This is a genomic window from Pseudorhodoplanes sp., assembly GCF_035565795.1.
GTDB lineage: Bacteria > Pseudomonadota > Alphaproteobacteria > Rhizobiales > Xanthobacteraceae > Pseudorhodoplanes.
The window spans coordinates 1-52,872 of sequence record NZ_DATMRV010000173.1; the positions used below are offsets into that span (position 1 = coordinate 1).

The following is a 52,872-nucleotide window of genomic DNA, read 5'->3' on the forward strand; positions in this document are numbered from 1 at the left end:
TCGGGTTCCGCGGCGTGCCCGGGCAGCATCGAAGACTCGACGGCCAGCGCGACCCCGTCGAAATCGTCGCACTCCAGATCGGGCACCCCGTCGAGAATTCCAATGAGAACCGCCGCGTCGCCATCTCCTGGCTGACCGAGCGCGTTCTGGATCCGGGCGACACTGCTGCTCATGGAACCCACAGGTTGCGTATATGCAACCTATGAGAGCATATTCGATAAGTCAAACTAAAAAATTGTAGATACTCAGGCCACACTTTTTGCGCGACTGCGCCACTCCACCTGGCTTGCGAGCGCCCAAATTCTGTGGCCATCTGGATTTGGGTGGTCGCATCCGCTTCACACACATATGCGGAAGCTCGGGGGACATGCAGCTGCGTCTTTTGAAAATCGCACTTGCCTTGGTGTTGAGCGGAGCCGCCGGGTCGCTGGCGCTTGCCAACCCGGCTATTACCGATCCGGACAACCGGCTGCTGGGCGGCGCCGCCCAGGGCACCAGAATGAAGGGACTTTTTGAAATCCTTTCGCTCAAGCGTCAGGAGGTCGGGTTCGAGACCAAGGAAAAGCCCGGCACCGTCATCGTCTTCACCAAGGAGCGAAAGCTCTATTACGTCCTCGGCAACAATCGCGCGATCCGCTACGGCGTCGGCGTCGGACGCGACGGCTTCACGTGGAACGGCATCCACACCGTCAGTAACAAGCGCGAGTGGCCGGACTGGCGGCCACCTCCTGAAATGCTGAAGCGTCAGCCCGGACTGCCGCGCCACATGAAGGGTGGCCCCGGCAACCCGCTCGGTGCGCGCGCGATGTATATCGGATCGACAATCTATCGCATCCACGGCACGCATGACCCGGATTCGGTCGGCGAGGCCGATTCATCGGGCTGCATCCGGCTGACCAATGAGGACGTCATCGACCTTTATGAGCGCGTGAAGATCGGCGCCAAGGTCATCGTGGTGAAGTGAGATCCCGGCCGGGCGGGGACGTTGCGCAGCAGCGTTCCCGCCTGAGTTATGCCTTCCGGCCCGCCGGCTCGCGCGACAATCCCTTTGACGCGAGCTCGTCGAGGTAATCCTGCCAGTAGCGTGCGTGATTGCGGCCGAGTTCGCCGAAATAGTCCCACGCGTAAATGCCGGTGGAATGCATGTCGTCGAAGGTCAGCCGCACGGCGTAATTTCCGATCGGCTGGATCTCCAGGATCATCACGTCGCGCTTGCCGGGCACGGTCTTGCGCTCGTCCGGCGAATGCCCCTGCACTTCCGCGCTCGGGCTTTTCACCCGCAGGTATTCGGCCGGCAGGTCGAACCGCTCCCCGTTGTCGAAGGCAATGGAAAGCGTACGCCTATCCTTGCTCAGGCGAAGCTCGGTCGGCCAGGGACCGGACCCGGTCGCATCCGTGGAACTCATTGCGCCCTTACCCTCTCTCGCTGGACAGCCCCGGTGATCCTGATAGCGTTCCCTGCCCGGTTTCGCCACGCAGGCGGGACCGGTTTCGCGGGCGGCCTGGAAGCCCTATATGTGGGGTGAGCGATAGATCATGAATGCTGCACCGCAAACAATCCAGATTGACCGCGACAACCAGCGTCCGCCGCTGATTGATCCATTCGCGCGGCAGATTTCGTATCTGCGCGTTTCAGTGACGGACCGCTGCGACTTCCGCTGCGTCTATTGCATGTCCGAGGACATGGCGTTTCTTCCGAAGGCCGACCTGCTGTCGCTGGAAGAGCTCGATCGGGTCTGCTCGGCTTTCATTTCACGCGGCGTCAGGAAGCTGCGTCTGACGGGCGGCGAACCTCTGGTCCGTCGCGGGATCATGACGCTGTTTGCATCCCTGTCGCGTCATCTGCGCTCGGATGCGCTGGACGAATTGACGCTCACGACGAACGGCTCGCAGCTTGCGAAATACGCGGCCGAATTGAAGGACCATGGCGTCGAGCGCATCAATGTCTCGCTCGACACGCTCGATGCCGACAAATTCCGCGCCATTACACGCTGGGGCGACCTGTCGCGCGTGCTCGCCGGAATCGATGCGGCGCAGGCTGCCGGATTGAAGGTGAAGATCAACGCGGTCGCGCTGAAAGGCGTGAATGAGGACGAGATCGCGGACCTCGTTGCGTGGTCGCATGGCCGCGGGATGGACCTGACATTGATCGAGGTGATGCCGCTGGGCGATGTCGGCGAAGCGCGGCTCGACCAGTATCTGCCGCTCTCGATGGTGCGCGGCCGGCTCGCCGAGCGCTACACGCTCGACGAGATCGACTATCGCACCGGCGGTCCCGCACGCTATGTGCGCGTTGCCGAGACTGGCGGGCGGCTCGGCTTCATCACGCCGATGACCCACAATTTTTGCGAGTCGTGCAACCGCGTCCGCCTGACCTGCACTGGTACGCTGTTCATGTGCCTCGGGCAGGAGGATGCCGCCGACTTGCGTGCCCCGCTGCGCGCGTCTGAGTCCGACGACGCCCTGCATGCCGCGATCGACGCGGCCGTCGCACGAAAGCCCAAGGGCCACGACTTCGTCATCGACCGCCGTCATTCGCGTCCCGCCCTGCCCCGCCACATGAGCGTCACGGGCGGCTGACGCGCCCGTCTGTTTCGGAAAAGAATGCCGTGAGCCAGTCCGCAGCCAACCGCCGCGGCATGATCGCATTGACCTTCGGCATGGCCGCTTACACGGTCAACGATTCCTTCGTGAAGCTGGTCGCCCGCGAATTGCCGTTTGGGGAAGTCCTGTTCCTGCGCGGCTCGCTGGTGCTGCTCATCCTCGGGGCGGTGCTGGGCGCGACCGGCGCTCTTCATCACATCGTGCCGGCGGCAAAACCTGCTGTCTTGTGGCGCGCGCTTTTTGACGCGCTCGGCACGTTGTTTTTCATCGCTGCGCTCGTGAACATGTATATCGCCGACCTCTCGGCGGTCGTGATGACAGCCCCCCTGATGTTGACCGCGCTCGCCGCGATCATGCTTGGCGAGGCCATCGGCTGGCGGCGCTGGGCGGCAATCGCCGTCGGACTGGCCGGGACTTTGTTTATCGTGAAGCCAGGCGCGGGCGCGTTCGATGCCTGGGCCCTGGCCGGCATCGCATCCGCCTTGTTCTCTGCAGGGCGCGACCTGACGACAAGGCGCATCGACCCGTCCATCCCCTCTCTGGCGATCGGATTGTACGGCACATTTCTGGTGACCTTGCTTGGCGCCGGAATCGGAATGACCGAGAGCTGGTCCATGCCCAATCTGCTGCAATGGACACAGCTTGGGATCGCTTCAGCGTTCCTTGGCCTTGGCACCTATCTCGTGGTCCACGCCTTTCGGGGCGTTGAAATCGCCGCCGTGGCGCCGTTCCGCTACACGCTTCTGATCTGGATGGGGATCGCGGGCTACGTCGCCTTTGGCGAAATCCCGGATCGTTGGGCATTGGTTGGGGCCACCCTGATCGCCCTGAGTGGGCTCTATGCTCTGCACCGTGAAGCTGTAAGACGGCGAGAACTCGCCGCCACCGCGATTCCCCCGGCATAGACCATCGAACTTCCGATTGACGCTCGCCTATAGGTTCGGATTAATCGCTTTGCCGGAAGCGTCCTGGGCCAAGGGGGGACGGGCACGGCGGCCGGCTCGCTCAGGGGACGACATGCTGGATCCGTTGCTGCGGCTCAGCCGCGCCATCGACTGGGTCAACGACCAGTTTGGCCGCATTGCGACCTGGACCGTCCTGATCGCGACGCTCATCAGCGCCGGAAACGCCGTCAGCCGCTACATGTTCAGCGCCAGCTCGAATGCCTGGCTGGAAATCCAGTGGTACCTGTTCGCGGCGATGGTGCTGCTCGGTGCGCCTTATGTGCTCAAGATCAACGAGCATGTGCGCGTCGACCTGTTCTACTCGATGATGTCGGAACGCGTCCGGCTCTGGATCGACCTGCTCGGAGGCATCTTCTTCCTCCTGCCGATCTGCATCATCATGATCTACTTCACCTGGCCGTGGTTCGTTGAATCCTGGCGGATCAACGAGAGCTCCATGAATGCCGGCGGCCTTGTTCGCTGGCCGGTCAAGCTGATCCTGCCGATAGGCTTCGCTCTGGTGGCATTGCAAGGCGTCTCGGAAATCATCAAGCGCATCCAGGCGCTGATCGAACATCGCAATCTCGAGTTCGAATACGAAAAGCCCCTGCAATGATCCACTTTATCACACACAATATGGCGCCGCTGATGTTCGGCGGCCTCGTCGTCTTTTTGATTATTGGTTATCCCGCCGCATTCTCACTCGCCGCCGTCGGCCTGTTCTTCGGATTGATCGGCGTCGAACTCGGACTGATCCGGCCGGACTTCCTCGGCAACCTGACCTATCAGCTCTACGGCATCGTCTCAAACGACCTGCTGCTTTCGATCCCCTTCTTCACTCTGATGGGAGCGATCCTCGAACGCTGCGGCCTGGCCGAAGACCTTCTGGATTCCATCGGACAGTTGTTCGGGCCCGTTCGCGGCGGCCTGTCCTACGCGGTGATTTTCGTCGGAGCCATCCTCGGCGCGATCACCGGCACGGTGGCCGCATCGGTGATCGCCATGGCGGTAATTGCACTGCCGGCGATGACGCGCGCCGGCTATTCGGTCCGCCATACCACCGGCGTCATCGCGGCATCGGGCACCATCACGCAGTTGATTCCGCCCTCGCTCGTCCTCATCGTGCTGGCCGACCAGCTCGGCCGTTCCGTCGGCGACATGTACATGGGGGCAATCGGGCCGAGCATGATCCAGCTCGTCCTGTTTTGCATCTGGGTGCTCATCCTCAGCATCGTGCGGCCGCAGGACGTTCCGGCGCTGCCGCCGGAGCAGCGCACGCTTCATGGCTGGGCGCTGTGGAAGAAGTGCCTGCGCGGCATCATCCCCTCGCTCGCGCTCATCTTCGTCGTGCTCGGCACCATCTTCATGGGCCTTGCGACCCCGACCGAAGCCGGCGCGCTCGGCGTTGTCGGCGCCTTCATCCTCGCAGCGTTCAACCGCACGCTGACCTGGCCGCTGGTCTGGCAGGGCATGTCGAGCACCATGCGCATCACCGCCTTCGTGGTGTTTATCCTCATCGGCGCGCGCGTGTTCAGCCTCGTGTTCCAGGGCGTCGGCGGCAAGGAATGGATCGAGGGCTATCTGATCTCGCTGCCCGGCGGACAGGTCGGCTTCCTGTTCTTCGCCAACGTCTTCATCTTCGTGATCGCGTTCTTCCTCGATTTCTTCGAGATCGTGTTCATCGTCATCCCGCTTCTGGCGCCCGTTGCCGAGAAGCTCGGGATCGACCTGATCTGGTTCGGCGTCCTCATCTGCGCCAACGTCCAGACGAGCTTCATGCACCCGCCCTTCGGGTTCGCGTTGTTCTACCTGCGCGGCATCGCCCCGTCCTCCGTGAAGACGAAGGACATCTATCTCGGCGCAATCCCGTGGCTGTTCCTGCAGATCATTCTGGTTATCATCCTGATCTTCTGGCCGGGCTCGGTGACTTACTGGCTCGACAAGGGACCGAAGGTCGATCCCGCAACGATCAAGATCGACCTGCCGCAGATCGACATGCCGCAGCTCGATTTCAGCGATCCCAACAAGATGAAATAGGGCGCAAAAAACAAAGCCCCGGATTGCGGGGCTTTGCCGTCGTCCTTGCTACGAGATGATCAGGTGCGCGCGCGGGCGCGGATCATGAAGCTGTCGTAACCATATTCCGCGACCTGCCACCACAGATATTGCTCGTTGCGGAATGCCATCACGCTGTCGTGGATCTTCTTGAAGTCCGGATTCTTCGCAGCGGTCTCGTTGTAAAGCTCATTAGCCGCAGTGTAACACGCATCCATCGTCGCCTGCGGGAATGAACGCAACTGCGCACCGCCCGCAACGAGACGCCGGAGCGCCCCCGGATTTCCGGCATCGTATCGCGCCATCATGATCGTGTTGGCGACATGCGATGCCGACTGGACGATCGCCTGATAGTTCTTCGGCAACTCGTTCCATTTCCCGATATTGATGAAATTGTGCAGCATGGGGCCGCCTTCCCACCAACCCGGGTAATAGTAGAACGGCGCGACCTTGTGGAAGCCGAGTTTCTCGTCGTCATAGGGGCCGACCCATTCGGCCGCATCGATCGTGCCCTTCTCGAGCGCCGCATAAATATCGCCGCCGGCAAGCTGTTGCGCGACGACACCGAGCTTGGCGAGCACGCGTCCGGCAAATCCGCCGATCCGCATCTTCATGCCCTTCAGGTCGTCCAGGCTCTTGATCTCCTTCCGGAACCAGCCTCCCATCTGGGCGCCGGTGTTTCCGGCCGGAAACGCGACGATGTTATATTTCTTGTAGAACTCGTTCATCAGCTCAATGCCGCCGCCGGTGAACATCCACGCGTCGATCATGCGTTGATTGAAACCGAAGGGAACGGCCGTGCCAAAGGCGAAGGTCGGATCCTTGCCAACATAATAGTACGACGCGGTGTGACACATCTCGACGGTGCCGCTCGTCACCGCATCGGCGGCCTGCAGACCGGGAACGATCTCACCCGATGCGAAGACCTGAACGTGAAACCGGTTGTCCGTCATATCGGCCACCGCCTTCGCGAACACCTCACCCGCACCAAAGATCGTGTCGAGCGATTTCGGAAAGCTTGACGTCAGGCGCCAGCGGATTTCGGGATTCGATTGCGCGATAGCCGGGGCGGCAACCGCGCTGGCTGCAAGTCCGGCAGTCGCAGCCTTCAGAAAGTGTCTGCGTTTCATGACCACCATTCCTCTCCAGTGAAGCGCGACCTCTTCCGGGTCAGCACCGCTCAAGCGGCGGTTCTTTCGCAACACAATCATGTCGAAGGCGACTGGCGATATCCAGACGGAAAAGCAAAAGGCCGGCCCAAAGGGCCGGCCCGCAAAATTTGCTGATCAAGACGGTCAGGAGCGCGTGCGCGCCCGGATCATGTAGCTGTCATAGGCGTACTCGGCGACCTGCCACCACAGATACTCGTCGTTCCGGAACGCGACCATGTTGTCATAAATCTTCTTGAAGGCCGGGTTGTTGGCCGAGATGTCGGCATACACTTCGTTCGAAGCCTTGAAGCAGGCATCGAGCACGGGCTGCGGATAGGCGCGCAATTGCGCGCCGGACGCGACGAGACGCTTGATGGCGCCCGGATTTTCCGCGTCGTATTTCGCAGTCATTGTCATGTTGGCCGTGTCCGATGCCGATCGGATCACCTGTTGATAGCTCTTCGGCAGCGAGTTCCACTTGTCGATATTCACGAAGTGATGGATCGACGTGCTGCCTTCCCACCAGCCCGGGTAGTAATAGAACGGCGCGACTTTCTGGAAGCCGAGCTTCTCGTCATCGTAGGGGCCAACCCACTCGGCGGCATCAACGGTACCCTTTTCGAGCGCTGCGTAGATTTCGCCGCCAGCGATCTGCTGCGGGACGACACCGAGCTTCGACAGCACCTGCCCGGCAAGCCCGGCGATGCGCATCTTCATGCCCTTCAGATCGGCGAGGTCCTTGATTTCCTTGCGGTACCAGCCGCCCATCTGACAGGTCGTGTTGCCGGCGGGGAACGCAACGAATTTGAACTTCGAATAGAACTCATCCATCAGCTTGGAACCGCCATGCTGATAGAGCCACGAATTCTGCATCCGGGTGTTCAGTCCGAACGGGACGGCGCTTGCGAGCGCGAATGTCGGGTCCTTGCCGACATAGTAATACGACGCGGTCTGGGCCATCTCGACGCTGCCATTGGTGACCGCGTCAGCTGCCTGCAGACCGGGTACGATCTCGCCGGCCGCGAAAGGCTGAATCTGAAACTTGCCGTCAGTGGCTTCGGAGACCGCCTTGCAGAAGGTCTCGGCGCCCCCCCACAGCGTGTCCAGTGATTTCGGAAAACTCGAGGTCAGTCGCCATTTGATCTCGGGGCTCGATTGCGCGATAGCGGGCTTTGCAATCGCAGCCGCAGCCGCGCCCGCTCCGATCGTCGCGAGGAATTGACGGCGTCTCATTTCATGCTCCCGTAGAGTTTTTGAATTGCGGTTCTCCGCCCCGGCGACCGGCCGGCCAGCCCGAGGTGGGCCTGCCGAGTCCGAGCGTGCGACGGCTTTCACAAATCAATCGGGAAGCGTCAATGCGAAAATCGGTTACCCGGGAGCCGGCCCGAAGCTAGGGCAAATTGGAAACCGCAAGTTTGGCCGCAGATGCTGCAGACTGCAGATCCGCCAGGCTCACTTTGGCCTCTTCCGAGCGCCTGATACCGGGATAGGCTTGCCCGGCCAGTGCGAGAGCCTTCCGCAGGGCGGCCTCTTTCTGCGGAGAAATCTTCTTCAGATAGGGCAGCGCAGCCTTGGCCTGGTCTTTGGCAGCCATCGCGAAGCCGAGGCCATCGAGATACGCCTCCAGATTGTTGTCTTTCTGAACGACGGCATATTGCGCCGCAGCGCGATCGATCAGTTCCGCCGCGATCTTCGCCTTCACGGCCAGCGCCGGATCTTTCGACCTGGGCGCCTTCCTGTCGGCCGCCACGAGCGCAGCGAACACCGCGTCGGCCTTTCGCTTGACCTCGGGGACAGGCTTCTTCTCGGCCGCGGCGGCGACGGCAGCTTCCAGCTTTGCGCCCAGACCGATGACGCCGAGCTGCTTGAACACGTCTTCCATCGCGACATAAATCTCGGACAGGCCATGCGCGAACATCTGCGCGCCGGCCTCCTGTTCCTTGCCTTCATAGGCAGCAAGACCCGCATGATAATGCGCGGCGATCACCTGAAGCGCGACGCCATATTCGACCGGGTCCTTCGCGGCGGCGTCGACGTTGATGCCGCCCTCACCGCCTTCGCCCCCTTCTCCGCCCTCGCCGCCCTGACCGACGGTCAGTGCATGAGCGATAATTCGTGAGCGCACATCCGCGCTCAGGCCATCGTGCGGCATGGTTTCGGGAGAGCGTGCCTGCAGATCATTTGTCGCTGCGACCGGCAATGCCTGCGATCCCGTGCCGCCGGCGAATACGAATGCGCCGATTCCGATCCAGATCTTGCGATTGATGCTCATGGCAGGGTCTCTCAGCCGAAGTCTTTCAGCAATGACGCGCGCGACGTGCTTCCTTAGTCGCGTCATGTGGCAAGGCCAAGCACCATGTATTTGAATCGTTCCAAGCTGATGCGAGAGAATTTGCGGAGCTACGCCAATTCATGGCAATGCGTCGAGCCATGCAGATTGTGATTGCTGATATTCTCAAGGCCGATGATCTCACCGCGGTTCATGAGGCGCTGTCGGCAGTGCGATTCATCGACGGCCGCGAGACCACGGGCTTTGCTGCGCGCAAGGTCAAGGACAACCGGCAGGCCGACGCCAGGGACAAGAGCCTCGATGCCGTACGCAGCCTTGTTGCGACGCGGATCATGGAGAGCGAACTGTTCCGCATGGCCGTGCGGCCGAAGACGTTGAGCCCGCTTCTGTTCTCGCGCACCGAAGTCGGGATGCAATACGGCGTTCATGTCGATGACGCGCTGATGGGCGGCATGCGCACCGACGTCTCATTCACGCTGTTTCTCGACGCACCCGAAAGCTATGACGGCGGCGAGCTTGTGATCGAGAGCTCCGCGGGAGACGACGCGATCAAGCTGCCGGCGGGGTCGATGATCGTCTATCCGTCAACGACGCTGCATCGCGTCGCGCAGGTCACGCGCGGGCAGCGGAATGTGGTGGCCGGCTGGGCTCGCAGCTTCGTGCGCGACGCCGCACAGCGCGAAATGCTGTTTGATCTCGACACGGCGCGACGCACGATCTTCGCGCGCGATGGCAAGAGCGCCGAATTCGACCTGATCTCGAAATCGGTCGCGAACCTCTTGCGAATGTGGGCCGAAGACTAGGCCGGCGTCATCGGACGCTCGGGCCGCGTCAGTTCGCGTCCGGCGGACGGACGTTGACGTTGATCTTGATCGGCTTCCACTCGCCGTCGGACATCACGTAACCGAGGTCGTAAAATACGTGGCTCGGCTTCGTGTCGAAATGACCGGAGATCGAGAGGACGCCGCGATCGTCGACCGACGCCGGCTTTGCCGGAATCGGTGTCTTGGCAGCGATCAGGTCGATGTCGATCTTCTTGTCGACGAACGGCTTGAAGACTTCCTTCAGGCGCTCCGGCGAAAACTGGTCGCGAAACTGTTTCGACAATTTGGAATGAAGCACGGTGTAATTCTGCGTGACATTGGCGTCGTTGAACGTCAGCAGCGTGGTCTTGATCAGGACTTCCTGCATGGCCGGCTCCGGTGGCTTCTGAGCCTGCGCCGGCACTGTCCAAAGTCCGCCGACCATTGCCGTCGTAGCAAAAAGTCCCGCAATCCGAAGCACCGCCCTTCGCCCTGTCCGCATCCTGTCCTCCCAAGCCGCAACACCAATAATTGTGGCCTGCCTTCACAACGTCCTCAAGCCTCTATCACGATCTTCGGTGCCGCACGTCCGGCGCCCGGACCAGCAAGCGCATCGCGCAGCTTCTGCGCAATGTCGCGATACACCCTGGCATGCGGTCCGTCCGGCTGCGTCGCAACCACCGGCAGCCCCGCATCCGATGTCTCGCGGATCGTCATGTCCAGCGGTACCGCACCGAGGAACGGCACCTTGAGCCGCTCGGCTTCGTGCTTTGCGCCGCCATGCCCGAAGATATCGGAACGCGTGCCGCATTCCGGGCACACGAAGTAACTCATGTTCTCGATGACGCCGAGGATCGGCACATTGACGCGCTTGAACATCGCAACGCCGCGCCGCGCATCGATCAGCGCAAGATCCTGCGGTGTCGACACGATGACCGCGCCTGCGAGCGGCACCTGTTGCGCCATCGTGAGTTGCGCGTCGCCGGTGCCGGGCGGCATGTCGACAACCATCACGTCGAGATTGCCCCACTCCACTTCGCGCAGCATCTGCGTCAACGCCGACATGACCATCGGACCGCGCCAGATCATCGGCGTCTCTTCCTCGATCAGGAAACCGATCGACATCACCGCGAGATCGTAGCGGCTGATCGGCTTGAGACGCGTGCCGCCGATGGTCTGCGGCTTTTCGCGAATGGCCAGCAGCTTCGGCATCGAGGGGCCATAGATATCGGCGTCGAGAACGCCGACCTTCAGTCCGAGGTCGCGCAAAGCGAGCGCAAGGTTGATCGACGTGGTGGATTTGCCGACGCCACCTTTGCCGGACGCAACCGCGATGATCGACTTCACGCCCGGCACGCCGGCGGGCCCCGCGGGCGCGCCATGGCCATGTGGCTCATGCTGGGGTCGCGCAGGCTGGGGCGGCGGCGCACCGCGCGCGCCTCCGGCCCGCTCCGCGGTCAGCGCAACCATCGCGGAGGTGACGCCGGGCATAGCCTTCACCGCGTCCTCGACCTCTTTGCGCACGCCCTCCCAGGCCTTGACCTGCGCCGCATCGACACTGAGCGAAAAGAACACCTTTCCGTCCGTGACCATGATGTCGGACAGCACACCGGCCTCGGTCAGCTTCGCTCCGCCGGGCGCCGCGATGGACGCGAGCCGCTCGCGGATCTGGTCTTTGGTGGGCGCCACGATGCGCGGTCTCCTGTCGGTGTCTCGCCCCTAGATAGGGCGGGTTGACGGCTGCGCACAAGCCGTCACATTGGCCGCCGATTGAACGGGCTGGCGGCGATCCTGGCCGCCGCGACAGGAGGACCGTATGGCGAAGGTGGCGTTTCTGGGGCTCGGCGTGATGGGCTACCCTATGGCGGGGCATCTGAAGACCAAGGGCGGCCATGAGGTCACCGTCTACAACCGCACCGGCGCCAAAGCCGAGAAATGGGTGGCCCAGTTTGGCGGAAAGAGCGCCCCCACGCCGAAGCAGGCCGCCGAGGGCCAGGATTTCGTCATGTGCTGCGTGGGCAATGACGACGATCTGCGTCAGGTGACGCTCGGGCCAGACGGCGCCTTCGCCGCGATGAAGAAGGGAACCATTTTCGTCGATCACACGACCGCGTCGGCCGAGATTGCGCGCGATCTGTACAAGGCGGGACAGGAGCGCGGCTTTGACGTCATCGATGCGCCGGTGTCCGGCGGCCAGGCGGGAGCCGAGAATGGCGTGCTGACCGTGATGTGCGGCGGCGATGCCGAAGCGTTTGCGCGCGCAGAGAAAGTCATCGCGGCCTATGCGCGCGCCTGCAATCTGATGGGTGCGCCGGGGGCCGGCCAGCTCGCCAAGATGGTCAACCAGATCTGCATCGCCGGCCTCGTGCAAGGACTCTCGGAGGGTCTGCATTTCGCAAAAAAGGCGGGCCTCGACATCGAGAAGCTGATCGCGACGATCTCGAAGGGCGCCGCGCAATCCTGGCAGATGGAGAACCGCTACAAGACCATGGCCGAAGGCCAGTTCGACTTCGGCTTCGCAGTCGACTGGATGCGCAAGGACCTCGGGATCTGCATGGCAGAAGCCAGACGCAACGGCGCGCATCTACCGGTCACGGCACTCGTCGATCAGTTCTACTCCGACGTTCAGGCCATGGGCGGAAAACGCTGGGACACTTCGAGCCTGATCGCCCGGCTCGACCGCTTCTAAACGCGAACGAGATTACAGAATGCAAGAAGGCCGGCGAATGCCGGCCTTCTTTTGTTTTTCGGATCGCTCTCTCCTAGCGGCGTCCGCCACCGCCGCGACCGCCGCCACCACCGCCGCCACCACCGAAGCTGGCACGACCACCGCCGCCGCCGGCATTGAAGGACTGACGGGGCGCCTGGGAAAACTGGCGCTGGACCTGCACCGGGGGACGCTGGGTCTGCACCGGAGGACGCTGGATCTGCACCGGCGGACGGACCTGCTGCGGGATGGCGGGACGATTGACGGTGCTCTGGTTGATCACGGGACGTCCGGCATTGGGGTTGATGCCAGCATTCTGTGGGAAGCTCGCCGGACGGCCAGCGTTGTTGTTCTGGCCATTCGGGTTGATCACAGGCCGACCCGCATTCGGGTTGATGCCGGCATTCTGCGGAAGGCTGACAGGACGCCCACCATTGTTGTTGTTCTGACCGGCGTTGTTCGCGCCATTCGGGTTGATCACCGGACGACCGGCATTCGGGTTGATACCGCTGTTCTGCGGGATACTGACCGGACGGCCACCGTTGTTGTTCTGACCATTCTGGTTGTTGTTGCCGTTCTGATTGATGACCGGACGGCCGCCATTCGGATTGATGCCGCCGTTCTGCGGAAGGCTCGCAACCGGACGGCCACCGTTATTGTTCTGGCCATTCTGGTTGTTATTGCCGTTCTGGTTCAGCACCGGACGGCCACCGTTGCCGCCATTCTGCGGGAAGCCGATCACCGGACGACCGCCGATGTTGCCATTGACGTTGCCATTGCCGCGGCCAGGCAGATTGATCACCGGACGGCCGTTATTGGCGATCGCAACACGGATACCGAAACGGCCATCGCCGAACCGGCCTTCGCCACGACGGGGAAACGCGATGTTGATCTGACGGGGACGCTCCTCGAGACGACGGGCTGCACGAACGAGGCCGCTGTCGCGGAAGCGACGTGCGAAGTCAGCATAGTCTTCCGGACGATTGCGGTGCGTGACGATCTGCCAGGCAACCATCTGCTTGCGGCGATTGAGCAACCGGCGCACGTGATCGGCCAGGGGATCGTTCGCATACACGCGGACGAACTCCTCGTAGTACTCTTCGGAGTCTTCCGCGATCGCGACTTCATAAGCCTGACGCACCGGGCGCGAGCCGAGATCGGTAACCGCGACCTTTGCGGGCACAGCATTCGCCACCGGCGCATCGGCACTCGCGAAGAACACGAATTCGGTCTTCAGGCGCGCGCTATCCCACGGGGTCTGCTTCTTGTCGGTGGAATCGTTGACCAGGAGGCGCACCTTCTTGAAGACCTGCTCGACCGGGAGGTTCGGGGTGCGCGCGGTGCGCATGAACGCGGCAGCATACGGGCTGTGCTTGCCAAGACCGTCGAAGGCGACAGTGCCCGGCGCAGTCGAATAGGCGATCAGCGCGCCTTCGGGAGCATCGACAAGCGCAAGACCACCATTCTCGTCATTGGCGGAACCGCCGAACGGATTGTTGCGGCAGGCATCGACGACAACAATGCGCGCCTTGGTCTGCGTCGCTTCGAGCGCCGCCACGATGTCGGCGAGCTTCACACCCTGTTCCGGCAGATCGTTTTCGTCGGAGAACTTCGCGTCAATCGGGATCAGGTAATTTTCACCATCGGCCTGGACGCCATGGCCGGCGTAGTAGACCATCGCGACGGTATTGTTGCCCTTTTCAAGAACGCGCGCCGCAAACTCCTCGACCGTCTGCTTCATGATATCGCGGGTGAGGTCGAAGGCCATCACGACTTCAAACCCGGCCTGGTTCAGCATTTGCGAAACGGCCTGGGCGTCGTTGACCGGATTGTTCAGCGGCTTGTTCACCTGATAGGCGGAATTGCCGATGACCAGCGCGACCCGGTTCTCGGACTGGGCTGCCTGGGCAAGCTCGAAGCCGGTCGATGCCGGCGCCTCGGTCCGCTCCTGGGCGGTCACGGAGGTGGCAAAAGCCGCGGCAGCGGCGGCGGCAATCAGGAACGACGCGAACCCCTTCCGAAACATGACGTCCTCCATGAGCAGAAATGAATGGGCTTGGAGGTTCGTCGTGCAGTCTGCCTGAGCGGTTCACTGCAGCCTATGAGCTTGGTCACACTGGAGGGCAAATCCCGTTCAAACATCCGTGTATACCGGGGCGTGCGCCGCACCACCACCGCGCGAAATATAGCAATCCGTTTTGTTATCAGTGGCTTGGGCCAAATATTCGCGCAATCAGGCCTTGGCGCTGGGCCGTGCGGATAACTCCGCATACCAGCGGCCGACATGGGTGAACTCGGCCGGCACGGACATCTTCGCGGCCCGCATGAAATCCAGCGCGATCAGGCCGGTAATGTCCGCCACCGAGTAGCTGTCACCAGCGGCGAAACGCCGCCCGGCCAGTTCGCGATCCAGCAACGCCAGAAATTCCAGCACCCGCGGCTTGTTTGCCTCGCCCCAGGCTGCCACCTGCGGGACCTCGTGGTCTTTCATGCCCGGATGCAGGTGGCGGAAAACCTGCTGGATCCCCGCGAGCAGGTGCAGTTCGATCCGCCGCTGCCACATCTCAACTAGCGCAATCTCGAGCGCCCCTGTCCCGAACAGGGGCGGTTCGGGCTTCAGCGCCTCGAAATAGCGGCAGATCGCGATCGATTCGGTGATGACCGTGCCGTCGTCGAGCACCAGCGCAGGGACCCGCCGCATCGGATTGATCGCGGCAAAGGCGTCCGAGCGATGCTCCATCGCGCCGAGGTCAACCGGCGCGATCGGGATCTCGATCCCCTTCTCCTTCAGGAAGATCCGAACGCGCCGCGGATTGGGCGCTCGACCGCCGTCATAGAGCCGCACGGGGTAACCCTCCGTTAGTCCGGAATGCGCATCTGGATAAGGTTGCCCTTAAGGTTTTTGGGTGAGTTTGGCCAGCGCGATTGGTCGGACTTGTCCCCTGCTGGCTCCGCGATCGCTTTCGACGGGATTTCAACCAAACCACGCTGAAATCAACGAGTTACCGCTGTCCTTGAATCCAGAACTCGCTCCGGGGAGGTCCCGGATTAAGGCGAATTTCGGATTTGAAGCGCTAGTGTTTTCCGGGAAGCCAGTGAAGTTCGCGTATGACCACGAGTAACGCCAGCGACGCACGCGAGGAGGCCGCATCCAGGCGGCGCCGGGTAGCGGCGCAGCGCGTGCGGGATGCGCGCGACCGGCTGACCTCAGCCAGCGGGACCCGGCCGGTCTTCGATTACGAACTGATGCGCATGTTCGCGCAGAACCGGCTGTCGGCGTCGCTGGTTGTTCTGCTGCTGGTCGCAACCGTCGGCTTCATGTCCAGCCTGTGGACCGGTGCGGCAACCGCGGGCGTGTGGACCGCCGGCGTTCTCATCATCCATGCCGTCATGATCACCAAATGCCGGCAATTCCTTGCGACGCCGCCGGCCGAGGTGAACATCAAGGCCTGGCGCATCCGCTTCATATTGCTCGACCTGTTCTTCGGTCTCGCCTGGATGTTCAATCTGGTGCACCCCGTCGGCGTCTCGGACAATACCGGCACCTTCATGCTGTTCGTGATGCTGCTGGTTGTCGCCGTGTCCAGCATGCTGGCCTTCTCGCTGCCGATCGCCGTGTTCGCCTCAACCGTGCCGGTCACGGGAGCGGTCGCGATCAACTTCATGCTGAAGGGCAACCTGCACGACTACATCCTCGCGATCATGGCGATCACGGCGCAGGGTTATTTCCTCCTGCTCGCCCACCGGCTCTACTCGTCCGCATTGCAGACGCTGCAGGCCCGCGCCGAGAAAGACATGCTCATCGGCGAACTGGAACAGGCCAAGACCATTTCCGACGAAGCGCGCCATCGCGCCGAGGCCGCCAATATCTCCAAGTCGCGCTTCCTCGCGCAGATGAGTCATGAGCTGCGCACGCCGCTCAATGCGATCCTCGGCTTCTCCGAAGTGATGAAGAACGAGATTTTCGGTCCGCACGCTGTCGCAGCCTACAAGGACTATTCGAACGACATCCACGATTCCGGCCAGCACCTGCTCGGCCTGATCAACGAGATCCTCGACCTGTCGCGTATCGAAGCCGGCCGCTACGAACTCAACGAGGAAGCGATCTCGCTCGCTCACGTCGTTCACGACTGCCATCATCTCGTGAAGCTGCGCGCAAAGAACCGCGGCATCGTCATTCACGAAGTATTCGAGGCGGATTTGCCGCGGGTCTGGGCGGACGAACGCGCGATCCGGCAGATCGCACTGAACCTGTTGTCGAACGCGGTGAAGTTCACGCCGCAGGGCGGCGAAATCTGGGTGAAGGTCGGCTGGACGGCATCCGGCGGACAATATTTCAGCGTCAAGGATACCGGCCCTGGAATTCCCGAGGAGGAGATCCCGGTCGTGCTCGCATCGTTCGGGCAAGGGTCGAACGCCATCAAGTCCGCCGAACAGGGCGCGGGCCTCGGCCTGCCGATCGCCAAGAGTCTCGTGGACCTGCATGGCGGCTCGTTCACGCTGAAATCCAAACTGCGCGTTGGCACCGAAGTCATCGTGTCGATCCCGCCCGAGCGGGTCATGGCAGCCCTCGCCCCGCTGTCGGAGCCCTCTCCCGCCCTTCAGCCGCAGATCCCGTTCGAGAGGCGAGACGCGTCGCAGTCTGCGGCCGGCAAAGCCGCGGATTAGCCGCTGGATTGCCTTTCGCTCAACCGCGCCTATCTTGCGGACCGACGGTCCCCGCATGTCCGCAATCGAAACACCCTGTCTGAAGATCTGCGTTCTGGAGCCCGGCTCGCAACTGTGCCGCGGCTGCGGCCGCACCATCGCGGAAATCGCGGGCTGGGGCACGCTCCCGGCAAGCGAACGACGGCGGATCATGGCATTGTTGCCGGATCGAATCGCGGCAATGACAGCGCCCGCGAACAACCGCGCCGGGGCGAAGGAATAGCCGTTGCGTAGCCGGATACTTTGGCTCCTGTTGATCGGCCTTGCGCTGGCCGCCATCGTGCTCGTGGCGCGGCACGATGCCGGAACCGTCGGACCGCTGAGCACGGACGACTTCGCTTCGCTCGCGGTGAAAATCGCGCTGCTCGTGTTTCTGGGCAGCAGCGCGCTCGTCGTATTTAGGGAAAGCATCGGCAAGGCGCTGCAGATCGTGCTGATCTGGGTCGTGATCGGCTTTGCCCTCGCGCTTGGCTACACCTACCGCTTCGAACTGCGCGATACCTACGACCGGGTCATGGCCGAGATGGTGCCCGGCCGCGCGGCGACCCGCGGACGCATCGTCGAGATTGCGCGCGGCCGAGGCGGATCGTTCGATGTGGCAACGCGGGTCAATGGCGGCAGCGTGCCAATGGTTCTCGATACCGGCGCGAGCGCCGTGGTGCTGACGCAGGAAGCCGCAAAGGCTGCGGGCCTTCCGCTTGAAGTCCTGAGTTACAGCGTCACCGTCGACACCGCCAATGGCAAGACACGCGCTGCCGCCGTAACGCTCGACAGCATCAGCGTTGGCGGACTTGTCGAGCGGTCGGTCCCGGCGCTGATCGCACAGCCCGGACAATTGCGCACGAGCTTGCTCGGCATGAGCTTCCTCAACCGGCTCGAAAGCTGGGAAGTGCGCGGCGATCGGCTGGTGCTGCGCGGCTATCCGTAGCCGGGGCAATCACCGCTTCGGCGATTTCGGCACGGCGTGCCGCCATGCCATCTCAAGCGCCTGGCGCAAATCCGCAACGCTCAATTCGGACAGGGTCGCAGTGGTCCAGCCCTGCCGTCCCCATCCGCCAGCGACGGGTTGAAAGGCGCGCGGCGCAAGCAGGCATTTGAACTCCTGCTCGTCCGGTGTGAACTTGAAATTCGCGGTCCGTCCGTCTGCGGCGAGCGTCACGAAGATGCGCTTCACCTTGAACGCGGCGCGATCAAAATGCGGCGCCTCTGTCGTGCCCTCCAGCGACAGCGCGATGCGGCGCAGATCGGCAGGCTTGGCCATCAGGACGCCTGCGCCCGCGGATCGTAACGTCCCGCATTCCAGAGATGGCCTTCAGGATCGCGGCACGAGAAGGCGGCGCGACCGCGAGCGTGGCTCATGTCGGTTTCCTCCGGATATATTCGGACTGAGATCCATCCGGGAGAACGATGGATTGTCGATGATCGAGACCCTTAAGGCAGCAGGCTCACGATAAACCGAAATGCGACGATCCAAAGGAAAATCCCGAAGGCGAGTTCCAGCTTGCGCCGCGACAGGGCATGCGCGATCCGCGCGCCATAGGGCGCAACAAACGCGCTGACCGGCGCCATCAATGCAACACCGATCAGCGACACATATCCGATCGACAGGGGCGGCATCAGCGCCTGGTGCGACAATCCGGCGATGATAAAGCCGATGGTCCCGACCACGGATATGATCACGCCGACGCCGGCGGAAATGCCGACGGCCGCATGGATCGGCTGACCATAAAGGCTGAGGATCAGCGTCGAGACCGCCCCGCCGCCAACGCCCATCATGGCCGAATAGAACCCGATGAAGAGGCCATATACCGTCATCAGCGCGCGGCCGGGCAGCGTCCCGGCGATTCGCCAGCGCTCATTGGCGAACAGGAATTTTGCGCCGAGCAGAAGCGCCATCACGGCGAAGAAGCTCTTGAATATGGGTGCCGGCGCCAGCGCCGCGATCACCCCGCCCACAATCACTCCGACCGTGATGGGGACGATCCAGGCCTTCAGAACGCCGGTCGGCAATGTTCCGCGCGCGCGATGCGCGAGATAGGAGCGGATCGAAGTCGGGATGATGATCGCAAGCGATGTCCCGACGCAGAGCTGGATGCGGATGTCTTCCGACACACCGAGGATGCGGAAGATTTCGTACAGCACCGGCACGATGATCGCGCCGCCGCCGACGCCGAACAGACCGGCCAGCAACCCGGTCAGAACGCCGCCGATTACGATCGCAACCGCAAGCAACGCCAGCTCGCTGGCCGGAATGCCGAACATTGGAGCCCCAGGGGAAAAGCCGGCCAAGCGGCCGGCGTCAGGCCGCAGCGGTGTGCGGCATTGCAGCGCCGGTGTCTACCACCAGCGCGAGCGCGTCGCGCAGGACAGCTATGCCGGCATCCGGCTTCACAGCATGCACCGCGATATGCCGCCGGAAAGCGCGCGCACCGGGCACGCTGCGAAACAGGCCGAGCACATGCCGCGTCATCGCATGCAGTCGGGTGCCGGCTGCGAGTTCGCGTTCGACATAGGGAAAGAATGCTTCAAGCGCCTGTTTCGGATTGGCGAAGGTCGCCTCCCCGCCGAACAGCGCTGCGTCGGCCGCGAGCAGCCGCCACGGCTCCTGATAGGCCGCGCGTCCCATCATCACGCCATCGACATGCTTGAGATGGTCCGCGGCAGCCTCGATCGAACCTATGCCGCCGTTGATCGAAATATGCAGGTCCGGATGCGCAGCCTTCAGCCGATAGACACGTTCGTAATCGAGCGGCGGGATGTCGCGGTTCTCGCGCGGCGAAAGACCCTGCAGCCACGCCTTGCGCGCATGAACAATCAGCGCATCGACGCCGGCCGCCTTGACTGACAGCGTGAGCGCATCGAGGGCGACCTCCGGATCCTGATCGTCGATCCCGATCCGGCATTTCACGGTGACGGGAACGCTGACCGCCTGCTTCATTGCGGCGACGCATTCGCCGACGAGCTTCGGCTCCGCCATCAGGCAGGCCCCGAAGCGGCCATCCTGGACGCGGTCGGACGGACAGCCGACATTGAGATTGATCTCGTCGTAGCCGAAGTCCTGCGCGATGCGCGCACTTTCGGCGAGCTCTCGGGGATCGGACCCGCCGAGTTGCAGCGCGACCGGGTGCTCCGTCTGATCGAAGCGCAGGAGTCGCTTGCGGTCGCCATGCAGCACGGCGCCCGTCGTGATCATCTCGGTATAGAGCAGCGAGCGGCGCGTCAGCAGGCGATGGAAGACGCGGCAATGCCTGTCCGTCCAGTCCATCATGGGTGCAATGGAAAGTCGTCTATGTGACGATAAGCAACTTGACATTGAGTTCACTGAGGAAAGTCGTTGAGGGCTGTTGCGACTGATACTACCGACATTGCGAATATCGCAGCAAAAACAGCCGATTTTAGACCCCGGAGCCACAATGTAGCACCGAGAAGGTCAATGTAGCACCGAATATAGTCCTATCATCGACAAAAGGAGAAACAGCGATGAATACATACGGATTTAAGCCATGGGATGCTTGGGCCAAGCACAAAAACGGAGTTAGAGATCGGCTTCACCGTTTTGACATTCTTGAGGTTGGCAACGGCCCCAGGCGGGTCATTGCCGAGAATGTCCGTCGCGAAGAAGAAGCCCGCCTGATTGCCGCCGCTCCTGATATGCTTGAAGCGCTTAAGGCTCTCGTTGATGACCAGTGGGACGAAATGGACGACGAGGATTTGCAGTACGAACTTTCTCAGGGCAACGAGATGGTCAGGCCCTACATCGCCGCACGCGCCGCCATCGCCAAAGCCGAAGGCCGTCACCTCCGCAGCGCATCGAAAGCTGACCGAACCGGAGCTTGAGCGGAGACAATGCCGCGCTTCTTCTGACGGCGGTAGTACCAGACGATCAGTGGCGTCGCGATCAACGCGGTGGCGCCACATAGGAGACCTGAAAGAAAATACTCTTGAGGCGCAATAACTCCGCCGTGTGATCCGGTCAGGCTAAGCAGCAGGCCAACCGCTACTCCGACAATCGGAGAAACAGTCATGACTGCAACCATAACTAAGATCGTATAAAGCCAGCCGTTCGGAGCCACTGAAGAAGCCCACCGCGCCACCAAGAGGACAGCACCAAACGTCAAAACGACAGTAACCATTTATCGGCTCCTAAACACTGGTCGCCCCGGCTGGACTCGAACCAGCAACCTAAGTCTTATGAGGACTCAGCTCTAACCGTTGAGCTACAGGGCGAACAGCAGACTATTTACCAATCCCGTGAGGGGTAAGGCTTGCGCGGTCTGCCAGCGACGGCGGGAGCGACTGTAGGCGACTTGGTTTCCGCGTTCAATCACGGCCAAAAGGCTGAAAACCTTGGTGCTACAGAGAGTGCTACAAGCACTCAAAACGCCGATGAAATAAGGGCTTCCGTCCAGTCCATCATCGGGGCGATGGAAAAGCGCGCCCCGCTGCTGCGATCCTTGTAGGTCATGGCCGTCCTATACCACCTGCTGCAGCGCGTGGCTGCGGCCGAGCGTCCTTATAAGGACGTGCAGCGCGCTCGCAAGGTCGGCCCGGTTTCGCGCCGCTCCGAGACAAAGCCGGACCGCCGGCGGCGGATCGCGATCGACCGCAAAGGCCTCGCTGCCGACCACCGCGATGCCTTGCTGAAACAGGTCCGACACGAAGGCCGTCCGGTGCCACACCGATGGGAGCATCAGCCAGAGATGGTGCCCCTTCGGATGCGCAGCGAACGAAAATCCTTTCAGCATGCGGGCCGCGAGCTGCTGGCGGCCGGCAGCCTCGTCGCGGATCGCAGCCATGATCCGGTCGGCCTCACCCGAGCGCAGCCACTCGAGCGTCAGGGCCGTCATCAGCGGCGGCGCCATCTGGCTCGTCGCCTGCAGGCTGCGGCGCAAGGCGAGTGCCGATGCCTCGTCCGGCGTGACCAGGAACGACACGCGTAAGGCCGGCGCCAGCGCCTTGGAAAGGCTCACCGTCAGATAAGTCTGTTCGGGGATCAGGTCGGCCAGCAATTGCTGCGCGGGATCGAGCAAGCCATAGGCATCGTCCTCGATCAGCATGACCTTCGCGCGGCGCAATACACCCGCGATCTCCTTGCGACGCCCTTTGCCCATCGTCGCGGTCGTCGGATTGTGCATCGTCGGCGTCAGGTACACGGCCTTCGGCCTGTGCTGCCGGACCGCTTTCGCGAGCGCATCGGGGACTGCGCCCTGCTCATCCATCGCAACGCCGACGAGTTTCAGCCCGAGCCGCTCCGTAATCGCCTTCACACCGGGATAGGTCAGCGCTTCGGTCAGCACCGTGTCGCCTGCCTTCAGGCCTGACAACAGGATGTTGAATATCGCGGTCTGACTTCCCGGATAGATCACCACCCGCTCGGCGGAGATGGCCGGCAGCCGCGTCCGCAGCCATTGCGCGACCGTCTGCGCCTCCGCCTCACTGCCTCCCGGAGCCTGATAATTCAGGAAGGACGAGAGGCCGATGCGTTCGTTGATCGCCGCAAGCCCGCGCATGATCCGGCCATCAAGGCCGGCCTCGACCGGCTGAGGCGGAACATTCATCGATAGATCGACGCTGATCGTCTCGGCGAGATCGCGGAAGGCCCGTGCGGTCGATTCCGACACGAAGGTTCCCTGCCCGACCCGGGCATCCAGCAGCCCGCGCCGGCGGGCATCGCTGTAGGCGCGCGTGACCGTGGTCAGATCGATCCCGAGCGCATTGGCGAGCGCCCGGTGGGTCGGCAATTGCTGCCCGCGCCGGAGGCGTCCGCTGGCGATATCGCTCTCGATGGCGTCCGATATCTGCCGGTAGAGTGGGCCGGATGCGTCGGCGATTGTAGGGACCCAATCCATGCAATCCGGCCAATCCGCCCTTCATGTTTCCATACAAATGACTATTGTATGGATCGTAGTTCTGCAAGGGGTCCGCCCATGAACAACCAGACCACTGTCACTCTCGCACAGGCGATGTGGCGCGGCTTTCGCGGCAAGTGTCCGCATTGCGGCCAGGGGTCGTTGTTCGGGCGCTTCCTGAAGGCGGTCGACCGCTGCGAGGCTTGCGGCGAAGAGTTCCATCATCACCGGGCCGACGATTTCCCGGCCTATCTGGTCATCGTTGTTGTCGGCCATGCCATCGTGCCGCTGGTGCTCGCGGTCGAGACGGCTTACGCACCGGCCTATTGGGTGCATGCGCTGATCTGGTTGCCGCTGACCCTTCTGACCTCGCTGGCATTGCTGCAGCCGACCAAGGGTGCGGTCATCGCCATCCAGTGGCAACTCGGCATGGACGGCTTCGAGGCTTCGAAGCAGGCGCGCGAACAGGCGATGGAACCTGTGCGCGTCTCCGAACCGGCCGTGTCGCGATCCATATCGCGGTCACGCGTGGCCTGACAAACACGCCTGTTCGTTACAAGTCGAAGCATTTGCGGAACGGACTTTGTAAACGCCGCTGCTAGGGTGCGCCTGCCTCACCCTCGCAGCCCGGAAAGTTCCCGTGCCGTCCATCGCCTCTCGCATGCGCCTTGCCGTTCTCGCCGGACTGACGGCGCTGACGACCCAGTCCGCCATCGCGCAGGATGCACCACCAAACTATGAGGGCTATCGCGAGGGCCGCTTCCTTCGCTACCTGAATGCGCAAGAAGGTCCTATCGCCGCCGTACCGCGGATCGGCCTCGCCTTCGGCGAACGGACACTCAACGCCGTGCTCGATTCCGGATCGACCGGCATCGTGGTTGCGGCCCGCTACATTCCGGATTTCAACTCCCTGCAATCCATCGGCGAAGGCCGCCTGACCTATTCCAGCTCCGGCCGTGTGATGATCGGGCAATGGGTGATAACGCGCGTCGCTCTTGTCGGGCGCGACGGCGGACGTATCGAGACCGAACCGATGCCGGTGCTCGCGGTCACGCGCGTGGAATGCTGGGAGAATGCGCGGCATTGCACGCCGCATGACGATCCGTCCGGCATCGCCATGGTCGGTGTGGGCTTCGCACGCGAAGGCGATCACCAGAGTCAAAGCACGCCAGACAAGAATCCGCTGCTGCGCATCGCGGGGCGCACCGACGAACGCCGGCGCGGCTACATCCTGTCGCCGGAGGGCGTGCATATCGGTCTGACGCCGGCGAATACGCTCGGCGACTTCCGCTACATCAAGCTGCAGCGCGCTGCCGACAAGCCGGATTGGGCGCCGCTGCCCGCGTGCATCGCCATCAACGGCCAGACACCGCCGGCCTGCGGATCGATGCTGATGGATACCGGCGTCTCGACGATGTTCATCACGCTCCCGCCCGCGCAGACTCAGGGTCAGACCGGATCGCTCGCACCCGGCACCGAGGTTTCGATTGACGTCGGCGGTCCCGGTGCCGGCTTCCATCTCTACCGGTTCACGGTCGGCGGCGATTCCCTGCTCGCGCCCGAAGGCAATCACCTGCGCGTCGCGGACAACCGCACATTCGTCAATACGAGCTTCCATCTGCTGAACGGCTTCGATGTGCTGTACGATGCCGATGGCGGCTATGTCGGCTTCAGACGGCGCTGATCATCCGAGCATGTCTGCAAAAGCCGGCGTCATGCTTTCGTTGACGCCTTCCGGCGTACGCAGGAGAAACCGCGCCGCAATGTTGCGCGCCGCGGCAAAGGCATATCCGTCTTCAGCGCCCAGCACGGAAAGCGCGGTTGCAAGCGCGTCCGCGCGCATGCAGGACCGGTCGAACACCGTCACGCTTGCGAGCGCGTCGGGAATTGGCCAACCGGTCCGCGGATCGAGCGTGTGCGAATACTTGCGGCCATCCGCAACGATGAAGCGTCGCGCGTCCCCGGACGTCGCCACCGAAATGCCGTGCAGGGCAACGATCATGTCGCCCTCCCCGCCGTCGGCATCCTCAAGGGCAACCCACCAGGGCGATTGATCCGGCTTCGTTCCGGAGCCCCGCAATTCGCCACCGATCTCGACAAGGTGATCCCGGAAGCCGCGCAGCGTGAGCGCGTCCGAGACAAGATCGACAGCGTAGCCCTTGGCGATCGACGACAGATCGAGTTGTAACCCGCCGGGCTGTGTCGCGGTCCTGCGCTCGCGGTCGATTGCAAGCGTCGTCCATCCGACCCGTTCGCGCGCGGAAGCGACCTCGGCTTCGCTCGGAATGTCGGTGCGCGGGCCGCCCGCACCGAAGCCCCAGAGTTCTGACAGCGCACCCATCGTGGGGTCATAGGCGCCGTTGGTGTCGCACGCGATGCCGAGCGCACAACGCAGCACATGGAAGAATGCGTCGGGCAGCACATGCGAGCTACCGGCCACGGCGCGATTGAACCGGCTCAGGTCCGAGCCCGATTCCCACTGGCTCATCTGCCTGACAACGAGCGCGAGCCTGTCCTCGATCAGGCCGCGAACGGGGCGTTCGTCGAGACCTGCCGGTCCGACGAGCCTGACTGACCAGGTCGTCCCCATCGCTTCACCGGTCAGCGAAACGATTTGCGCCGCTCGCGGTACGAGCGGCGCAAGATCGGGTACGTGACTCGGAACAAGAACGCGCCGCATGGCGCAGCAGCCTTCTACTGCGGCAGCACTTCCAGGGTCGCGATGTATGCGGCGCGGCGGCGCTTCACTTCTTTGGCCGGGGAATTGTCGTCCTGCACGACAGCTTCCATCCAGTACATGCCGGGCTCCGGCCACTTCACGGTGAACTTGCCCTCGGCATCGGTCGTGAGCGTCATCTCGCCGAGCTTGTCGCGATAGCGGTTACCACCGGGAATGACCGTCACCTTGAGATTGGGCGCGGGCTTGCCGTCGAGCAGCATGCGGAAGGTCGCGTCGGTGCCCACCACGAGATCGTTCGGGTGCGTGATCGGGGCAAGCTCGAGGCCGGATCCGACGGTCTTCAAGGTCTCGGTCGTCGGCTTGCCGGCGGTGACGAACACCTCCATGCGGCTCTGATTGAAGGACGCGCGCAGATCCTGCGCGTTCTGCGGCACCTCCTTCGCGAAGTCCTCCGCGCTGCCGCGCCAGCGCTTCGTCTGCGCCCCGTCCTTGTAGCTTGCGAAGATGCCGTCGTTGACGACAGCGAGCTTGTAGGTGCCCTTCTGCTTGAGCGGCACATCGAACGTCGAACGATAGCGTCCGACGCTGCCATTCTGCGGCTCGACCTTTGAACCGTCGGGCGCCGAGATCGTCAGGACGGCGGGACGGCCGCCGCGGGGACCGCTCGTCTCCTGCGAACCGATATTGGCAAGACGCAGCGGGAAGTGCTCGAAATAGAACAGATCGTTCGAGACTGCGGCATCGACGGTCACCCACACATCGTCGCCGGACAGAACGGTGGCGGACGGGAGCATCCATGAGCGATGCGCCTGCGCGGTAAGCGGCAGACCGAGACACAACGCGACGACGAGACAGGTGCGCGAGAATTTCATGGCGGATGCCTTTGTTACGGTTTCACTTCGAGCGCGACGAGCCCGAGTTCGTGCTCGCCTTTGACTTTCGGGTTATGGGCGTCGGTCGCCGGCCAGCGGAACGGGACACGCAGCATCTCGCGACCGCCGACTTCGCGCGCGGCCTCGACCACAAGGTGATATTCGCCGGCAGCAAGATCCTTCACCGGGCCCTTGTCGAGCGGGATGCTGATCTTGTGCTCGCCCGGTGCGCGCGTCGCGCTCGACAGGCCATCCACCGGCATCGACAGTTCGCGCCCGGACTTGCGCCACCATTGGCGCATGTCCTTCAGCCACTTCGTGCCTTCGTTGTCTTTCAGCTTGAGGTCGTACCAGACCGCGAGATTGCCGACGAAGGACTGGTCCGGTTTCTCCAGCCAGATCGCAACATAAGGCCGGTGATATTCGGCGACGTTGAGACGCGGGATTTCGACGCTGACCGTCATCTCGGCCGCGAAAGCAGGCGCCGCCAGCGCGCCGGTCATCGAAAGGGTTACAAAGGTCCGCATGTCAGTCCTCAATGAATGAAGGCAAGCGCAATCAGCGCAGGAATGAGAAGGCCGAGCCCGACCAGCGGCCAGGTGGACGGGCGCGCATGCGCGAGCAGCTGCATCAGCACGAGACCCGTGACGCAGAACACGATGCAGGCCACCGCGAAGACGTCGATGAACAGCGACCAGGCGGCGCCCGTATTGCGCCCCTTGTGCAGATCGTTGAGATACGAAATCCAGCCGCGATCGGTGAGTTCGTAGCGCGCCTCTCCGGTCTTGCGGTCAAGGCTGAGCCACGCATCGCCGCCCGGACGCGGCAGCGCGATATAGACTTCGCCGGGCGACAGCTCCGCCTCGCGTCCGCCGATGTCGATGCGGAGCGCCATCGAGGTCCACGCCGCGACCTGATCGGGCACAAGCGCCTTGCCTTGCGGCGCAAGGCTGGTCAGCGCTTCGACAAGCGGCGCCGGCATGGTCGCGGTTCGCTCGCTCACAACGGGTTTCGACTCAATCCGGCCGGCGTGGTTCAGGGTGATCCCGGTCACCGCGAACAACAGCATGCCGATCAGACAGACGGCGGCACTGATCCAGTGCCATTGACGCATCTGGCGCAGCCAGAAGGCCCGGCTGCCGAGCGTCAGTTTGGACTTCATGCGGGAGGGCTTTTGTGCCGTTTCGGCCGTGCTGGACATCAGGTGCCCTGACTATCCAAGAAAAAATCGCCCCGCAAACACAATGATTTAGGAGAGTTCCAGATTGAAATAAGTCCAGAAAGGCGCGCATAAATACGCCGGACCGCAGCTGCGGTCCGGCGCGTCGACGAGATTTGGTCGCGAATGCGCGGTAGCCGGCGTTACTTCGCCGCGATCCCCGCATCCTGGAAGATTTTAGAATAGCGCGCAGTGTCGGTCTTGATGGTTTCGTCGAACTGCTTGGGGGTCGACGTCACCACCACGACACCACCCTGCTTCGCCATGCGATCCTGCAGCGCCTTGTCCTGCAGGGCATCGATCGTGTCCTTGTTGATCTTTTCGATGATCGCTGCCGGCGTGCCGGCCGGAGCCATCAGCCCGAACCACGATTCATAGGTGAAGCCCGGAAGACCGGCTTCCTTCATGGTCGGTACATCGGGCATCGACGCGACGCGCTTGTCGGTTGCAACGCCGAGCGCGCGCACCTTGCCGGTCTGCACGAGTTCGACGGCGGTGCTGGCGGGCGTGAAATACATCTGCGCGTCGCCGCGCACGACGCTCATGTTGGCTTCCGGCGCGCCCTTGTACGGGACATGCACGAGATCGAGCTTGGTTGCGTCCTTGAACAGCGCGCCCGCGATGAACGTCGTGGAGCCGAGGCCCGGCGAGGCGAAATTCAGGGTGCCGGGTTTCGACTTCGCAAGCTCGATGAATTCCTTCAGCGTCCTGGTCGGCAATTCAGGGTTGACGATCAGGACGAGCGGTACCGAGGCCACCGGCGTGATCCCGGCAAAGTCCTTCACCGGATCGAATTGCAGATTCTTGTTGAGCACGCCCGCGACGGTATGACCGTTCGAGGTGAGCATCAGCGTGTAACCGTCCGCCGGACTTTTCGCGACTGTCGCCGTGCCGGCGATGCCCGGACGGTTCTCGACGATAACCTGCTGCTTCCATTTCTCGCCGAGTTTGTCCGCCACCGCGCGTGCGAGCAGATCGGTGGCGCTGCCGGCCGAAAACGGCACAACGATTCTGACCAGCTGGTTCGGATAGCCCTGCTGCGCCGACGCGCCGGACGATGCAAATGTGACCGCGGCCGCTGCCGCCAGCGCCGCCAAAATCTTCGGCATGAAGTCCTCCCAATTTTTTGTGTCCGGCAACCGCCGGCTGGGGTCCTTTCTATCAGGTCACAGAAAATCCGGATATGGAGGTCACGAGCTGGTACACATTCACCAATTCCGATTTTCACCTGATCGAAGGAAATACCCCGTTCATGCGCACCGAACAGGCCCGCCCCGTCCGCCTTCAGGATTACCGTGCGCCAGACTGGCTGGTTGACGAGGTGCGGCTTGATGTCTCGCTGCACCCGACCGCCAGCCGGGTGAAGTCCGAACTGCATCTGCGGCCCAATCCTGAAAGCGCCCCCGCCCCGATCGTCCTGGACGGCGACGGACTGACGCTTACGTCCATTCTGGTCGATGGCCGCCCGCTGCCGGAAGCGGCCTATGCCGCGACCCCGGACCGTCTGACCATCACGCAGGCGCCGCAGCGGCCGTTCACACTGACCATCGAGACCGTGGTCGATCCGTCAGCCAACACGCAGCTGATGGGCCTCTACCGATCGAGCAACACCTACTGCACGCAATGCGAAGCCGAAGGCTTCCGGCGCATCACCTATTTCCCTGACCGTCCCGACGTGATGGCGGTCTACACAACGCGGATCGAGGCCGACAAGGCGCAGGCGCCCGTCCTGCTGGCGAACGGCAACCTGATCGAGAGCGGCGAGCTGCCTGCAGGCCGTCACTATGCGGTCTGGCATGATCCGTTCCCGAAGCCGTCGTATCTGTTCGCGATGGTGGGCGGAACGCTCGCCTGCGTCGAGGATGAATTCATCACGATGTCCGGGCGCAAGGTGACGCTCCGGATCTACGTCGAACCCGGAAAGGAAAATCGCTGCGGCTATGCGATGGATGCGCTGAAACGCTCCATGCGCTGGGACGAGGAAGCCTTCGGCCGCGAATACGACCTCGACATCTTCATGATCGTCGCGGTTTCCGACTTCAACATGGGGGCGATGGAGAACAAGGGCCTCAATGTCTTCAACGATCGCTACGTGCTGGCCTCGCCCGATACGGCGGTCGACGGAGATTTCGCGGCAATCGAGGCGATCATCGCGCACGAGTATTTCCACAACTGGACCGGCAACCGCATCACCTGCCGAGACTGGTTCCAGCTTTGTCTGAAGGAAGGCCTGACGGTCTATCGCGACCAGGAATTTTCCGCCGACATGCGTTCGCGCGCGGTGGAGCGAATTGGCGATGTGCGAAATCTGCGCGCGCACCAGTTCGTCGAGGATGCCGGCCCGCTCGCGCATCCGGTGCGCCCCGAGCTCTATCACGAGATCAACAACTTCTACACGACCACGATCTACGAGAAGGGTGCCGAGGTCGTGCGCATGATCCGCGTGCTGCTCGGAGCCGCCGATTTCCGCAAGGGAATGGACCTCTATTTCGACCGGCATGACGGCGAGGCGGCGACCATCGAGCAGTTCGTCCAGTGTTTCGCCGATGTGTCGGGTCGCGATCTGTCGCAGTTCATGCTCTGGTACTCGCAGGCCGGTACGCCGGAAGTTGTGGCGGACGGCCAGTACGATTCCGGAAAGAAGACCTACACGCTGCATCTGACGCAATCGCTCTCGCCCACACCGGGCCAGCCGGTGAAACAGCCGATGGTGATCCCGCTGAAGCTTGGTCTGGTCGGCGCGACCGGTGCGGACCTGCCGCTGGTGACAGATGGCAAGGCCGCGTCCGACATCCACACACTGACCGGGCGATCTGAAACGATCGTCTACGAAGGCGTCACCGAACGCCCCGTGCTCTCGATCAATCGGGAATTCTCCGCACCGATCAAGCTCACCGCCAACCTGTCGGCCGACGACCTGCGTCGCCTCGCCGCGTACGACAGCGATGCGTTCAACCGCTGGCAGGCGGTGCAAACGCTCGCAACACGGCTGCTTCTCAGGAATGTCGGTCACGTGCGCGCAGGAAAGCCTCTCGACTCCGACGAGGGTCTCATGGCGGCGCTTGCCGCTATCCTGGCCGACACGCGGCTTGAGCCGGCATTCGTAGCCCTGGCGCTCTCGATGCCGACGGAAGCCGACATCGCCCGCGAGGTCGGCCGCGATGTGGACCCGGCCGCGAATTTTGCGGCACGCGCGCATTTGCGATCCGAAATCGGAAACGCGCTTGAGAGCGCACTTGCCACAACCTACGAAAAGCTCACAGACACGGCGCCCTACAGCCCCGACGCAGCGAGTGCTGGCCGCCGCGCCTTGCGCAACACGTCGCTCGATCTCCTCGCCGCCACCGGTCAGCCCGCCGCAATTGCCCGCGCCATGACGCAGTACCGGCAGGCGAACAACATGACCGATCGGATGGCCGCGCTGGCGACGCTGTCGCTGCATGACAGGCCGGAGCGTGCGGAAGCGCTGGAGGATTTCGGCAAGCGCTACGAGTCCGACCCGCTCATCATCGACAAGTGGCTCGGGCTGCAGGCCATGATCCCCGAGGCGAGCACGCTCGACCGCGTCCGCGCCCTCACCTCGCATCCGGCTTTCTCGATGAACAACCCGAACCGCGTGCGGGCGCTGATCGGTTCCTTCGCTCACGGCAACGCGACGCAGTTCAATCGCGCCGATGGTGCAGGCTACGACTTCGTCGCGGATGCCGTGCTGGTGCTCGATACCAAGAACTCGCAGGTCGCAGCGCGGCTGGCTACAGCATTCCGGTCCTGGCGTGCGCTCGAGCGTGTGCGGCGCGGAAAAGCCGAAGCTGCATTGCGCAAGATCTCGACGGCATCGACGCTGTCCGCCGACGTGAGCGACATCGTGAACCGCGCTCTCGCACCCGCGTAAGGTTGTCCCGATCTCGTCCGGACTCGCCCTGCGCGCGTCCGGACGACAATCGTAAAATGTTAGTACTTTTTTTACGAACTTGACTCCCCGGACTCTCGACAAATCACCCTGCATCGATTCTTATCAATCTCGATTCGGGACGCGATGCGGCACATCCTCCCGGTCATGGGTTGTGTAGGGCGACTACAATCCGACACGGGGGAGTTTTCATGGCGCGCGCCGAGGTAGCGCACGCGTCCGCGCGTTCCGATTCCATCAAGGGGTTGGCGCAGTCGATCGCGAAGCCGGCATACAGACGTCTTCTCACCGCCGAGCCTGCGTTGCGGCGCGCAGTGCCCGCTCTCATTATCGCATTTCTGTTCACGATCGCGATCGGCGCTTTCGTTCAGGTGCTGGATCATCGCCGCAACGCGCTGACCGAGGCGACGAAGGACATCGAGACCATCGCCGAAGTGCTGGCGCAGCGGCTCGAACGTCCGCTCAAGGGCGACCGCGCCAATGTGTGGCGGCGCGTGCAGACCGAACTCGACATGGCGCGCACGCCGCGCACCACCGCGAGCGGTCGACAGATCCTCGTCACCAATCCCGACGGCATGATCATCGCCGCAGCGCCAAATGTCGCCGGCCTCACCGGACGCCGCCTCAGCGACGTGCTGGGAGACAATCCGCTCACGATCCTCGGCGCCGATGCGGGCGTGATGGACATCACGCTGGCGAACGGCAGCCGCGCGCTTGCCGCGATCCGCACCATGGATGAACCGCTCGGACAGCTCGCGATCTATCAGCGCCGCGCCGACGCACTTGCATCATGGCGGTCCGATACCGCGCTGACCGTGACGCTGTCCGCCACCACCGGCTTCGTGCTGCTGATCCTCGGCTTCGCCTTCCACTGGCAGGCGACGCGCGCACGCGAAGCGGACATGATCTACGACACCGTGCGCAGCAGGATCGATACCGCCCTCAACCGCGGTCGCTGCGGCCTGTGGGATTGGGACCTCGCGCGCGGGCGTATCTTCTGGTCGCACTCGATGTTCGCCATTCTCGGCCTCGAAGCCCGCGACGAACTGATGACGTTCGGCGAAATCAACAAGTATGTGCACCCGGACGACATCGATCTCTACAGCCTCGCGACGCAGGTCGCGGATTCCCGCCTCAACGCCATCGACCATGAATTCCGCATGCTTCATGCGAACGGCCGATGGGTGTGGCTGCGCGTCCGCTGTGAGGTGGTGCGTCAGCGCGGCGAGCCCGGCCTGCACCTGATCGGCATCGCCGTTGACGTGACCGAGCAACGAACCCTGGTCGAGCGCACCACCGCAGCCGACATGCGCCTGCGCGACGCGATCGAAACCATCCCGGAAGCTTTCGTGCTGTGGGATTCGGACAACCGGCTCGTGCTGTGCAACTCGAATTTCCAGGAGCTGCACAAGCTGCCGGACGACCTCGTGACGCCGGGAGCGACCTACGAAAGCGTCCTCGCCGCCGGCCGCGAGAACCTGCAACTCGGCAACGTGTCCATGGTCGGCCCGGACCTGCCGGGTGCGCGCTCGTTCGAAGCGCAACTCGACGACGGCCATTGGCTGTTCAGCGAACGGCGCACCAAGGATGGCGGCTACGTTTCCGTCGGCACCAACATCACGCGGTTGAAGCAGCAGGAGCGCAAGCTGAAGAGCAGCGAGACCCGCCTGCTCGCGACCATCGAAGACCTGCGCCAGTCCAAGCAGCAATTGCAGGAGCTCGCCGAGAAATACGCCGCGGAAAAGACCCGCGCCGAGGAAGCCAACCAGGCCAAATCCAAGTTCCTGGCCAACATGAGCCACGAATTGCGGACCCCGCTCAACGCCATCATCGGCTTCTCCGAGATCATGGAGAAAGGCATGTTCGGCAAGCTCGGGGTCGACAAGTATCACGAATATTGCCGCGACATTCACCGCAGCGGCCAATACCTGCTCGACGTCATCAACGACGTGCTCGACATGTCGAAGATCGAAGCCGGACGCATGAAGCTCGAGCCCGAGCATGTGGTGCTGGACGACATCCTGTCGGACTCGCTGCGTGTCGTGGCGACGCGGGCCGAGGAAAAGGGACTGACGCTGTCGTCCCGCATTTCGCCGTCGCTTTCGGTATATGCGGATCGCCGCGCCCTGAAGCAGATCGCGCTGAACCTTCTGTCGAATGCAGTGAAGTTCACCGGTTCCGGCGGCCGCGTCGCGGTCCGCGGGCGGCGTGCCGGCGGCTGCGTCTCGATCGCGATCAGCGACACCGGCATCGGAATTGCGAAAGACGCGCTGCAGCGGCTTGGCCGCCCGTTCGAGCAGGTCGAGAGCCAGCTCACCAAGGTCCATCATGGTTCGGGTCTTGGGCTTGCGATCGCAAAATCGCTGGTCGCCCTGCATGGCGGCAAGATGCACATCCGCTCGACGCCGGGCCGCGGCACGACGGTGATCGTGCGTCTCCCGATCAAGGGGACGATCGCGCAAGAGAGCGACGACGCGCAACAGATGCTGCCGCTGTGAATGAGGTGTTCACCCCGTCGGACTGACTGACGCGCCTATTCGCCCGGTCCGAGCAGCGCTTCGAAACGCTTGCGAACGCGTTCCTGCGTTTCCGCCACATGCGCATCGAGTGTCGCAAAGTCGGGCACGTCGGCCGCCCGCGCGAGCAGCCGCAACAAGCCGGGGTCGGTCTTCTTTGGATCGAACGGACCCGACAGACAAAGCCGCAGGATCTGACTGAGATTTTGGTAGAGATGCACCGCCGGGCGCAGCACTTCGGAATCCTCCGCCGAGAGGAGCCCCAGTCTGGCCGCGCGCTCCAGCACACGCGCCGTCGACGGATCGAGAATGTCCGGATGCGCGTCGGCATGAACAAGCTGCAGATATTGCGCGATGAACTCGATATCGATGAGACCGCCGGCGGCATATTTCAGGTCCCAGCGGTCGGCCTCGCCGCGCTCGGTCGCGATCGCCATTCGCATCTCGTAAGCGTCGCCGGCAATCGTGCCGGCGTCACGCGGCTGCGCGAGGACCGACCGGATCATCTCCCCGACCTTCTCGCCGAAACCTTGCGATGCGGACACCACGCGCGCACGCGTCAGCGCCATGTGCTCCCAGGTCCAGGCTTCGTTCATCTGATAGTCGCGAAACGAATCCAGCTTGGTGGCGACAGGCCCGGAGCGGCCGGACGGCCGCAGCCGCATATCGACGTGATAGAGCGCGCCATAATTGGTCTGCGAGGTCAGCGCCGAGACAAGCCGCTTTGTCAGGCGCGCAAAATATTGCGCACCGTAGAGCGGCCGCTCGCCGTCCGATTCTGGATGCTCGTCGTCGAAATCGTAAACGAGGATGAGGTCGAGGTCCGAACTTGCGGTCATTTCACGGCCGCCGAGCTTGCCGAGTGCGAGCAGCGCGGTCTTCTGTTCCCGGATGCGCCCGTAACTCTGCGCGAACATGGTCTCGACCTGCGCATGCAGCGCGCGGATGATCACGTCGGCAAGTCGGGCGAATGCCTCGCCTGCCTGCTCCGCCGAGACCGTGCCTGACAGGATGCGCACGCCGATCAGGAACATGTGCTCCTGACCGAACAGCCGAAGCCGGTCGAGCCTGTCTTCGTAGGACACCGACTGGTCCAGCGATCGCGCCAGTTCGCTTGCGAGCGTCTCGGCATTCGGCAGGGCGCCGAAGAAGGCCGGATCGATCAGCGCGTCCATCACCTGCGGCTGATGCGAGAGAATGTCGGCGAGCCTGGGCGCGGTGCCGAGCATCAGCGCAACAAGTGCCAGCAGGTCGGGATTTTGCAGAAGGAGGGAAATCAGTCGGGCGCCGCCGGTCGCGTGCAGCCCGGACAGGAACCGGTCGAATGCCAGCACCGCCTGTTCGCGATTTTCGCTGCGCGCGAGCTGCTCAATCAGACTGGGGGTCAGCAGACGAAGCTGCGAACGGGCAAATTCGCTGCGCAACGCGGGATAACGTCCGTTCAGCCAGTTGCGCACCAGCGCCGATATTTCCAGCGGGTTGCGGAAGCCCATCGCGGCGAGACGATCGAGCGTGTCGCGGCTGTCTTCGCCTTCGGGGAATTGCAGCACCGCTTCCGGGGCCTGAACCACAGGTTCGAACAGCCGCGAATAATGCTGCTGCACGTTGCGCAAATGCAGGAGCAGCACGTCCGAGAAGGCCTCGGTCGAATCGTAGCCAAGAAAGCGCGCGAAAGTCAGAAGCTCCGCCTCGTCGGACGGCAGCGTATGCGTCTGCTCATCCGCAGTCATCTGCAGCCGGTGTTCAGCGCGACGCAGGAACAGATAGGCGGCCTCGAGTTCACGTTGCGCCAGCCCGCTGACCCATTGCCCGTCCGCGAGCGCAGCCAGCGTTGTCAGCGTGCGAAGATCGCGCAGCTCCGGATGGCGTCCGCCCGCGATCAATTGCTGGGTTTGTACGAAGAATTCGATTTCGCGGATGCCGCCACGGCCGAGCTTGATGTTGTGTCCCGCAACGGCGATCTCGCCGTGCCCGCGATAGGCGTGGATCTGCCGCTTCATCGCATGGATGTCCGCGAGCGCAGCGAAATCCATGTATTTGCGCCAGACGAACGGCGACAGCGCCTTCAGCAGCTTTTCGCCCGCCTCGATGTCGCCGGCGCAGGGTCGCGCCTTGATCATCGCCGAGCGTTCCCAGTTCTGGCCGCGATGCTCGTAGTAATCGAGCCCGGCCGGGACCGAGATCGCAACCTGCGTCGATGCCGGGTCGGGCCGCAGCCGCAGATCGACGCGGAATACATAGCCGTCCGGCGTGCGCTCCTGCAGGAGCTTCACCAGCCCACGCGTGACGCGGATATAGAGAGCGGAGGGTTCGGAATCCGCCGGGATCGCGGGCGCCTCAGGGTCGTAGAACACGATGAGGTCGATATCGCTCGAATAGTTGAGCTCGAACGCACCCATCTTGCCCATCGCGAGGACGATATAGCCGGAGCCGCGTTCCGGATGCCCGGGGTCGGCCGGCGTCAGCCGGCCACGCCGCACGGCCTCGTTCAGCAGGAAACGAACGGCGCCCTGCACCATGCGATCCGCAAGATCGGTGAGCGCGCGCGTCACCTGCAGCACCGGCCACACCCCGCCGATATCGGCGATCGCAATCAGCAAGGCCGCTTCCGCCTTGGTGCGGCGGAGGAACTGCATGGCCTCCGCCTCGTCCGCCATGCCGGACAGGGCATCGACGACATTGGTCAGCAGCGCTTCGATATGGCTTTCAGGATTGGCGCGCAGCAAGCGCGTGAGGCGGCCGGGATCGGCCCGCACGAGATCTGTCAGGTAAGGAGAATAATCGAGCAGCCCGGCGATCAGGTCGCGCGTCATGGGCGACGCGGCGAAGATCTCGTGCAGCGCATCGCGGTCGGACGCCAGCTCAAGCCCGGCTGTCCAGTCGTCGAGCCGGGCGAGGCTCTGGTCCCGCTGCGGGAGACAGGGCGCTTCGACAATGCGTGTGGCCAGCGTGCCAAGGGCACCGCCGGCATCGCGGACGGATTCTTCAGAAACAGATCCCGGACTCATTGCAGCCCGGCATAGACCATCCGGCTTGAAAAAGGGAGGCTAAGGCCGCGACGCGGCTTCTGTTTGCACCGGTGTGGCAGGCGGCAACGGTCCGTTGCGCGGCAAGACCAGCACGGCGCAAAGACCGGGTGCATGATCCTCCAGCCGCAGCTCGCCGCCGTGCAGCCGTGCAACCGCGGACGCGAGGCTGAGGCCGAGTCCGGATCCAGGGATCGTGCGGCTCTTCTCCAGCCGGACAAACCGCTCCACGACGCGCTTGCGATCGGCCTCGGGTATCCCGGGACCGCGATCGCCGACGCTCAGAAGCACATGGTCGCCTTCGGCGCGCGCTCTGACGGTGACGGCCGAGGGCGTGCCGTTCGCCCTGGCCTCCGGCCCGGCATACTTGATCGCATTGTCGACGAGATTCGAGAGCGCCTGGCTGATCAGTTCGCGATTGCCGCGAAGCGGAATTGCGTCGGGCGCATCGACCTCGAGAGTAAGCCCCTGCTCTTCCGCAAGCGGCTCATAGAGCTCGCCAATGTCGTGCGCGGCCTCGGCGGCATCGAAATCGACCATATTGTCGCGCGCCTGCCCGGACTCCGCACGGGCGATCATCAGAAGCGCGTTGAACGTCTTGATCAGCGAATCCGATTCCTCGATCGTTCCCTCGAGCGCTGCACGATAGTCGGCCTCGCCGCGCGAGGTGCGCAGCGCCTCTTCCGCGCGGTTGCGCAATCGGGTCAGGGGCGTCTTCAGATCGTGCGCGATATTGTCGGAGACTTCCTTCAGCCCCCGCATCAGCGCCTCGATCCGGTCGAGCATTTCGTTGAGGTTATGCGCCAGCCGGTCGAGTTCGTCGCCGCTGCCGCCAACCAGCAGCCGCCCGGAGAGATTGCCGCCCATGATGGTGCGCGTTGTCTCGGTCATCGCGTCGACACGGCGCAGCACGCGCCGCGCAACCAGGAAGCCGCCGATCAGTCCGAGGATGATGACCACGGCCGCCGACCACTTTCCGGCATCGAGGACGACCTGAAACAGCCGTTCGCGCTCTTCGAGATCGCGGCCGACGAGGAGCCGGAAGCCGCCAGGCAAGTGATAGACGCGCGCCAGAGCGCGATGCAGTTCGGAGGTCTCGCCCTCTTCGATGCGGCGATAAACGGTTTCCGACCAGCCCTGCTTGTCCAGCGCTCCGGTCGGCAGCGAACCGACATTGCCGGCGAGACCGTCCGATCCGGGCGTGGTCACGAGATAGAGGCTTGACCCCGGACGGCGCGCTCGCGACTCGACCACCAGCGTCAGCCGCCGGATGCCGCCGACGTTGAAATGCTCGACGAGACCGGTGATCTCGGCGTTGACCGCGTCGGTCGCCTGTTCGGTGAACAGCCGCTTGGTGTTGAGCGCGAAATAGCCGAGCAGGAAGACCGCGAACAGCGCGAACACAGTCAGGTAGACGAGCGTCAGCTTGAACGCGGTCGTACGAAACAGCTTTCCGAGCGCTGTCATCATCAGCCGCGCGCCAGCCTTGCTGCGCCTGGTGGAGCGGATTTGACGTTCGCTACCCACCCAGCCCCGCGCTCGTGAAGCGAACGTCAAATCCAGGCTCCACCAGAATCCAACATTTGCGAGTGGTCCTTGATACAAACATTCGCAAAAGACCTGCCGAGACGGGGTGCGAATGTTTGCTTCGGACCACTCGAAAACACCCCCGCTGTTCCTTCAATCGGCAATTAAGCCCGCGATCCATCGCGGATCATGTAGCCGGCGCCACGGATCGTATGCAGGAGCGGTTGCGAGAAGCCCTTGTCGATCTTGGAGCGCAGGCGGGAAATGTGGACGTCAATGACGTTGGTCTGCGGATCGAAGTGATAATCCCAGACATTCTCCAGCAACATGGTGCGCGTCACGACCTGGCCGGCGTGCTTCATGAGATATTCCAGCAACCGGAATTCGCGCGGTTGCAGGATCACCTCCTCCTTGCCGCGCGTGACGCGATGCGAGAGGCGGTCGAGTTCGAGATCGCCGACCCGGTAGACGGTTTCCTCGTTGCGGCCGCCGCGACGGCGCGACAGCACCTCGACGCGGGCCAGCAGTTCCGAGAACGAATAGGGCTTGGGGAGATAGTCGTCACCGCCGGCCCGCAGACCCTTGACCCGGTCGTCGACCTGACCGAGCGCCGAGAGGATCAGGACCGGCGTCTCGATCTTCTTGGCGCGCAATTCGCCGATGACCGAAAGGCCGTCACGCTTGGGCAGCATGCGATCGACGATCAGGACGTCGTAATCGCCATCGAGCGCCATCGCGAGCCCTTCTTCGCCATCGGCGGCATGGTCGGCAACGTGGCCGGTCTCGCGGAAGGCGCGGACGAGATAATCCGCGGCATCGCGGTCGTCCTCGATAATCAGCAATCGCATGGTTTCAAATTGCCCCGTGGCATCCAGGACGGAATCGCCTGTTGCGGGGGAATTTGCAAGCGCGGGGGAATCTGGATGCAGAGACATGAGGGGGTGGCGACTTTTACGCTACTCCGCCACCCCCTCAGCTGACCCCGGTCCGGCAGGGGCGACGGTAGCCGGGTTACGGGGCTAAGCTGTGCGAGGCGGAGGAGCGGGCTCAACGCCCGCCCCTCCCTTTGATTGCGGGGGCGAGCCTTGCGGCCCGCCCCCAGGGTTTCGTGGCACCGGCGGGGGCGACGGTAGCCGGAGACACGTCCCTTGCTCGTTGCCCGCGGCCGCGAAGCCGCGGGCAATCTCGTTACGCGCGGCCGGCGGGCAGCGCCACGAAGCGGGTGCCTTCACCCGACTTCACGCGCATCAGCACCGTACGCTTGTTGTCCTTGCGCGCGTCCTCGAGCGCCTTGCGAACATCGGCCGGGTTCGACACCGCCTTGCCCGCGACTTCGAGGATCACGTCGCCGGTCTTGAACCCGCGCTCGGCCGCCGGGCCGTCAGGCAGAACGCGGGTCACGACCACACCTTCATTGCCCGAACCAGCTACGGACGCGGCCGGCGCGAGTTGCAGACCGAGCGTCAGCTCTTCGCGAGCCGGACCGCTGCGCTCATCACCACCGCGGCGGCCGAGTTCCGCCTGGGTCGGCAGCTCGCCGAGCGTGACGTTGACCGTCTTCTCCGAACCGCGCTGCAGGATGGTCAGCCGGGCAGTGTTGCCGGGCGCCATCTGGGCGATGCGGCGCGACAGTTCACGGGCGTTGGCGATACGCTCGCCATTGACCGCAACGATCAGGTCGCCGGACTTGATGCCAGCCTTGGCAGCCGGACTGTCCGCAGTCGCTTCGGCAACGAGAGCACCATCGGTGTTCTTCAGGCCGAGGCTGTCGGCGATGTCCTTGGTGACCGGCTGGATCTGCACGCCGATATAGCCACGGGTGACCGTGCCCTTGTCGCGCAGCTGCTTGACCACCGAGTCGACGGTCGACGCCGGGATCGCGAAGGCAATGCCGACATTGCCGCCAGACGGCGAGAAGATCGCCGTGTTGACACCCACGACATTGCCGTCGGTATCGAAGGTCGGGCCACCGGAGTTACCCTTGTTCACCGGCGCGTCGATCTGCAGGAAGTCGTCATACGGACCCGCGCCGATATCACGGCCGCGCGCTGACACGATGCCCGCAGTCACGGTCGAGGACAGGCCGAACGGATTGCCGACCGCCAGCACCCAGTCACCGATACGCGGCGCATGGGTGGCGAGCTTGGCATAGGGGAAGTTGTCGCCGTCGACCTTGATCAGCGCGAGATCGGTGCGCGGATCTGTGCCGATAACCTTGGCGGTGTAGGTCTTGCCATCGTCGGTCTGGACCTCGACCTCGTCGGCGCGATCAACAACGTGGTTGTTGGTCACGGCATAGCCGTCGGCCGAGATGAAGAATCCCGAGCCCTGACCCGTGGTGCGCTGGCGTGGGCCGCGCTGCTCAGGCATGCCGCGGTTCGGCAAATCCGGGAACATGTCTTCGCCACCGAAGCGGCGGAAGAAGCGCTCGAAGCCCTGCGGCAGCTGGCCCTCGAACGAGGAATTCTGCGGACCCGCGTTTACCTTGACGCGGACGGAAATCACCGCCGGCTTCACCTTCTCGACGACGTCGGCAAAACCGACCGGACGCTGCACGGTCTGCGCCTGCTGCGTGACATTCTGCGCAACGGCCGCATGACGGGCTGCATCGGGCGCAACGAACAAAGCGGCCGCGCCGAGGCTCAGGATAGTCGTACCGAGCAACAGGGCCCGGCGTCCTTTGAGGAAGCCGCCCGGGCTGGGAGGCGTAGTTGAGGTCATGTGGTTCACTCCATCTTCCTAATTTCACTACGAGCCGGGGAGGCTTCTCTTGGGACGATCCCGGCGCCGTTCGAATGTGAAGATGGGGGCTCTCGCCTTACAAAGACCTGTCGGGGGGATTAAACTTTGGTAATGACAACGCCGCCGGCAAGTTCAGATAATTCAATGACTTACGGGGGCTTTTCGGTCCTGGCGAGGCTATTTCCGGACACCAAGCTTGCGTAAAAATCATCGCGCACGTTGCAAAAGCGCCCGCGCAGCCCCCGACTCGCGTCATTTTCTGCTGGTTAACGTGGGCTAGCTTCTGGTCCGCGGATCGCTGTCGAGCAGCGCCGCGATCTTCCGCTCTTCTTCGGCGCTCAGTGGAGAGACCGGCGCTCCCGAATCCGCCGGGACGGCGCTGCGCCGCCGCATCGCAAGGACGAGAACGATGCCGCCGACGACCAGCAGACCCGCGGGCATCACCCACAGCAGTATCGTCTTCGCATTCATCGGCGGATTGAGCAGGACGAAATCGCCGTAGCGGCTGGTGAGGAAATCAAGCACCTGCCTGTCGCTGTCGCCGGCTGTCAGGCGTTCGCGCACCAGCAGCCGCAGATCGCGCGCGAGCGGAGCGTCCGAGTCATCGATCGACTGGTTCTGGCACACCATGCAGCGCAGTTCGCGCGACAGGTTGCGCGCGCGCTCCTCGAGCTTCGCATCGGGCAGGATTTCGTCCGGCTGCACGGCGTAACCGGGCGCCGCATGCAGCGCGACGATCATCGCAAGTGCAAGGCCGAGTGCGCGCATCGCCCTACTCCGCCGGCTGCAGCTTCGGTTTGCGCGCGGCCCGCGGCGCACCGACGCGCAGCCGCCGGTCGGACAGCGAGAACACTCCGCCGATCACCATCACAACCGTGCCGAGCCAGATCAGCAGCACCAGCGGCTTGTGATAGAGCCGGACCGCAATAGAACCGTCATCGCCGACGTCGCCGAGCGACAGGTAGATCTGGCTGAAGCCGCGCGTCATCAATGCCGCTTCGGTCGTTGCGGAATTGCGCGCAGTGAAGGTGCGCTTCGACGGCTCGAGGATGCCGAGCGTTTCCCCGCCGGACTTGACCGTGAATTTCGCGACCAGTTCACGATAATTCGGTCCCGGACGCGCAATCAGATTGTCGAAGGTCAGGTCATAGCCGCGGACTTCGACCGACTGCCCGGGCTTCATCGAAAGAATGCGTTCGGCGCCGTAATAGGCCTCCGATGCGATGCCCAGCAGGCACACGCCGAGACCGAAATGCGCGATCGCGGTACCGATGGCCGAACGCGGCAGGCCCACCAGCCGTCGCAACGACAGGCCGAATGGCTGCCGGAACAGCTGGATGCGCTCCACGATATCGATGAACGCGCCCGTCATCGCGAAGGCCGCAACGCCGATCAGGAACGGCGCCAGCACCGGGCCGCCATGCGTGATCGCGACCGTGACACCCATCGCGATCAGCGCCACCACGAACGCGGCTGTCAGACGCTGCGCGGCCCCGTAAAGATCGCCCCGCTTCCAGGCCAGCAGCGGGCCGAACGGCATCGCAATCATCAGCGGCAAAAACAGCGGACCGAAGGTCGCGTTGAAGAATGGTGCGCCGACCGAAATCTTGTCGCCGGTCAACGATTCCAGTGCGAGCGGATAGAGCGTGCCGACGAAGACGGTCGCGCAGGCCGTGGTCAGAAGGAGATTGTTCAGAACGAGCGAGCCCTCGCGCGAGATCGGCGCGAACAGACCGCCCTGCTTCAATGCGGACGCGCGCCACGCATAGAGCGCGAGTGAACCGCCAATGAAGAAGACGAGGATGCAGAGAATGAAGACACCGCGCGTCGGATCGCTCGCGAAGGTGTGCACGGAGGTGAGCACGCCCGAGCGGACGAGGAAGGTGCCGAGCAGCGAGAGCGAGAAGGCCAGGATCGCCAGCAAGATGGTCCAGACCTTGAGCGCGTTGCGCTTTTCCATCACCACGGCCGAATGCAACAGCGCGGTGCCTGCGAGCCACGGCATCAGCGACGCGTTCTCAACCGGATCCCAGAACCACCAGCCGCCCCAGCCGAGTTCGTAATAGGCCCAATAGGACCCCATCGAAATGCCGAGCGTGAGGAAACACCAGGCCGCGAGTGTCCAGGGCCGCACCCAGCGCGCCCAAGCCGCGTCGATGCGGCCTTCCATCAGCGCGGCGACCGCGAACGAGAACGAGATCGAGAAGCCGACATAGCCGAGATAGAGCAGCGGCGGGTGAACCGCGAGCCCGATATCCTGCAGCACCGGATTGAGATCGCGTCCCTCGAATGGCGGGCGGGCGATGCGCGCAAACGGGTTCGACGTCGCGAGAATGAAAAGGAAGAATGCCGACGCGATCCAGGCCTGCACACCGAGCACATTGGCGCGCAGGGTCTGCGGCAGGTTGCTGCCGAACAGCGCCACCAGCGCGCCGAACAGCGCGAGGATCAGCACCCACAACAGCATGGAGCCTTCGTGATTGCCCCAGACTCCGGTGATCTTGTAGATGAGCGGCTTGGCCGAATGCGAGTTCTCGTAAACATTGAGAACCGAGAAGTCGGACGTCACGTACAGCGTGGTCAGCGCCGCGAACGCCAGCGCAACGAACAGGAACTGCACCACCGCGACGGGTTCGGCGATCCCCATCAGCAGACGATCGTTCAGCCGCGCGCCGGCAATCGGCAGCGTTGCCTGGATCAGCGCAAGCGCGAGCGCCAGCACCAGCGCGTAGTGGCCGACTTCAGCGATCATTGCTTCGCCCCGCCCGGCTTCTTCCCGTAATCGTCCTTCCAGTGGCCCTGCTTCTTGAGCGCATCGGCCACTTCCTTCGGCATGTAGTTCTCGTCATGCTTGGCGAGCACGGTGTCGGCGCGGAACGATGCCGCATCGAGCAACGTGCCTTCGGCCACCACGCCCTGCCCTTCGCGGAACAGATCAGGCAGGATGCCGCGATAGGTCACGCGCACCACGTTCTTTCCGTCAGTGACGTCGAAGGTGGCGTCCACATCCTTGCGGACGACGGTGCCGGGCTGCACCAGACCGCCCAGACGAATGCGCGAGCCGGCCTGCACCTTCTTCTCCACCACGTCCGTCGGCGAATTGAAGAAGACGATGGAGTCGCGCAGCGCCGTGAGCACGAGCGCAGCCGCAACCGCGAGCACCAGGGCGCCCGCTCCGATCAGTACCAGACGGCGCTGTTTGCGCGTCATTGCTGTGTTACCTCAACCTTCAATGCCGAGTCCCTTCGTCAGGTCGTCGAGCCGTTTGCGCTTGTCGGCGTCGTCGCCGATGGTGTTGCGGGCACTTCGCGCAGCCTCTTGCGCCTTTTCCTTGTCCCCCATCACCGCATAGGCACGCACCAGCCGCAACCAGCCTTCGAAATCAGACGAATCCGCCTTCAGCCGCTCGGCCAGCCTGTCGACCATGCCGCGGATCATGTCCTGACGCTGTTCGGCCGTCAGTTGCTGGGCCGCCGCCATATCCTCCTGTGTTGGTCCCGGCTGCGGGGCTTTCGGTTCGACCGGCGCCGCATTCGGTTCGACACGCGCCAGCGACTTCTGCACCAGCGGCCGGTACGGCGCATTCGCCGGTGCCGTTGCCAGCATCGCGCGCCAGATCCGGGCCGCCTGCTCGGGCCGGCCATCCTGCTCGGCGGCAAGGCCCATGAAATACTGCGCCTTCACATTGGCCGCGTCGACCTTCAGCGCGCGCTCGAAGGTCGCCTTCGCATCGGCAGTGACGACGCCGTTTGCCGCCGCGACCTGCGCCTCGCCGAGATCGGCCTCCCGCTCGGCGTTGCTGCCGAGGATACGGACGGTGTTGGCCCGCGCGCGGACCGCGTCATTGAAGCGCCCCATCCGCATGTAGACCGGCGCCACGACATTCCAACCCTGCCCGTCGTCGGGATTTTTCTCCAGATGCGCCTCGACCTGCGCGACCATGCTTTCGATCGAGCGGTTCTGCAGCGGGGCATCCATGCGCGCGGACAGCGGCGCACCGGGAAGTTGCGGAGAACCCCACCGGACATAGAGACTGCCCGCCAGGATCGGCAGCAGGATCAGCGCGATCAACGCGGCCGCGCGACGCCGCCAGAGGGGTGAGGCGCCCGCTATCCGCGCGGGCTTTTCAGCGGAATCGGCCGCGGCCAGCAGCCGGCGCGAGATTTCGACCCGCGCGGCCTCCGCCTCGCTGTCCGGTATCAGGCCGGCCTTGCGGTCGCGTTCGACCTCATCGAGCTGGTCGCGATAAACCTCGACATCCTGACGGTCGGCGGCTCCATCCCTCGGATGACGCGACAAAGGCCACAGAACGGCGAAAATCGCCGCCGCGGTCATCAGGGCCAGGATCAGGTACAGGCTCATGCGCGCCGGTTTACATCACCCGCGGGCGGCGCACAAAATACCGATCCGTGATCATTGGCGCACAGCCGGGTGCCGGGCTAGGGCTGCAGCGCTTTGCGACCGGGAACCCGACCAGCGCGGATCGCAGCTACGCCTTTGCCGCCTTGCGCTCCGCGGCGGCTGCGACATCGCGGGCCTTCAGCATCAGGGCCGCATAATCCTCGCCGAAGACCTTGCGGCAGAAGCGCACGGCGGCGTCGAGCTGGGATTGCCGGAACGGCCGGTCGGACGTGCCGGCGATGCGGAGATTCTCCACGAGAGCGGCGGTGGCCGGATCGAGATAATGCTCGAGATCGCCCCAGGTCCGCGTGGTCAGTTCGCTCAGCGCGAGCTCGCCGGCATAGGCCCGGCAGGTATTGACGAACTCGATCTGGGCCTCGGTCTCGCGCACGTCGTTCTCGTCGAGCGTGGAATTCGGCGCGATCTCCTTGATCGGGCGGGCGCGCAAAAGCCTGCGGACGCGCCCGGGCAGCGTCTCGATCTCGCCTTTCAGGAGGTCGGAGACCTGCGTACGCAACGCCGCAAGGCCGCGCGCCCAGGGCGACTCGTAGGCGAAATTGATCTCGGCGCGCAGGCCGCGCGCGGAATCGTGGATGCTCTTGAGCAGCGCGCCGACCGCGAGCCCCTGCCCCGAACGCAACTCGCCCTTGAGTTCGCCGATCATGCGCTGGATTTCAGCCAGCACGATGTCGATGGTGACAGCGTATGGCGTTTCGGAGATCCGGCTCGCATTGTCGGTCCCGGCTGCGCGCGTCGCGAGACGGATCAACTGCCAGGGCGCCGCCAGACGGCTCATGGTCATCACGAGCACATAGACGAAAAGCGTCGGACCGCCGGCAGCCGGCGAGTCGATCATCGCCTTGATGGTGGCGACGTTGCTGTCGTCGAGAGTCTTGATGTGGTTCGGCAATTGCGCGCCGAATGCGGCAAGCTGCTGACGCGCCTTGATGATGGTCAGGATCGCGGTCGCATCCTGGATCGCGCGCGGCGTGCCGATCTGGCCGGCGAGCCGCCGCCGGACCTTGTCATCGGATTTGGCCGCGGCCAGCGCTTCTTCCATCCGGAGCGCGGCACGATCCTGGAAGGCGCGTGCGAGTTCTTCGGCGCGATCGGAGTCCCCCTCCTCGAACGCGCGCGCCACCTGATCGGTCACGGCCTTGGCTTCGCCGGGCATCAGGTCGCGGCAGATCCACTCCCACACCGGCTCGAGCACGACACGGGAGATGCGGCCGGGGTGATTGTGGGTCGCGGTATCGTCGACAAGCAGCGGTTCGAGCGGCTGGAAAAACAGCCGGGCGAGATTGCCGGGACGTTTTGGACGGACATTCTCGCGCGCGTCGCGACGCAACACCTGCAGCACGAGTTCCGCGCCGGGCATGTCCGCGCCGCGCAGCAGGCCGCGTTCCAGTTCCGTCATCAACAGCGTGCGCGCCTCAGGACTCAGATCCCTGAGATATTGCTGCAAACGCTCGACGAGGGCCCCGTCGGCCATACACACCACTCACCGCTTGTACCGAGAGCCAACGCATAGCGCGCCGGTCTTAAGAAGCGGTTAGGTGCGCAGGTTTCGCATTACACCAGCTGCCAGGTGCCGTCGGGATTGCGGCAAGCGTCGCCGCGCGCGACCTGCGGGCGGCCGTCGATATAAATCGTATGGGTGAAGCTGCGGCATTGCATGCCGCGCCTGTCATATTGCGGCCCTGGCACGATGGTGCCCCGCCGCCCGGAATCCGGATTTTCCCAGCCTACGGGTGCGCCGGACGCGCCGCGATCCAGTGCCTCCATCTGCGCGACATAGGCGCGCTGCTTGTCCTCGTCGTCCATCGCGGAGCCGATCCGGTTGCCGATCAGGCCACCGATCGCCGCACCGGCGACACCGGCAGCGATCCGCTCGCCGGTTCCGCCGCCGAATTGCGACCCGATCGCAGCGCCAGCCAGCGCGCCGACCAGCGTCCCGGTATTCTCGCGCGGTCCGGTTCCGGTATTCGGATCGCCCGCGCATCCGGCCACAAATGCCGCTGCCGCGATGACAATTCCGATCGAACGCATGCCCCCTCCGGTGTGACGCCCCGATGCCGCGACAGGACGCGGCAGGCATTTACTAAACAACAGGGAATGCGGCATTTCTGAGCCGCGGACCGGGCCGTCCAGCGGATGATATGACCACCAAACCGTAAAGAAACTACGGCCGCGGGTTACGCCGCCGGCAGGACAAGTTCCGCGCGCAGGCCGCCGAGCGGTGCGGTGCCGAGAACGAAGGTGCCGCCGTAAAGCCCGGCGAGTTCCACGACGATCGAGAGACCAAGCCCGGAACCGGGCTTGGTTTCATCCAGCCGCCGCCCGCGCCGGGCAACCTGCTCGCGCTCAGCGGGCGTGAGACCGGGCCCGTCGTCGTCGACGATGATCCGGATCACCTGCCGGTCGTCGTCGGCGCGCTCCTTGAGCACCTCGATCGAGACCCGCGACTGCGCCCACTTGCAGGCATTGTCGACGAGATTGCCGACCATCTCTTCGAGGTCCTGCCGCTCGCCGCGGAACTGCGCATCGTCGGGTGCATCGACTCGCAGACGCAAATCCTTGTGCCGGTTGGTCTTCTCCATGGTGCGCGCGATGGCCTGCACGACAGGCGCCACCTCCGTCACGCTTCCGACCACGGTCAGCCGCGCGGCCATGCGGGCGCGCTCGAGATGGCGCGTGATCTGGTCGCGCATCACATCGGCCTGCTCGCGTACCTTCTGCGCCAGCGGATCGTCGGCGCGCGCCGCGGCTTCGTTCATCACGACCGACAGCGGCGTCTTCAGCGCATGCGCGAGATTGCCGACATGCGTGCGGGCGCGCTCGACGATTTCGCGATTGGCGTCGAGCAACGCATTGGCTTCGCGCGCGAGCGGAGCAATTTCGACCGGGAATTTGCCTTCGAGTCGCTCGGCCTGGCCGGAGCGGATCGCTGCGAGTTGCTGGGAAATGCGCTTGAGCGGTGCAAGACCGAACTGCACCTGGAATGCCGTGGTGAGAAGAAGCACGAGCGCGAGTGCGCAGAAGGTCGCGAGCAAAGCACGGTTGAAACTGCGGATATCGTCCTCGATCTCGGCGGCATCGCCCGCCACCGCAACGAGATAACTGCCCTCATCGCCGAGATCGACGCTGCGTTCGACCAGCCTCAGCCTCTGGTCTTCGGGTCCGTTGACATAGCCGGTCCGCACGCCGAGGGCCGCGGTTGAGCTTGGAACCGGCAAGCGAGGCAATCCTCCGTCCCACAGCGAACGCGAGGCGCGGACTTCCGGCTTCAGGCTGTCGAGCTGGGTGACCTGCCAGTACCAGCCGGACAGCGGCAGATCGAACAATGGTTCGCTGACGCCCTGTGCCAGCTTGTCGTCGGGAACTTCAGGCGCGGCGAGATCGGCGACGAGCGTACGCAGATAGACCTGCAGCCGGCCGTCGAAAGCGCGCTCGACAGCGTCGCGATAAAGCGACGACAAGACGATCCCCGTGACGAGCACGATCGCGATCGTCCATCCCGCGGCCCACAGGAACAACCGTAGCGCCAGCGAGTTCGCGCGCATGAATCACTCACATCGTCATGGCCGGGCTCGTCCCGGCCATCCACGTCTTTCCGTCCAGAGAAAGGCAAGACGTGGATGCCCGCGACAAGCGCGGGCCTGACGGAAAAGCGTAGCCTCAGCGCGCATCGGGCGGTGTCAGCAGATAGCCAAGCCCGCGTACGGTCTGGATCACGTCGACGCCGAGCTTCTTGCGGATGCGGCCGACAAATACTTCGATCGTGTTGGAGTCGCGGTCGAAGTCCTGATCGTAGAGATGCTCGACAAGCTCGGTGCGCGACACCACGCGGCCGGTGTGATGCATGAGGTAGGACAACAGCCTATATTCGTGGCTGGTCAGTTTCACCGGATTGCCGTCGACGGCTACGCGGCCGGTGCGGGTATCGAGCCGGACCGGACCGCAATTGAACTCGCTCTTGGCGTGGCCGACCGATCGGCGCAGCAGCGCGCGCACCCGCGCCAGCACTTCTTCCATATGGAAGGGCTTGGGCACGTAGTCGTCGGCGCCGGCATCGAAGCCCTGAACCTTGTCGCTCCAGCGGTCGCGCGCCGTTAGCATCAGTACGGGCATCGCGCGGCCGGCGCGCCGCCAGGCCTCCAGCACCGAGATGCCGTCCATCTTGGGAAGGCCGATATCCAGAATGACCGCGTCATAGGGCTCGGTCTCACCGAGGTAATGCCCCTCTTCGCCGTCGAACGCACGGTCGACAACGTAACCCGCTTCGGTCAAAGCGGTTGCGAGCTGACGGTTGAGGTCGGGATCGTCCTCGATCACGAGGAGACGCAAGACGGAAACCCTCCGAAATCAGCCGCCGTCCGTAAGCAACCCGCTCGCGGCATCAACGGTGGCGCGGGTGACTTTGCCATCCTGCGCGAGCAGTGTCAGCAGGTAGACGAAACCTTTTGGCCCCTTGCAGAGCTTGGCGTCAACAACATCGATCTTGCGGGCGCGGGCAGCCCGAATCGCCTTGGAAAGCGGCACGACCTTGCCGCTGGCTGCCACGGTGCGGCGCTGGGCCGGGGTCAGGCATTGGGCAGCCGACGCCTCGGCCATCCGGAGTTCCGCGGCAGGCGCCGGAGAAGCACCGAAAGCCGCGACCGCCAGGGACGCGCTGAGAATCAGGTTTCTGAGGAACATGTCGCCGCTCTAAATCCGCACCCGTGAATATCGCATGAATGTCCGGTGGCGGAACCGCGGCAGATTCAACCAGCCGGACACTATCCCGTGAAGCCGGAGAATGTCGCGTAGTCGCCGAGCGGAGCGCGCGGCGAACGCCAGCCGTTGATCGGGGCGGCCTCATCGGCATGGCCGAGCGCCATGCCCGAATACAGCATCATGTGCTGGGGGAGACCGAGAAAGGCCGGCAATGTCTTGTGCCAGGACGCCCAGGCCTGCTGCGCGCAGGTATGCAGCCCATAGCCGCGCGCGACCAGCATGACGGTCTGGATCAGGCCGCCGAGGTCGGAATGCTGGGCGACGCCGAGATCGCGATCGACGGAAAAGAATATGCCGACCGGCGCGCCGAAGAATTCGAAGTTGCGCGCGTATTGGCGGTAACGCGCCGGCTTGTCCTCGCGCGGAACGCCGATCGACTTGTAGAGAAGTTCGCCGACTTCGAAGCGCCGCTTACGGTAGGTGGCATTCATCTCGGGCGGGTAGATCGTGTACTCGGTGCCCTCGCCGCGCGGCAATTCGCCCATGCGCGGACGCAGGAGATCTTTCAGCGCCGTTACGCGCTCGCCTGCGATCACATCGATCCGCCACGGCTGCATGTTGCCGGCGGACGGCGCACGCGCCGACAGTTCGATAATGTCGCGAACGGTCTGTTCGGGGATCGGTGTCGGCAGGAAGGCGCGGCAGGAATAGCGGGAGGCGACGGCGTCGCGGACGTGCATTGCATCAGGCTCCGGAAGAACGGGCCGTCTTTACCGGAGCGACGCTGTGTTCGCCAAGCGCCCGCCTTGGCTCAAGCGCCCACCTTGGCTCAAGCGCCGCCTCGCTTTAATTCCCCCTCCCCGCCATGAACACCCGCGCCACCTTCTCGAACGGGCGTGCGATGAAGAACGACAGGATGATCGCCTGCTCGTAGCCGTCATAGGGCGGCGGCAGCTTGGCAATGCCCCAGCCGAAGCGGAACGTTGAATCGAGCACGATCGCGCCGAAATGCATCACGCAAGGGTAGACGATCAGCGGACGCACCCAGGCCGTCACCCACCAGCCGCGATCGGCCTCGATCAGCTGGGTCTGCAGTTTTCGCGCTTCGATCTGCGCATTGACCTGCGTAATCGCGATCTGGGTGTCGGCTTGCACGCCGGTCTGGTATCGCGCGAGATCGTCGTTCGCCTTCGCGCGCAGGTAATCGGCGAGCCGGCCCAGCAGCGCGTCGAGCGCACCGCCGCCGAACCAGCCGATCAGTTTCAGGACAATGCCGCTCATATCACCGCTCCTTGCGACCGATGCGGTCGGTCGTGACCAGGCGCAGGACCACGGTGACGACGCCGATCACGGCGATGATCTTCAGCGCATGGTCGGGCGGAAGCAGCGGCGTGATATCGACCAACTGCAACGCGTTGAGAATATCGAGCGCGGCCCCCGCCATCGTAACCGCGCCGCCGAACAGAAGCGTGCGCCAACCTTTCAGCCGGTCGCGCAGTCTCGCCAATGCGCGGGTCGTCAGCGCCGGCTCTGCGGAAGGTCCGATCGCCGGCGCCATCTGCTTGCGCTTGTGCCACAGCGTCCAGCCGATCCAGCCGGCGGCAGCGCACATGATACCGGCTGCGAGGATCGCCCACACGACCGGCCACGATACGCCTGAAGCGGCCGCTATCTGCGCCGCGCCACCGCCAGCAATCACCGCGCCCGCCGCCGTGGTCGTCTTCGCCACCTTCGGCGCCGGGACTTTGGCCTTGCCGTTCGCGGCGCCCAGTTCGATCGAAGCAACCGTCGCGCCGTTCGCCATTGCGAGCGCATCGCGCCGCACCTCGGCGACGCGCCGGCCCCAGCCCGCACCAAATACCGGCCATGTTCGCAGCGATTTCAGAAACGCGAGCCGCTCGTCGCACAGTCGCGCGATCAGAGATGAAGCGCCCGCATTGCGCGCGCTCGCGATTACCGCGTCTGTCATCGTCGTGCCCTGACCGATTCCGAGCAGCCGCTGCATGACCCTGGCCGCACGGCCGGTGCCGGAATTCACGCCGTAGTCGAAGACTGCGTAATCCAGTCCGGCCGGCAGTTCATCGCAACGCAACACATGCCAGTATCGCTCGCGATAAATCTTCGCAGCCTCGGCAAGCGTCATCGCACGGACA

At 63.7% G+C, this 52,872-nt stretch carries 49 protein-coding genes and 1 tRNA gene; 15 read left to right on the plus strand and 35 right to left on the minus strand.

The annotated features are described in order from the left end of the window. The first annotated feature begins 367 nt into the window (after positions 1–367). Positions 368–964, plus strand: coding sequence for a L,D-transpeptidase (locus VNZ93_RS15590; protein ID WP_325706890.1), 597 nt, complete (start codon positions 368–370; stop codon positions 962–964). A 46-nt stretch (positions 965–1,010) separates the two neighbouring features. Here VNZ93_RS15590 and VNZ93_RS15595 read toward each other — a convergent pair whose 3' ends face one another. Beyond that, positions 1,011–1,406 carry a DUF971 domain-containing protein gene (locus VNZ93_RS15595; RefSeq protein ID WP_325706893.1) on the minus strand — a complete coding sequence of 132 codons (396 nt, stop codon included), beginning with the start codon at positions 1,404–1,406 and terminating at the stop codon, positions 1,011–1,013. Between the two features lie 130 nt (positions 1,407–1,536). Here VNZ93_RS15595 and moaA point away from each other — a divergent pair, with 130 nt between their 5' ends. From moaA to VNZ93_RS15615, 4 genes are all read left to right on the plus strand, one after another. Beyond that, positions 1,537–2,580: a GTP 3',8-cyclase MoaA gene (gene moaA, locus VNZ93_RS15600; RefSeq protein ID WP_325706896.1), complete on the plus strand. Its 1,044-nt coding sequence runs from the start codon at positions 1,537–1,539 to the stop codon at positions 2,578–2,580. Positions 2,581–2,609: 29 nt separating this feature from the next. After that, a complete protein-coding gene (locus VNZ93_RS15605; protein WP_325706899.1) occupies positions 2,610–3,509 on the plus strand; it encodes a DMT family transporter in 900 nt (299 codons plus the stop codon). A 115-nt stretch (positions 3,510–3,624) separates the two neighbouring features. Then, positions 3,625–4,164 (plus strand): TRAP transporter small permease subunit, encoded by a 540-nt coding sequence (locus VNZ93_RS15610; RefSeq protein ID WP_325707021.1) that lies wholly within the window; start codon positions 3,625–3,627, stop codon positions 4,162–4,164. After that, a complete protein-coding gene (locus tag VNZ93_RS15615; protein WP_325706902.1) occupies positions 4,161–5,585 on the plus strand; it encodes a TRAP transporter large permease subunit in 1,425 nt (474 codons plus the stop codon). Before VNZ93_RS15610 ends, VNZ93_RS15615 begins: the two co-directional genes overlap by 4 nt. A gap of 59 nt (positions 5,586–5,644) precedes the next feature. Here the strand turns inward: VNZ93_RS15615 and VNZ93_RS15620 are convergent, their stop codons facing one another. From VNZ93_RS15620 to VNZ93_RS15630, 3 genes are all read right to left on the minus strand, one after another. Then, positions 5,645–6,733 (minus strand): TRAP transporter substrate-binding protein, encoded by a 1,089-nt coding sequence (locus VNZ93_RS15620; RefSeq protein ID WP_325706905.1) that lies wholly within the window; start codon positions 6,731–6,733, stop codon positions 5,645–5,647. 165 nt (positions 6,734–6,898) lie between these two features. Then, positions 6,899–7,987, minus strand: a complete 1,089-nt coding sequence (locus VNZ93_RS15625; RefSeq protein WP_325706907.1) for a TRAP transporter substrate-binding protein — start codon at positions 7,985–7,987, stop codon at positions 6,899–6,901. A gap of 157 nt (positions 7,988–8,144) precedes the next feature. Continuing rightward, the gene (locus VNZ93_RS15630; RefSeq protein WP_325706910.1) at positions 8,145–9,026 is read right to left on the minus strand and encodes a hypothetical protein; all 882 of its coding nucleotides are present in this window, start codon (positions 9,024–9,026) and stop codon (positions 8,145–8,147) included. A 140-nt stretch (positions 9,027–9,166) separates the two neighbouring features. Here VNZ93_RS15630 and VNZ93_RS15635 point away from each other — a divergent pair, with 140 nt between their 5' ends. Next, the gene (locus VNZ93_RS15635) at positions 9,167–9,847 is read left to right on the plus strand and encodes a Fe2+-dependent dioxygenase (RefSeq protein WP_325706913.1); all 681 of its coding nucleotides are present in this window, start codon (positions 9,167–9,169) and stop codon (positions 9,845–9,847) included. 28 nt (positions 9,848–9,875) lie between these two features. Here VNZ93_RS15635 and VNZ93_RS15640 read toward each other — a convergent pair whose 3' ends face one another. Next, positions 9,876–10,328 (minus strand): hypothetical protein, encoded by a 453-nt coding sequence (locus VNZ93_RS15640; protein WP_325706916.1) that lies wholly within the window; start codon positions 10,326–10,328, stop codon positions 9,876–9,878. A gap of 74 nt (positions 10,329–10,402) precedes the next feature. Next, a complete protein-coding gene (locus VNZ93_RS15645) occupies positions 10,403–11,536 on the minus strand; it encodes an Mrp/NBP35 family ATP-binding protein (protein ID WP_325706919.1) in 1,134 nt (377 codons plus the stop codon). A gap of 127 nt (positions 11,537–11,663) precedes the next feature. Between VNZ93_RS15645 and VNZ93_RS15650 the strand changes: the two genes are divergently transcribed. Continuing rightward, positions 11,664–12,536: an NAD(P)-dependent oxidoreductase gene (locus tag VNZ93_RS15650; protein WP_325706922.1), complete on the plus strand. Its 873-nt coding sequence runs from the start codon at positions 11,664–11,666 to the stop codon at positions 12,534–12,536. Positions 12,537–12,609: 73 nt separating this feature from the next. On the opposite strand, the gene VNZ93_RS15655 is transcribed toward VNZ93_RS15650, so the two are convergent. Both VNZ93_RS15655 and VNZ93_RS15660 read right to left on the minus strand, forming a co-directional pair. After that, positions 12,610–14,580 carry a caspase family protein gene (locus tag VNZ93_RS15655; RefSeq protein WP_325706925.1) on the minus strand — a complete coding sequence of 657 codons (1,971 nt, stop codon included), beginning with the start codon at positions 14,578–14,580 and terminating at the stop codon, positions 12,610–12,612. Positions 14,581–14,787: 207 nt separating this feature from the next. Further along, positions 14,788–15,399 carry a glutathione S-transferase gene (locus VNZ93_RS15660; protein WP_325706928.1) on the minus strand — a complete coding sequence of 204 codons (612 nt, stop codon included), beginning with the start codon at positions 15,397–15,399 and terminating at the stop codon, positions 14,788–14,790. A 263-nt stretch (positions 15,400–15,662) separates the two neighbouring features. Here VNZ93_RS15660 and VNZ93_RS15665 point away from each other — a divergent pair, with 263 nt between their 5' ends. From VNZ93_RS15665 to VNZ93_RS15675, 3 genes are read left to right on the plus strand one after another with little or no spacing between them, the layout of a single operon-like run. Then, positions 15,663–17,222 (plus strand): HAMP domain-containing sensor histidine kinase, encoded by a 1,560-nt coding sequence (locus tag VNZ93_RS15665; protein WP_325706931.1) that lies wholly within the window; start codon positions 15,663–15,665, stop codon positions 17,220–17,222. Between the two features lie 55 nt (positions 17,223–17,277). Further along, positions 17,278–17,484, plus strand: a complete 207-nt coding sequence (locus tag VNZ93_RS15670) for a DUF1289 domain-containing protein (RefSeq protein ID WP_325706934.1) — start codon at positions 17,278–17,280, stop codon at positions 17,482–17,484. 3 nt (positions 17,485–17,487) lie between these two features. Beyond that, positions 17,488–18,189 carry a TIGR02281 family clan AA aspartic protease gene (locus tag VNZ93_RS15675; protein WP_325706938.1) on the plus strand — a complete coding sequence of 234 codons (702 nt, stop codon included), beginning with the start codon at positions 17,488–17,490 and terminating at the stop codon, positions 18,187–18,189. Between the two features lie 9 nt (positions 18,190–18,198). Here VNZ93_RS15675 and VNZ93_RS15680 read toward each other — a convergent pair whose 3' ends face one another. The 3 genes from VNZ93_RS15680 to dusA form a co-directional block, all read right to left on the minus strand. Next, on the minus strand, positions 18,199–18,522 hold the full coding sequence (locus tag VNZ93_RS15680) for an MmcQ/YjbR family DNA-binding protein (protein ID WP_325706941.1): 324 nt from the start codon (positions 18,520–18,522) through the stop codon (positions 18,199–18,201). Between the two features lie 170 nt (positions 18,523–18,692). Continuing rightward, entirely contained in the window at positions 18,693–19,523 is an 831-nt protein-coding gene (locus tag VNZ93_RS15685; RefSeq protein ID WP_325706944.1) for a sulfite exporter TauE/SafE family protein, read from the minus strand. 37 nt (positions 19,524–19,560) lie between these two features. Then, complete coding sequence (gene dusA, locus VNZ93_RS15690) at positions 19,561–20,574, minus strand: tRNA dihydrouridine(20/20a) synthase DusA (protein ID WP_325706947.1); 1,014 nt, start codon at positions 20,572–20,574, stop codon at positions 19,561–19,563. A gap of 167 nt (positions 20,575–20,741) precedes the next feature. Between dusA and VNZ93_RS15695 the strand changes: the two genes are divergently transcribed. Beyond that, complete coding sequence (locus tag VNZ93_RS15695; RefSeq protein ID WP_325706950.1) at positions 20,742–21,098, plus strand: hypothetical protein; 357 nt, start codon at positions 20,742–20,744, stop codon at positions 21,096–21,098. Here VNZ93_RS15695 and VNZ93_RS15700 read toward each other — a convergent pair. The 3 genes from VNZ93_RS15700 to VNZ93_RS15710 form a co-directional block, all read right to left on the minus strand. Then, the gene (locus VNZ93_RS15700; RefSeq protein ID WP_325706953.1) at positions 21,056–21,394 is read right to left on the minus strand and encodes a hypothetical protein; all 339 of its coding nucleotides are present in this window, start codon (positions 21,392–21,394) and stop codon (positions 21,056–21,058) included. The two genes, VNZ93_RS15695 and VNZ93_RS15700, sit on opposite strands and share 43 nt — an antisense overlap. Before the next feature lie 18 nt (positions 21,395–21,412). Continuing rightward, positions 21,413–21,488 (minus strand) — tRNA-Ile (locus VNZ93_RS15705). Between the two features lie 245 nt (positions 21,489–21,733). Next, positions 21,734–23,110: a PLP-dependent aminotransferase family protein gene (locus VNZ93_RS15710; protein WP_325706956.1), complete on the minus strand. Its 1,377-nt coding sequence runs from the start codon at positions 23,108–23,110 to the stop codon at positions 21,734–21,736. Positions 23,111–23,188: 78 nt separating this feature from the next. Between VNZ93_RS15710 and VNZ93_RS15715 the strand changes: the two genes are divergently transcribed. Then, a complete protein-coding gene (locus VNZ93_RS15715; RefSeq protein WP_325706959.1) occupies positions 23,189–23,647 on the plus strand; it encodes a DUF983 domain-containing protein in 459 nt (152 codons plus the stop codon). Between the two features lie 103 nt (positions 23,648–23,750). Continuing rightward, complete coding sequence (locus VNZ93_RS15720; protein WP_325706962.1) at positions 23,751–24,794, plus strand: hypothetical protein; 1,044 nt, start codon at positions 23,751–23,753, stop codon at positions 24,792–24,794. Here VNZ93_RS15720 and VNZ93_RS15725 read toward each other — a convergent pair whose 3' ends face one another. The 5 genes from VNZ93_RS15725 to VNZ93_RS15745 form a co-directional block, all read right to left on the minus strand. Continuing rightward, complete coding sequence (locus VNZ93_RS15725; RefSeq protein ID WP_325706964.1) at positions 24,795–25,790, minus strand: FAD:protein FMN transferase; 996 nt, start codon at positions 25,788–25,790, stop codon at positions 24,795–24,797. Between the two features lie 14 nt (positions 25,791–25,804). Then, the gene (locus VNZ93_RS15730; protein WP_325706967.1) at positions 25,805–26,662 is read right to left on the minus strand and encodes a DUF4198 domain-containing protein; all 858 of its coding nucleotides are present in this window, start codon (positions 26,660–26,662) and stop codon (positions 25,805–25,807) included. 14 nt (positions 26,663–26,676) lie between these two features. Next, on the minus strand, positions 26,677–27,189 hold the full coding sequence (locus VNZ93_RS15735; RefSeq protein WP_325706969.1) for a DUF2271 domain-containing protein: 513 nt from the start codon (positions 27,187–27,189) through the stop codon (positions 26,677–26,679). 8 nt (positions 27,190–27,197) lie between these two features. Then, the gene (locus VNZ93_RS15740) at positions 27,198–27,824 is read right to left on the minus strand and encodes a PepSY-associated TM helix domain-containing protein (RefSeq protein ID WP_325706972.1); all 627 of its coding nucleotides are present in this window, start codon (positions 27,822–27,824) and stop codon (positions 27,198–27,200) included. A 200-nt stretch (positions 27,825–28,024) separates the two neighbouring features. Further along, entirely contained in the window at positions 28,025–28,990 is a 966-nt protein-coding gene (locus VNZ93_RS15745) for a tripartite tricarboxylate transporter substrate binding protein (protein ID WP_325706975.1), read from the minus strand. Positions 28,991–29,133: 143 nt separating this feature from the next. Here VNZ93_RS15745 and pepN point away from each other — a divergent pair, with 143 nt between their 5' ends. Continuing rightward, positions 29,134–31,773: an aminopeptidase N gene (pepN, locus tag VNZ93_RS15750; RefSeq protein WP_325707024.1), complete on the plus strand. Its 2,640-nt coding sequence runs from the start codon at positions 29,134–29,136 to the stop codon at positions 31,771–31,773. A 209-nt stretch (positions 31,774–31,982) separates the two neighbouring features. Continuing rightward, the gene (locus VNZ93_RS15755) at positions 31,983–34,289 is read left to right on the plus strand and encodes an ATP-binding protein (protein ID WP_325706977.1); all 2,307 of its coding nucleotides are present in this window, start codon (positions 31,983–31,985) and stop codon (positions 34,287–34,289) included. Between the two features lie 35 nt (positions 34,290–34,324). Here the strand turns inward: VNZ93_RS15755 and VNZ93_RS15760 are convergent, their stop codons facing one another. The 16 genes from VNZ93_RS15760 to VNZ93_RS15835 form a co-directional block, all read right to left on the minus strand. After that, positions 34,325–37,315: a bifunctional [glutamine synthetase] adenylyltransferase/[glutamine synthetase]-adenylyl-L-tyrosine phosphorylase gene (locus VNZ93_RS15760; protein ID WP_325706980.1), complete on the minus strand. Its 2,991-nt coding sequence runs from the start codon at positions 37,313–37,315 to the stop codon at positions 34,325–34,327. Positions 37,316–37,354: 39 nt separating this feature from the next. Continuing rightward, entirely contained in the window at positions 37,355–38,800 is a 1,446-nt protein-coding gene (locus tag VNZ93_RS15765) for a sensor histidine kinase (RefSeq protein WP_325707027.1), read from the minus strand. Positions 38,801–39,024: 224 nt separating this feature from the next. Then, on the minus strand, positions 39,025–39,708 hold the full coding sequence (locus VNZ93_RS15770; protein ID WP_325706983.1) for a response regulator transcription factor: 684 nt from the start codon (positions 39,706–39,708) through the stop codon (positions 39,025–39,027). Between the two features lie 340 nt (positions 39,709–40,048). Beyond that, complete coding sequence (locus VNZ93_RS15775; protein ID WP_325706986.1) at positions 40,049–41,581, minus strand: Do family serine endopeptidase; 1,533 nt, start codon at positions 41,579–41,581, stop codon at positions 40,049–40,051. Positions 41,582–41,878: 297 nt separating this feature from the next. Beyond that, a complete protein-coding gene (locus tag VNZ93_RS15780; RefSeq protein WP_325706989.1) occupies positions 41,879–42,370 on the minus strand; it encodes a cytochrome c-type biogenesis protein in 492 nt (163 codons plus the stop codon). A 4-nt stretch (positions 42,371–42,374) separates the two neighbouring features. Continuing rightward, on the minus strand, positions 42,375–44,354 hold the full coding sequence (locus tag VNZ93_RS15785) for a heme lyase CcmF/NrfE family subunit (RefSeq protein WP_325706992.1): 1,980 nt from the start codon (positions 44,352–44,354) through the stop codon (positions 42,375–42,377). Continuing rightward, complete coding sequence (gene ccmE / locus VNZ93_RS15790) at positions 44,351–44,812, minus strand: cytochrome c maturation protein CcmE (protein ID WP_325706995.1); 462 nt, start codon at positions 44,810–44,812, stop codon at positions 44,351–44,353. The genes VNZ93_RS15785 and ccmE overlap by 4 nt, the downstream gene beginning before the upstream one ends. A gap of 12 nt (positions 44,813–44,824) precedes the next feature. Next, positions 44,825–45,964 (minus strand): c-type cytochrome biogenesis protein CcmI, encoded by a 1,140-nt coding sequence (ccmI, locus tag VNZ93_RS15795; RefSeq protein WP_325706998.1) that lies wholly within the window; start codon positions 45,962–45,964, stop codon positions 44,825–44,827. A 127-nt stretch (positions 45,965–46,091) separates the two neighbouring features. Continuing rightward, positions 46,092–47,495, minus strand: a complete 1,404-nt coding sequence (locus VNZ93_RS15800) for a hypothetical protein (RefSeq protein WP_325707000.1) — start codon at positions 47,493–47,495, stop codon at positions 46,092–46,094. Between the two features lie 80 nt (positions 47,496–47,575). After that, positions 47,576–48,052, minus strand: a complete 477-nt coding sequence (locus tag VNZ93_RS15805; RefSeq protein WP_325707002.1) for an RT0821/Lpp0805 family surface protein — start codon at positions 48,050–48,052, stop codon at positions 47,576–47,578. 146 nt (positions 48,053–48,198) lie between these two features. Then, positions 48,199–49,566 carry an ATP-binding protein gene (locus VNZ93_RS15810; RefSeq protein ID WP_325707005.1) on the minus strand — a complete coding sequence of 456 codons (1,368 nt, stop codon included), beginning with the start codon at positions 49,564–49,566 and terminating at the stop codon, positions 48,199–48,201. 115 nt (positions 49,567–49,681) lie between these two features. Next, the gene (locus VNZ93_RS15815) at positions 49,682–50,350 is read right to left on the minus strand and encodes a response regulator transcription factor (RefSeq protein ID WP_325707008.1); all 669 of its coding nucleotides are present in this window, start codon (positions 50,348–50,350) and stop codon (positions 49,682–49,684) included. An 18-nt stretch (positions 50,351–50,368) separates the two neighbouring features. Beyond that, entirely contained in the window at positions 50,369–50,701 is a 333-nt protein-coding gene (locus VNZ93_RS15820; protein ID WP_325707010.1) for a hypothetical protein, read from the minus strand. An 80-nt stretch (positions 50,702–50,781) separates the two neighbouring features. Then, entirely contained in the window at positions 50,782–51,459 is a 678-nt protein-coding gene (locus VNZ93_RS15825) for a nitroreductase (protein ID WP_325707013.1), read from the minus strand. Between the two features lie 106 nt (positions 51,460–51,565). Beyond that, positions 51,566–52,000, minus strand: coding sequence for a hypothetical protein (locus VNZ93_RS15830; protein ID WP_325707015.1), 435 nt, complete (start codon positions 51,998–52,000; stop codon positions 51,566–51,568). 1 nt (position 52,001) lies between these two features. Beyond that, positions 52,002–52,872, minus strand: an 871-nt coding sequence (locus VNZ93_RS15835) for a glycoside hydrolase family 108 protein (RefSeq protein WP_325707018.1), incomplete at its 5' end; no start/stop codon positions are given.

Coding starts and splice junctions, on each gene's coding strand:
- VNZ93_RS15590 (WP_325706890.1), top strand. CDS start 368: ATGCAGCTGCGTCTTTTGAAAATCGCACTTGCCTTGGTGTTGAGCGGA.
- VNZ93_RS15595 (WP_325706893.1), bottom strand. CDS start 1,406: ATGAGTTCCACGGATGCGACCGGGTCCGGTCCCTGGCCGACCGAGCTT.
- moaA (WP_325706896.1), top strand. CDS start 1,537: ATGAATGCTGCACCGCAAACAATCCAGATTGACCGCGACAACCAGCGT.
- VNZ93_RS15615 (WP_325706902.1), top strand. CDS start 4,161: ATGATCCACTTTATCACACACAATATGGCGCCGCTGATGTTCGGCGGC.
- VNZ93_RS15620 (WP_325706905.1), bottom strand. CDS start 6,733: ATGAAACGCAGACACTTTCTGAAGGCTGCGACTGCCGGACTTGCAGCC.
- VNZ93_RS15625 (WP_325706907.1), bottom strand. CDS start 7,987: ATGAGACGCCGTCAATTCCTCGCGACGATCGGAGCGGGCGCGGCTGCG.
- VNZ93_RS15630 (WP_325706910.1), bottom strand. CDS start 9,026: ATGAGCATCAATCGCAAGATCTGGATCGGAATCGGCGCATTCGTATTC.
- VNZ93_RS15635 (WP_325706913.1), top strand. CDS start 9,167: ATGGCAATGCGTCGAGCCATGCAGATTGTGATTGCTGATATTCTCAAG.
- VNZ93_RS15650 (WP_325706922.1), top strand. CDS start 11,664: ATGGCGAAGGTGGCGTTTCTGGGGCTCGGCGTGATGGGCTACCCTATG.
- VNZ93_RS15655 (WP_325706925.1), bottom strand. CDS start 14,580: ATGTTTCGGAAGGGGTTCGCGTCGTTCCTGATTGCCGCCGCCGCTGCC.
- VNZ93_RS15665 (WP_325706931.1), top strand. CDS start 15,663: ATGACCACGAGTAACGCCAGCGACGCACGCGAGGAGGCCGCATCCAGG.
- VNZ93_RS15670 (WP_325706934.1), top strand. CDS start 17,278: ATGTCCGCAATCGAAACACCCTGTCTGAAGATCTGCGTTCTGGAGCCC.
- VNZ93_RS15680 (WP_325706941.1), bottom strand. CDS start 18,522: ATGGCCAAGCCTGCCGATCTGCGCCGCATCGCGCTGTCGCTGGAGGGC.
- VNZ93_RS15685 (WP_325706944.1), bottom strand. CDS start 19,523: ATGTTCGGCATTCCGGCCAGCGAGCTGGCGTTGCTTGCGGTTGCGATC.
- dusA (WP_325706947.1), bottom strand. CDS start 20,574: ATGTCAAGTTGCTTATCGTCACATAGACGACTTTCCATTGCACCCATG.
- VNZ93_RS15695 (WP_325706950.1), top strand. CDS start 20,742: ATGAATACATACGGATTTAAGCCATGGGATGCTTGGGCCAAGCACAAA.
- VNZ93_RS15700 (WP_325706953.1), bottom strand. CDS start 21,394: ATGGTTACTGTCGTTTTGACGTTTGGTGCTGTCCTCTTGGTGGCGCGG.
- VNZ93_RS15710 (WP_325706956.1), bottom strand. CDS start 23,110: ATGGATTGGGTCCCTACAATCGCCGACGCATCCGGCCCACTCTACCGG.
- VNZ93_RS15715 (WP_325706959.1), top strand. CDS start 23,189: ATGAACAACCAGACCACTGTCACTCTCGCACAGGCGATGTGGCGCGGC.
- VNZ93_RS15725 (WP_325706964.1), bottom strand. CDS start 25,790: ATGCGGCGCGTTCTTGTTCCGAGTCACGTACCCGATCTTGCGCCGCTC.
- VNZ93_RS15730 (WP_325706967.1), bottom strand. CDS start 26,662: ATGAAATTCTCGCGCACCTGTCTCGTCGTCGCGTTGTGTCTCGGTCTG.
- VNZ93_RS15735 (WP_325706969.1), bottom strand. CDS start 27,189: ATGCGGACCTTTGTAACCCTTTCGATGACCGGCGCGCTGGCGGCGCCT.
- VNZ93_RS15740 (WP_325706972.1), bottom strand. CDS start 27,824: ATGAAGTCCAAACTGACGCTCGGCAGCCGGGCCTTCTGGCTGCGCCAG.
- VNZ93_RS15745 (WP_325706975.1), bottom strand. CDS start 28,990: ATGCCGAAGATTTTGGCGGCGCTGGCGGCAGCGGCCGCGGTCACATTT.
- pepN (WP_325707024.1), top strand. CDS start 29,134: ATGCGCACCGAACAGGCCCGCCCCGTCCGCCTTCAGGATTACCGTGCG.
- VNZ93_RS15755 (WP_325706977.1), top strand. CDS start 31,983: ATGGCGCGCGCCGAGGTAGCGCACGCGTCCGCGCGTTCCGATTCCATC.
- VNZ93_RS15760 (WP_325706980.1), bottom strand. CDS start 37,315: ATGAGTCCGGGATCTGTTTCTGAAGAATCCGTCCGCGATGCCGGCGGT.
- VNZ93_RS15765 (WP_325707027.1), bottom strand. CDS start 38,800: ATGACAGCGCTCGGAAAGCTGTTTCGTACGACCGCGTTCAAGCTGACG.
- VNZ93_RS15770 (WP_325706983.1), bottom strand. CDS start 39,708: ATGCGATTGCTGATTATCGAGGACGACCGCGATGCCGCGGATTATCTC.
- VNZ93_RS15775 (WP_325706986.1), bottom strand. CDS start 41,581: ATGACCTCAACTACGCCTCCCAGCCCGGGCGGCTTCCTCAAAGGACGC.
- VNZ93_RS15780 (WP_325706989.1), bottom strand. CDS start 42,370: ATGCGCGCACTCGGCCTTGCACTTGCGATGATCGTCGCGCTGCATGCG.
- VNZ93_RS15785 (WP_325706992.1), bottom strand. CDS start 44,354: ATGATCGCTGAAGTCGGCCACTACGCGCTGGTGCTGGCGCTCGCGCTT.
- ccmE (WP_325706995.1), bottom strand. CDS start 44,812: ATGACGCGCAAACAGCGCCGTCTGGTACTGATCGGAGCGGGCGCCCTG.
- ccmI (WP_325706998.1), bottom strand. CDS start 45,964: ATGAGCCTGTACCTGATCCTGGCCCTGATGACCGCGGCGGCGATTTTC.
- VNZ93_RS15800 (WP_325707000.1), bottom strand. CDS start 47,495: ATGGCCGACGGGGCCCTCGTCGAGCGTTTGCAGCAATATCTCAGGGAT.
- VNZ93_RS15805 (WP_325707002.1), bottom strand. CDS start 48,052: ATGCGTTCGATCGGAATTGTCATCGCGGCAGCGGCATTTGTGGCCGGA.
- VNZ93_RS15810 (WP_325707005.1), bottom strand. CDS start 49,566: ATGCGCGCGAACTCGCTGGCGCTACGGTTGTTCCTGTGGGCCGCGGGA.
- VNZ93_RS15820 (WP_325707010.1), bottom strand. CDS start 50,701: ATGTTCCTCAGAAACCTGATTCTCAGCGCGTCCCTGGCGGTCGCGGCT.
- VNZ93_RS15825 (WP_325707013.1), bottom strand. CDS start 51,459: ATGCACGTCCGCGACGCCGTCGCCTCCCGCTATTCCTGCCGCGCCTTC.
- VNZ93_RS15830 (WP_325707015.1), bottom strand. CDS start 52,000: ATGAGCGGCATTGTCCTGAAACTGATCGGCTGGTTCGGCGGCGGTGCG.